Annotated in this window: 50 protein-coding genes and 1 other annotated feature (1 of these 51 cut by a window edge); of the genes, 38 read left to right on the top strand and 12 right to left on the bottom strand. The window is 37.9% G+C overall.

The window, feature by feature from the left end; translation table 11 throughout:
• Positions 1 to 84 precede the first annotated feature (84 nt).
• From H9635_RS06870 to H9635_RS06860, 3 genes are all read left to right on the top strand, one after another.
• The gene (locus H9635_RS06870; protein ID WP_191699403.1) at positions 85 to 906 is read left to right on the top strand and encodes an MBL fold metallo-hydrolase; all 822 of its coding nucleotides are present in this window, start codon (positions 85 to 87) and stop codon (positions 904 to 906) included.
• A gap of 378 nt (positions 907 to 1,284) precedes the next feature.
• Complete coding sequence (locus tag H9635_RS06865) at positions 1,285 to 1,905, top strand: DUF47 domain-containing protein (protein ID WP_191699402.1); 621 nt, start codon at positions 1,285 to 1,287, stop codon at positions 1,903 to 1,905.
• An 18-nt stretch (positions 1,906 to 1,923) separates the two neighbouring features.
• Positions 1,924 to 2,940, top strand: a complete 1,017-nt coding sequence (locus H9635_RS06860) for an inorganic phosphate transporter (RefSeq protein WP_191699401.1) — start codon at positions 1,924 to 1,926, stop codon at positions 2,938 to 2,940.
• 273 nt (positions 2,941 to 3,213) lie between these two features.
• Here the strand turns inward: H9635_RS06860 and H9635_RS06855 are convergent, their stop codons facing one another.
• The gene (locus H9635_RS06855; RefSeq protein WP_191699400.1) at positions 3,214 to 4,029 is read right to left on the bottom strand and encodes a S1C family serine protease; all 816 of its coding nucleotides are present in this window, start codon (positions 4,027 to 4,029) and stop codon (positions 3,214 to 3,216) included.
• 389 nt (positions 4,030 to 4,418) lie between these two features.
• Between H9635_RS06855 and H9635_RS06850 the strand changes: the two genes are divergently transcribed.
• Positions 4,419 to 5,633: an NAD(P)-dependent malic enzyme gene (locus tag H9635_RS06850; RefSeq protein WP_191699399.1), complete on the top strand. Its 1,215-nt coding sequence runs from the start codon at positions 4,419 to 4,421 to the stop codon at positions 5,631 to 5,633.
• Positions 5,634 to 5,702: 69 nt separating this feature from the next.
• Here H9635_RS06850 and pepF read toward each other — a convergent pair whose 3' ends face one another.
• Complete coding sequence (gene pepF, locus H9635_RS06845; RefSeq protein WP_191699398.1) at positions 5,703 to 7,508, bottom strand: oligoendopeptidase F; 1,806 nt, start codon at positions 7,506 to 7,508, stop codon at positions 5,703 to 5,705.
• A gap of 131 nt (positions 7,509 to 7,639) precedes the next feature.
• On the opposite strand from pepF, the gene H9635_RS06840 reads away from it, so the two are divergent.
• The 3 genes from H9635_RS06840 to H9635_RS06830 are packed head-to-tail and all read left to right on the top strand — an operon-like array spanning position 7,640 to position 9,800.
• Complete coding sequence (locus tag H9635_RS06840) at positions 7,640 to 8,518, top strand: patatin-like phospholipase family protein (protein WP_191699397.1); 879 nt, start codon at positions 7,640 to 7,642, stop codon at positions 8,516 to 8,518.
• Positions 8,519 to 8,533: 15 nt separating this feature from the next.
• A complete protein-coding gene (locus H9635_RS06835; protein WP_191699396.1) occupies positions 8,534 to 9,457 on the top strand; it encodes an aminoglycoside phosphotransferase family protein in 924 nt (307 codons plus the stop codon).
• 22 nt (positions 9,458 to 9,479) lie between these two features.
• Entirely contained in the window at positions 9,480 to 9,800 is a 321-nt protein-coding gene (locus H9635_RS06830; RefSeq protein WP_191699395.1) for a hypothetical protein, read from the top strand.
• 227 nt (positions 9,801 to 10,027) lie between these two features.
• Here H9635_RS06830 and H9635_RS06825 read toward each other — a convergent pair whose 3' ends face one another.
• From H9635_RS06825 to H9635_RS06810, 4 genes are all read right to left on the bottom strand, one after another.
• Complete coding sequence (locus tag H9635_RS06825) at positions 10,028 to 10,234, bottom strand: alpha/beta-type small acid-soluble spore protein (protein ID WP_191699394.1); 207 nt, start codon at positions 10,232 to 10,234, stop codon at positions 10,028 to 10,030.
• A gap of 210 nt (positions 10,235 to 10,444) precedes the next feature.
• On the bottom strand, positions 10,445 to 10,645 hold the full coding sequence (locus H9635_RS06820) for an alpha/beta-type small acid-soluble spore protein (protein WP_191699393.1): 201 nt from the start codon (positions 10,643 to 10,645) through the stop codon (positions 10,445 to 10,447).
• Positions 10,646 to 10,844: 199 nt separating this feature from the next.
• Positions 10,845 to 12,221 (bottom strand): Na+/H+ antiporter NhaC, encoded by a 1,377-nt coding sequence (gene nhaC / locus H9635_RS06815; protein ID WP_191699392.1) that lies wholly within the window; start codon positions 12,219 to 12,221, stop codon positions 10,845 to 10,847.
• A 138-nt stretch (positions 12,222 to 12,359) separates the two neighbouring features.
• The gene (locus H9635_RS06810; protein ID WP_191699391.1) at positions 12,360 to 13,046 is read right to left on the bottom strand and encodes a phosphoribosylaminoimidazolesuccinocarboxamide synthase; all 687 of its coding nucleotides are present in this window, start codon (positions 13,044 to 13,046) and stop codon (positions 12,360 to 12,362) included.
• Positions 13,047 to 13,224: 178 nt separating this feature from the next.
• Here H9635_RS06810 and H9635_RS06805 point away from each other — a divergent pair, with 178 nt between their 5' ends.
• Positions 13,225 to 13,647 (top strand): universal stress protein, encoded by a 423-nt coding sequence (locus tag H9635_RS06805; protein ID WP_191699390.1) that lies wholly within the window; start codon positions 13,225 to 13,227, stop codon positions 13,645 to 13,647.
• Between the two features lie 49 nt (positions 13,648 to 13,696).
• Here H9635_RS06805 and gdhA read toward each other — a convergent pair whose 3' ends face one another.
• Positions 13,697 to 15,064, bottom strand: a complete 1,368-nt coding sequence (gene gdhA, locus H9635_RS06800; protein ID WP_191699389.1) for an NADP-specific glutamate dehydrogenase — start codon at positions 15,062 to 15,064, stop codon at positions 13,697 to 13,699.
• Positions 15,065 to 15,280: 216 nt separating this feature from the next.
• Between gdhA and H9635_RS06795 the strand changes: the two genes are divergently transcribed.
• Genes H9635_RS06795 through H9635_RS06785 form a run of 3 tightly spaced genes read left to right on the top strand, consistent with a single transcriptional unit; the run spans position 15,281 to position 17,389 of the window.
• Entirely contained in the window at positions 15,281 to 15,691 is a 411-nt protein-coding gene (locus H9635_RS06795; protein WP_225231147.1) for a YaiI/YqxD family protein, read from the top strand.
• Positions 15,692 to 15,695: 4 nt separating this feature from the next.
• Positions 15,696 to 17,024, top strand: a complete 1,329-nt coding sequence (locus H9635_RS06790) for a D-serine ammonia-lyase (protein ID WP_191699388.1) — start codon at positions 15,696 to 15,698, stop codon at positions 17,022 to 17,024.
• Positions 17,025 to 17,038: 14 nt separating this feature from the next.
• Positions 17,039 to 17,389, top strand: a complete 351-nt coding sequence (locus H9635_RS06785; RefSeq protein WP_191699387.1) for a DUF4181 domain-containing protein — start codon at positions 17,039 to 17,041, stop codon at positions 17,387 to 17,389.
• A 484-nt stretch (positions 17,390 to 17,873) separates the two neighbouring features.
• Here the strand turns inward: H9635_RS06785 and H9635_RS06780 are convergent, their stop codons facing one another.
• Positions 17,874 to 18,695 carry a squalene/phytoene synthase family protein gene (locus tag H9635_RS06780; RefSeq protein ID WP_191699386.1) on the bottom strand — a complete coding sequence of 274 codons (822 nt, stop codon included), beginning with the start codon at positions 18,693 to 18,695 and terminating at the stop codon, positions 17,874 to 17,876.
• A gap of 1,271 nt (positions 18,696 to 19,966) precedes the next feature.
• On the bottom strand, positions 19,967 to 20,410 hold the full coding sequence (locus tag H9635_RS06775; RefSeq protein WP_191699385.1) for an NUDIX hydrolase: 444 nt from the start codon (positions 20,408 to 20,410) through the stop codon (positions 19,967 to 19,969).
• A gap of 154 nt (positions 20,411 to 20,564) precedes the next feature.
• Between H9635_RS06775 and H9635_RS06770 the strand changes: the two genes are divergently transcribed.
• From H9635_RS06770 to H9635_RS06645, 26 genes are all read left to right on the top strand, one after another.
• Entirely contained in the window at positions 20,565 to 21,005 is a 441-nt protein-coding gene (locus tag H9635_RS06770; RefSeq protein ID WP_191699384.1) for an ASCH domain-containing protein, read from the top strand.
• Positions 21,006 to 21,553: 548 nt separating this feature from the next.
• Positions 21,554 to 22,672 carry a thiolase family protein gene (locus H9635_RS06765; RefSeq protein WP_191699383.1) on the top strand — a complete coding sequence of 373 codons (1,119 nt, stop codon included), beginning with the start codon at positions 21,554 to 21,556 and terminating at the stop codon, positions 22,670 to 22,672.
• Between the two features lie 133 nt (positions 22,673 to 22,805).
• A complete protein-coding gene (locus H9635_RS06760) occupies positions 22,806 to 23,981 on the top strand; it encodes an acyl-CoA dehydrogenase family protein (RefSeq protein WP_191699382.1) in 1,176 nt (391 codons plus the stop codon).
• 38 nt (positions 23,982 to 24,019) lie between these two features.
• Positions 24,020 to 25,213 carry a thiolase family protein gene (locus H9635_RS06755; RefSeq protein ID WP_191699381.1) on the top strand — a complete coding sequence of 398 codons (1,194 nt, stop codon included), beginning with the start codon at positions 24,020 to 24,022 and terminating at the stop codon, positions 25,211 to 25,213.
• 21 nt (positions 25,214 to 25,234) lie between these two features.
• Positions 25,235 to 26,524, top strand: a complete 1,290-nt coding sequence (locus tag H9635_RS06750; RefSeq protein WP_191699380.1) for an acetyl-CoA hydrolase/transferase family protein — start codon at positions 25,235 to 25,237, stop codon at positions 26,522 to 26,524.
• A gap of 43 nt (positions 26,525 to 26,567) precedes the next feature.
• Positions 26,568 to 27,479, top strand: a complete 912-nt coding sequence (locus H9635_RS06745) for an SDR family NAD(P)-dependent oxidoreductase (protein ID WP_191699379.1) — start codon at positions 26,568 to 26,570, stop codon at positions 27,477 to 27,479.
• Between the two features lie 35 nt (positions 27,480 to 27,514).
• The gene (locus H9635_RS06740) at positions 27,515 to 28,690 is read left to right on the top strand and encodes an acyl-CoA dehydrogenase family protein (protein ID WP_191699378.1); all 1,176 of its coding nucleotides are present in this window, start codon (positions 27,515 to 27,517) and stop codon (positions 28,688 to 28,690) included.
• A gap of 46 nt (positions 28,691 to 28,736) precedes the next feature.
• Complete coding sequence (locus H9635_RS06735; RefSeq protein ID WP_191699377.1) at positions 28,737 to 29,144, top strand: FAS1-like dehydratase domain-containing protein; 408 nt, start codon at positions 28,737 to 28,739, stop codon at positions 29,142 to 29,144.
• 10 nt (positions 29,145 to 29,154) lie between these two features.
• Entirely contained in the window at positions 29,155 to 29,535 is a 381-nt protein-coding gene (locus tag H9635_RS06730) for a MaoC/PaaZ C-terminal domain-containing protein (protein ID WP_191699376.1), read from the top strand.
• A 146-nt stretch (positions 29,536 to 29,681) separates the two neighbouring features.
• A complete protein-coding gene (locus H9635_RS06725) occupies positions 29,682 to 30,566 on the top strand; it encodes a R2-like ligand-binding oxidase (RefSeq protein ID WP_191699375.1) in 885 nt (294 codons plus the stop codon).
• A 57-nt stretch (positions 30,567 to 30,623) separates the two neighbouring features.
• Entirely contained in the window at positions 30,624 to 32,141 is a 1,518-nt protein-coding gene (locus tag H9635_RS06720) for an aldehyde dehydrogenase family protein (protein WP_191699374.1), read from the top strand.
• Positions 32,142 to 32,191: 50 nt separating this feature from the next.
• Complete coding sequence (locus tag H9635_RS06715; RefSeq protein ID WP_191699373.1) at positions 32,192 to 33,394, top strand: iron-containing alcohol dehydrogenase; 1,203 nt, start codon at positions 32,192 to 32,194, stop codon at positions 33,392 to 33,394.
• A 77-nt stretch (positions 33,395 to 33,471) separates the two neighbouring features.
• Positions 33,472 to 34,995: a class I adenylate-forming enzyme family protein gene (locus tag H9635_RS06710; protein ID WP_191699372.1), complete on the top strand. Its 1,524-nt coding sequence runs from the start codon at positions 33,472 to 33,474 to the stop codon at positions 34,993 to 34,995.
• A gap of 151 nt (positions 34,996 to 35,146) precedes the next feature.
• Positions 35,147 to 35,908, top strand: a complete 762-nt coding sequence (locus tag H9635_RS06705; protein ID WP_191699371.1) for a 3-hydroxyacyl-CoA dehydrogenase — start codon at positions 35,147 to 35,149, stop codon at positions 35,906 to 35,908.
• A 12-nt stretch (positions 35,909 to 35,920) separates the two neighbouring features.
• On the top strand, positions 35,921 to 36,715 hold the full coding sequence (locus tag H9635_RS06700; RefSeq protein ID WP_191699370.1) for an enoyl-CoA hydratase/isomerase family protein: 795 nt from the start codon (positions 35,921 to 35,923) through the stop codon (positions 36,713 to 36,715).
• Positions 36,716 to 36,816: 101 nt separating this feature from the next.
• Positions 36,817 to 37,920: a CaiB/BaiF CoA transferase family protein gene (locus H9635_RS06695; RefSeq protein ID WP_191699369.1), complete on the top strand. Its 1,104-nt coding sequence runs from the start codon at positions 36,817 to 36,819 to the stop codon at positions 37,918 to 37,920.
• Between the two features lie 1,103 nt (positions 37,921 to 39,023).
• On the top strand, positions 39,024 to 39,512 hold the full coding sequence (locus H9635_RS06690) for a sigma-70 family RNA polymerase sigma factor (RefSeq protein WP_191699368.1): 489 nt from the start codon (positions 39,024 to 39,026) through the stop codon (positions 39,510 to 39,512).
• A complete protein-coding gene (locus H9635_RS06685) occupies positions 39,505 to 40,494 on the top strand; it encodes an anti-sigma factor (RefSeq protein WP_191699367.1) in 990 nt (329 codons plus the stop codon). The genes H9635_RS06690 and H9635_RS06685 overlap by 8 nt, the downstream gene beginning before the upstream one ends.
• Positions 40,476 to 40,769: a hypothetical protein gene (locus tag H9635_RS06680; protein WP_191699366.1), complete on the top strand. Its 294-nt coding sequence runs from the start codon at positions 40,476 to 40,478 to the stop codon at positions 40,767 to 40,769. Before H9635_RS06685 ends, H9635_RS06680 begins: the two co-directional genes overlap by 19 nt.
• Positions 40,770 to 40,840: 71 nt before the next feature.
• Positions 40,841 to 41,058 (top strand) — a binding site (T-box leader).
• Positions 41,059 to 41,098: 40 nt separating this feature from the next.
• Entirely contained in the window at positions 41,099 to 42,775 is a 1,677-nt protein-coding gene (argS, locus tag H9635_RS06675) for an arginine--tRNA ligase (protein WP_191699365.1), read from the top strand.
• A gap of 245 nt (positions 42,776 to 43,020) precedes the next feature.
• Entirely contained in the window at positions 43,021 to 43,782 is a 762-nt protein-coding gene (locus H9635_RS06670; RefSeq protein ID WP_191699364.1) for a hypothetical protein, read from the top strand.
• A gap of 25 nt (positions 43,783 to 43,807) precedes the next feature.
• Positions 43,808 to 44,389, top strand: coding sequence for a GNAT family N-acetyltransferase (locus H9635_RS06665; protein ID WP_191699363.1), 582 nt, complete (start codon positions 43,808 to 43,810; stop codon positions 44,387 to 44,389).
• 201 nt (positions 44,390 to 44,590) lie between these two features.
• Positions 44,591 to 45,652 carry a 3'-5' exonuclease gene (locus tag H9635_RS06660; protein WP_191699362.1) on the top strand — a complete coding sequence of 354 codons (1,062 nt, stop codon included), beginning with the start codon at positions 44,591 to 44,593 and terminating at the stop codon, positions 45,650 to 45,652.
• Positions 45,653 to 45,755: 103 nt separating this feature from the next.
• The gene (gene coaW, locus H9635_RS06655; protein ID WP_191699361.1) at positions 45,756 to 46,592 is read left to right on the top strand and encodes a type II pantothenate kinase; all 837 of its coding nucleotides are present in this window, start codon (positions 45,756 to 45,758) and stop codon (positions 46,590 to 46,592) included.
• Positions 46,593 to 46,718: 126 nt separating this feature from the next.
• Complete coding sequence (locus H9635_RS06650) at positions 46,719 to 47,117, top strand: MarR family winged helix-turn-helix transcriptional regulator (protein ID WP_191699360.1); 399 nt, start codon at positions 46,719 to 46,721, stop codon at positions 47,115 to 47,117.
• Between the two features lie 5 nt (positions 47,118 to 47,122).
• Complete coding sequence (locus H9635_RS06645; protein WP_191699359.1) at positions 47,123 to 48,310, top strand: MFS transporter; 1,188 nt, start codon at positions 47,123 to 47,125, stop codon at positions 48,308 to 48,310.
• 49 nt (positions 48,311 to 48,359) lie between these two features.
• Here H9635_RS06645 and H9635_RS06640 read toward each other — a convergent pair whose 3' ends face one another.
• Positions 48,360 to 48,755 carry a ribonuclease HI family protein gene (locus H9635_RS06640; protein ID WP_191699358.1) on the bottom strand — a complete coding sequence of 132 codons (396 nt, stop codon included), beginning with the start codon at positions 48,753 to 48,755 and terminating at the stop codon, positions 48,360 to 48,362.
• 113 nt (positions 48,756 to 48,868) lie between these two features.
• Here H9635_RS06640 and H9635_RS06635 point away from each other — a divergent pair, with 113 nt between their 5' ends.
• Positions 48,869 to 49,060, top strand: coding sequence for a zinc-finger domain-containing protein (locus H9635_RS06635; RefSeq protein ID WP_191699357.1), 192 nt, complete (start codon positions 48,869 to 48,871; stop codon positions 49,058 to 49,060).
• A gap of 715 nt (positions 49,061 to 49,775) precedes the next feature.
• Here H9635_RS06635 and H9635_RS06630 read toward each other — a convergent pair.
• The gene (locus H9635_RS06630; RefSeq protein WP_191699356.1) at positions 49,776 to 50,759 is read right to left on the bottom strand and encodes an SEC-C metal-binding domain-containing protein; all 984 of its coding nucleotides are present in this window, start codon (positions 50,757 to 50,759) and stop codon (positions 49,776 to 49,778) included.
• Positions 50,760 to 50,982: 223 nt separating this feature from the next.
• A protein-coding gene (locus H9635_RS06625; protein WP_191699355.1) for a DMT family transporter crosses the window boundary here: on the bottom strand, positions 50,983 to 51,608 show its 3' portion. The gene runs 274 nt beyond the window's last position; 626 of the gene's 900 nt are visible here — the last part of the coding sequence; its start codon lies off the right edge, out of view; it ends in the stop codon at positions 50,983 to 50,985.

The following is a 51,608-nucleotide window of genomic DNA, read 5'->3' as shown; positions in this document are numbered from 1 at the left end:
GTACGTGTCAAAAAAATTTTTTTCGGCACTCAAAAATGGCGCGGGCCATTGATATATCAACATTTATAGAGGGAGGTAATAGGTATGTTATTTGAGAAGAAATCGGAAATAAGCGAAAAATCCGATGTGAAAATGATTAATGGTTTTGTCAAATTCCAATCGGTGCGTTTGAATGTATATTGCTTTGAGGTTGATGGTGTTTTAATTGATACTGGCGCGGTATCACTCCTTGAGGAATTTAAACCGTTTTTCAATACGATGGATGTTGATCAGGTGATGTTAACCCACTATCACGAAGATCATACCGGTGGGGCGCATTTTTTGCAGACAGCATACAATTTACCTATATTTATGAATGAAACAAGAATAGAGGAATGTAAATACAAAGCAAACTATCCTTTATATAGGAAGTTGTTTTGGGGGGCGAGAAAACCCTTTGAAGCGCAGCCTTTGGAAAATAATTTTACTTCGAGGACCGGTCGCTGGAAAGTAATTCCGACCCCTGGACATACGAATGACCATTCATCTTTTCTAAATGAAGAGACAGGACAACTCTTTACGGGGGACTTGTATGTTACACCTAAAACTAAAGTTGTGCTGCGTGAAGAAAGTATTCCGCAAATTATAAGTTCATTGGAGCTAGCACTTTCCCTTGATTTCCAGGAAATGTACTGCAACCATGCAGGGTATATTGAAAATGGAAAGGAAGCTTTACAACGGAAGTTGAATAACTTAAAAGAATTAAGCGGCAAAATAGAACTGATGGCTGAAAAAGGAATGACACCCTCTGAGATAACGAAACAACTTTTTGATAAGAAATATCCAATAACAAAGTTATCATTAGGGGAATGGGATGCAGCTCATATCGTAACATCCGTATTAAAAAATAGAATATACAATAACTAACTGCTTAGCGAGGGGAACTTGCTAGGCAGTTTTTATTGTTTTGTTATAGAAAATAGTCTCACTTATTAAAAATGGTTTGTAATATTAAATTTACAATTGCTTAATAATTTAAGCGGTTTAAAAATGCGATAAAAGGGAATTACTATAAGATTTTCTTTCCTACCTATCGAAAAAGGCTTATTTACAAGAGAATTTTAGTGGATTCTGAAAATTTCGTTATATAATCAGGTGACTTGATGCAAGATTATAACGTATATTTATTTTTCGATTGTAAAGGTTTTGTAAATAACTTAAATTAATGTTGAAGAAAATGAAAAATAGGTGTTATGATAACCTAGGTTTTGATTTACATACTTCATTTTAGGGGGATTTTATTCCATGTTCAGCTCAAAAAAACCAGATCCATTTTTTGAAGGATTATTAGATATTGCAAAAAATGTACAAAATGGTGCCAACTATGCAAAAGAATCAACAATTTCTACAGTATCGGACTTAAAACAAATTCAAATTAAAATGAAGTCTTATGAAACAGCTGGTGATAAATTAATTCATGATTTGATCGTGAAATTAAATGAGTCCTTTATGACACCAATTGAACGTGAAGATATTTTAGCATTGGCAATTAAATTAGATGATATTTTAGATGGTATTGAAAATACGATTGCCCATTTTGAAATGTATGCATTTACAGAAGTGAATCAGTATATGAGAGACTTTGTTGACTTTATCGCTAAATCATCTGATGAAGCAGTAAAGGCAATGGAATTATTAAATAAAAAAGATTTAATTGGCATGCGTCAACACGCCATTTTAATAAAAGATTATGAGCGCGAATGTGATGAGATTTTCCGTAAGTCTATTACAGAACTATTCCAAGTTGAAAAAGATCCAATTCGCTTAATTATTTTTAAAGATTTGTACGAGCAATTAGAAGAAATTGCCGACTATTGCCAAAATGTAGCGAATACAATTGAAACAATTATTATGCGTAATGCATAATTGAAAAAGGAGTAGACTATGGAAACGTTATTAATCATTACCGTACTCGTTGTTATTTTTGCGTTAGCATTTGATTTTATTAATGGCTTCCATGATACAGCCAATGCTATAGCAACATCTGTTTCAACGCGTGCGTTAAAGCCGCGAGTAGCTGTTTTAATGGCTGCAGTGATGAACTTCGTTGGTGCGATGACTTTTGTAGGCGTAGCAAAAGCAGTTGCATCGGGAATTGTGGATCCTTTCTCGTTAAATGCATTCGAAGGTGATGTGACTGGATCTGTTGTTATTTTGGCGGCATTAAGCTCGGCGATTACTTGGAACTTGTTAACTTGGTATTTCGGTATACCATCAAGTTCTTCACATACATTAATCGGCTCAATTGCAGGGGCAGCAGTAGCCTCAGCCGGTATGGATATTTTAAATTATGAAGGTTTCTTTAAAATTTTACAGGCATTAATTATTTCACCAATTTTAGCCTTAACGCTAGGATTTATTGTAATGAAGTTATTCAAATTTATATTCAAGCGTTCACCATTATACAGTACAACGAGAGCATTCCGATTAACGCAAATCGGTACGGCAGCTTTACAATCGTTTACTCATGGTACGAACGATGCGCAAAAAGCGATGGGTATTATTACAATGGCTTTAATCGCAGCGAACTGGCAATCGACAGATGAAGTACAAGACTGGGTACGTTTTGCCTGCGCATTGGCGATGGGTCTAGGAACATCTGTTGGTGGATACAAAATTATTAAAACAGTGGGCGGCAAAATTATGAAAATCCGTCCAGTTAATGGTGTAGCGGCAGACTTAACTTCTGCATCGATTATTTTTGGTGCGACAGTGATCGCATTACCAGTATCGACTACGCACGTTATTTCATCTGCCATTATGGGTGTAGGTGCAGCACAGCGTGTGAAAGGTGTTAAATGGGGAATGGCGCGTAAAATCGTTATTACTTGGTTCATCACTTTACCGATTTCAGCAGTAATGGCTGGTGTATTCTACTTATTATTTAGTCTACTATTCTAATATAAAAAACGGCGCTCAATGTTTATGTTTGGGCAGCCGTTTTTTTGTATATTCGGAGTTGGTTTATGCTATCGGTGGTCACTTTTTCTAATAAAAAATAAAATGTTCTAATAACGGTTGAAGAGTTTCTAATAAAATTTATGTTATCTAATATAGGGAACATTTGTTCTAAAATAGATGTGTAATATGCTAATAAACTACGTAAATGTTCTAAAATAGTAGCCTACTCTTCTAATATCCCCGACAACTATTCTAATAAGTTAAATCTGAAAATCATTGCGCTAAATATTCCTGAAATTGCTCATGGACATTTTCTATCGGAATAAATAAACCGACTTTTCCATGATCTTCACGTGTACCGGTTGCAAAGACAACACCTATTACTTGTCCTTGCTCATTGATCACCGGGCTTCCGCTATTCCCTCGATAAACAGGGGCGTTCATCATAATAATTTCTGTTTGAATATCGACAGCATTCGTATAGCCTATTACTTTTCCTTCATTTGCAATACCGCTAAATGCAAGTGGATTACCGATAAAATAAACAGGCTCATTTTGACGGAATTCGCTTGTTTCTGCTAGTGTTAAATACGGTAAGTTCCCCGCATCAACTTTTAATAGTGCCAAATCATATTCCTCATATGCTTCTATAACTTCCGCTTTATAAAGTGAATCATCCGGAAATACTACGGTAATCGTTAAAGCATCATCAATCACATGTTCATTTGTTAATATGTAACCATTTTCCGTTACAGCAAATCCTGTTCCTTTTCCGGAGTCAGTATTTATTGTGACGATCGATTGCTTATATGTTTGAATATTTTCCTGACTTGAAAGTTTCGTTGATACTTTTAAAAATTCAATTGCCGGAATGGAATAAATATTGAAAATTACTGCAAAAGTATTAAAAACAAGTGTCAATGCCATCAACCATACGATAATCCGCACAACAGGCTTTTGCCTTTTTGGTTTTTTAGGCTGTGGATTTAGACGTGCCTCCCGCTCTTTTGCCAGTGCCTTTTCCTGTTCTTCTAAAACAAGCTCTAAAAATTCCTCTTCAGTCAGTTGCTCGGTGTTTTTATCTGTCATTTTCACCCCTCCGATAAATTAAGTTTAACAAAAATGTGAAAAATTTGCGGTGAAAAGCTTTGTGACATTTTTTTTATGTAAGTTTGTGAAAAGTTTCATATTAAGCATTAGAAAATACTTCGTGCAATCTATCACATACTTTAGGCTGATAAAGCGCCGTTTTCAAAATGACAGCCCTTACATTAATTTTATTTATATAATAGATTGTGTATGAATTCACAATGTTGAATATTCGTATTTAACCTCTTAAAGTGTTGATATATCAATGTTTATCGATAATTATTTGAATTTTCAAACAAAATTAAATATTATCGTTGACAAAAGAAATCAAAAGGAATAACATACGTAAATATAAAGAAAATTCCTAAAATTAGAAAGGGTTGGTAAAAATGGATTTAATGAAGAAGTCGTTAGAGATGCATGAAAACTTTGGGGGGAAGATGGAAATTCGTGCAAAAGTACCGGTGCAGGATAAATATGATTTAAGTTTGGCGTATTCACCTGGTGTAGCAGCTCCTTGTTTAGCAATTGAACAAAATCCTTCCACTGTATATGACTATACGATGAAAGGAAATTTAGTAGCAGTCATTACAGATGGTACTGCTGTGCTCGGTTTAGGGGATATTGGTCCGGAAGCAGCATTACCTGTAATGGAGGGGAAAGCTTTATTGTTAAAGCGATTTGCGAATGTTGATGCTGTACCGGTTTGTTTAAACACAAAAGATGTTGATGAAATTGTTAACGTAGTGAAAGCAATCTCTCCTACATATGGGGCGATCAATTTAGAGGATATTTCAGCACCACGCTGCTTTGAAATTGAAGATCGGCTGCGTGCAGAATGTTCAATTCCTGTATTTCATGATGATCAGCATGGTACCGCAATCGTTGTTGGTGCAGGGATGATTAATGCCGTAAAGCTTGTGAATAAAGAAGTTGCGCAAATGAAGGTTGTCATTAATGGAGCAGGGGCTGCGGGTATTGCCATTTTACGTATACTAATTCAAATGGGTTACACGAATGTAGTTATGTGTGATACGAAAGGGATTATTTATGAAGGTCGCCCTGAAGGAATGAATCCAGTAAAAGATCAAGTCGCTAATTTAACAAACCCATATCAACTACGTGGAAGTTTGGATGATGCTTTAGTGGGAGCTGATGTATTTATTGGTGTATCAGCAGCGAATATTTTAAAAGAAGCTCATATTAAATCAATGGCGAAAGATCCAATCGTATTTGCATTGGCGAATCCTGATCCGGAAGTTACCCCAGAGAATGCAAAAAAATGGGGCGTTAAAATTATTGGGACAGGGCGCTCCGACCATGCGAACCAAATTAATAATATGCTGGCATTTCCGGGTATTTTCCGCGGCACGCTGGATGTGCGCGCAAGAGATATTAATGAGGCCATGAAGCTGGCGGCGGTTGAGGCAATCGCTTCTCTTGTAACTGAAAAGGAACTTCATGAAGACTTTATTATTCCTAGCTCTATGGATGAACGTGTTGCAGGGGTAGTTGCGAAGGCAGTTGGGTCAGCTGCAATTGAATCTGGAGTATCCGACTTATTCCAGCAAGTAGATGTTGTTAAGCAATCGATTGCGATTTAAAAGTTGCAAGAAGTCTGTAGCTAAAAAACTAAAAGGATGTGCAAAAATATTTCTGCACATCCAAGTTTTTTAAACTGTTTGTAGTTCTTCTGTTAATTGCTCTAGTTGTGTAACTAAATTTCCGATAAATGCAATTGTGTCACGCAATGGTTGTTCTGTCGTAATATCGACACCAGCCATTTTTGAAAGCTCGACAGGTGTTTTCGTACCACCGGCTTTTAATACTTCGATCCATTCACCAACAGCTGATTCATCACCATTCAAAATACGTTGTGATACTTGTGTTGAAATTGTTAAACCCGCTGAATAAGTATATGGATATAAGCCCATATAGTAGTGTGGCTGACGCATCCAAGTAAGCTCAGCACCTTCTGTGATTTCAACTGTATCTCCCCAGAATTGCTCCAGTACTTCGCGTTTTAATTCATTTAATTTCGGAGCATTCACATTACCACCAGCATCGATAATATCGTACACTTTGCGTTGGTAGGCTGCTTCTAATAAATGTGTCACGAAGTTATGGTAATACGTACGGCTAATAATGGATGAAATAACCCAACGTTTGAAACGGGCATCCGTTGAATTTTGTAATAAGTAGTTGGCCATAAGCATTTCATTCATTGTAGATGGTGCTTCAATAAAGTATAAAGATGGGCGTGCATTATAAATATTTTGAGCGTCATTTGCTAAATAGAAGTGACCAGCATGACCTAATTCATGAGCAAGGACAAATACTTCATTCATCCGGCTTGTCCACGAAATTAATACATATGGGTGTACACCGTATGGGCTTGAACAGAATGCACCTGTTGATTTACCAGCATTTTGGGCAAAGTCAATCCATCGCTCATCGAATGACCGGTCAATCATTTTAATATAGTCATCTCCCATAATGGATAGACCGTCTTTCATATATTGACGGGATTCTTCTACAGTAATAGTAGGTTCGTATGAAGGATCCAATGAAATTTTAAGATCTGCAAAAGTCATTTTATCCAGTTCATGCGTTTTTTGTAGTAATTTTGCATAGCGACGCATATGCGGTGCTAGTTCATTCATAATTAAGTCGATTTGACGGTCATACATAGAGCGGTCTACTTGCTGAGATTCAAGTAGCGCATCGTAAATTGTTTCATAACCACGCAAATCTGCATCGGTTTTTTCAATTTTTAAATGTGTATTATACGTTTTCGCTGTTGTATGCTGATACTCACGCAGTTTTGAAGAGAATGCATCAAATGCTGCTCGGCGTTTTTTCGTATCTGTTTCTAATTCCCAGTCACCTTCAAATAGATTGTAGCTAAGAGGGAATTGCTCACCATCTACTTCAAAATTAGGGAAATTCATATCTACTAATTTAGTTGTATTGTAAAGTTCATACGGTGCATTAAATGTTGCACCGAAAGCAGCCAATGCTTTTTCCGCTTCAGGATGTAGTTGGTGCGGTTTTTGAATAAGCAGTTTATTAATATAGTTTTCATATGATGGATTTAATAGTTGAGCTTCTTTTAAAATTGCTTCGTCTAATGCCAATAAATCACTTTTTACAAAAGAAAGCTTTGTAGCGATGCTCGCAGCTAATGATCCAAATTGAGCTGAACGCATTTGATTTTCTGTATTCGTTTGATCTACACTGTGTGAAAGACTAGCGTACGTTCCAATTGGTACTAATTTAAGTTGGATTTTTTCAGTCGCTTCTATAGCTGCGATGGCACCCTTTGCATCTGTAATTGTGCCTGGCAATTGCTTGGCGCTTATCTCAACAAGCTGTTTCATTTCCTCAATTGCTTCTAAGTAAGCTTCTTCTGAAGAAAATAAATCATTTAAATTCCATGTTTCCTCAACTGGTACTTCATTACGTTTCAACATTGACATTAGTTACCTCCTAATATTACGATATTCGAAATAAATAATAACATATTTCTGAAAATTTAGGAAGTATGCTTGAGATTTAAAACGTATAATAAAATAGAAGACGTGTATATGACGGAAAGAGTGTGATGTAGATGCATGAAGTAAAGGACTGCAGTTTAATTTTAGAAGGGGGCACATTTAGAACCGTTTTTACAGCTGGTGTACTGGATGCCCTAATGGAGCAGCAAATAGTTATGCCATATATTGCGGCAATTTCGGCTGGGGCGATAAATGCGGTTTCGTATATGTCAAATCAGCCTGAACGAACAATGCGGGTATTGACAACGTATCGTAATGATCCCCGATATATGGGTGCGCGGAACTTTTTGAAGGAGAAAAGCCTTTTTGGTTTAGACTTTGCCTACAATATTGTACCAAATCAGCTCGACCTATTTGATTGGGACACATATTACAACTATCCAGGCGAAGTAGAATTTGGTCTGACAAATGCTTATACCGGTAAGGTGGAATATAAGAGTGCACATACGATGACGAGAACATGTGATATACTGCAGGCTACATGTGCGATCCCAGTGTTATTTCCGGAGATTAAAATTGATAATATCCCTTATTATGATGGGGGATTATCGGATTCCATTCCCGTGAAACGTGCGATTGAAAAAGGGTATTCCAAACATTTACTCATCCTGACACGAGAACCGGGCTATATTAAACAACCGTCAAAGACAAACAAATGGGCAACTAAGCTCTTTCAAAAGCGCTACCCTAGACTAGCTGCAGCAATGAATCAGCGTGCTTCAATGTACAATACTACGATGCAATATATTGAAGAATTAGAGCAAAATAATGAAGCTTTTATTTTCAAGCCGGACCGTGCAATAAAGAGCTTCGAAAGTAAAGTTGATCAAATGAAAGCTAATTATGAAGTCGGTTATGAACAGGCATTAAAGCAAATGCCTGAGTTGAAAGAGTTTTTAGGAATCCAAAAAGGTACACCCCTCCCTCTGTGAAAGGAGATTAAATGAATGACAAATGGAAAAGAAATTTTAGCGATATTTGGATTTGAAACTAAAGAAGAGCCTGTAAGTATTTACCCGTATTCACCCGTCTACCGGGTGAAATACGGCGATAAGGATGTTGTGGTAAAACGTACACAAAAAAGAGCAGAGAATGTGATGTCTTATACGAATATGTTAAAGAATAAAGGTGTAAATGTTGTAACACCAGTTAAGCTTCATGTAGATAATCCGCAAAATTTTGAGGGGACAAATTTTGTTGTTTATCCATTTATAGAAGGCACGAAATACTCTGGTCAAGAAAATGAAATTTATGAAGCCGGAAAGATGTTAGGTCACATACATAGTCTTTCACCAAATACAAATGCTTACGATCTTCTTAACTATGATGTTTACGATTTTAACAAACAGGAAGTAGAAGAGAGTATGGAAGCCATTATTCAGCATGCTCACAAAGCTGGGATTGAAATTGATTCAACATTAAAAACGAAATTACTGGAAAGTGTTGCAGTTCAGCAGGAACTTAACGGAGCGGGTTTACCGCATGTTGCTACACCTCACGATTTTAAAGCAAATAACCTTGTTTTAACCCCGGAACCGTACTTGATTGATCCGGATAATGCGACTTGGATACCAAGAATCTTTGATCTGGCGCTAGTCTTACTGCTCTTTCATAATGAACATGAAAAAGCTCCAAACAGGGTTTTCACCGTAGATGAATGGAAGCAGTTTTTATTAGGATATAAAGAATACAGTGCTTTAACCGATCAGGAAAAACATTTTTGGGATAAGGCGAAGCAGCATGTTTTTCTTGATGAAGTCATGTGGTTAATGGCTGAATATGAAGAGGACTGGCAAAATCCTGCCCAACAAAAACTGTTTAATAGCTTAATACAAATTGTAATTGATAGTGCTGACTACAGACTAATATAAAAAGTTGAAGGGAGGCAATACTATGGAAAGTTTGGCAGAAATAATGCGTATTGTATTTCCGTTAATTATCGTAGGCGCAATAAGTATATTTGTTATTTTAAGACTTCAAAATAAACATAAAAAAAATCAGCTAGGAAAGAAAAAAACACAAGGTGCTCAATTTTTATTGGATAGCTTAATACCTTGGGGGACATTTTTAGGCATCTTTATCGGGGGGATAATTAGTTTTCTTTTCCCGATGTCTATGTTAAATACGGTTAGTATAGGCGGTGGAATAGGGATGTTAGTCGGGTATTTTGCCTATGAAATTTATAGCAGGACAGAGGGTAGTTCTTCAAGTTAGTCATTAAGAATATATTTACATTATTAGTGCAAACCGGAGTCCTGGTTTGTGCTTTTTTGCAGAAGTGAAATATAAATCAATTAATCATTAATGGGTATATTTTACGATATGATGAAATGGAATAGCGGGAATTGAAATTTAAGAACATATGGATGACATAACTTTGTTCAAAGAGGACCACATTAAAAAGGAAACGCTACTTTTAAGTGTAACGTTTCCTTTTATTATTACTGATTTGATTTTCCGCTCATTTGCTGTTGTGCCATCTGAACTAGGCGCTTCGTAATCTCTCCGCCTACAGATCCGTTTGCACGAGATGCTGCTTCAGATCCTAATTGCACATTAAATTCTTGTGCAATTTCGTATTTCATTTGGTCAACTGCTTGTTGTGCACCAGGTACACGCAATTTGTTTGAACTGTTGTTGTTTGCCATCTGTAACTCGCCTCCTTATGATATTAGATTGTACAAGGAAGCAACTTTCATACCACATTGAAAATAGGTAATTTAAAGTTTAATTAGGTAGCCATTTTCAAAATGGTGAAATTTTATAATATGGATATATTGTAACTTTGAATCAAATGAGATTAGGAAGAACAAAATAAAAAGAAACGCTACATTTTACTGTAACGTTTCCTTTTTTAATTATTTTGATTTTAATTGTTGCTCAGCCATCTGAACTAGGCGTTTCGTAATCTCTCCGCCTACAGATCCGTTTGCACGAGAAGATGCTTCTGCTCCTAATTGAACACCAAACTCTTGTGCAATTTCGTATTTCATTTGGTCAAGCGCTTGTTGTGCACCAGGTACACGTAACTTGTTTGAAGAACTATTGTTGTTTGCCATGTGTGCTCACCTCCTTGTGACATTAGAATGTACAAGGAGACGAATTTAATACCTGAGAGAAAATAGGTAATTTAAAGTTTAATTAGGTAGTCGGTTTCTTAAATGGGTAATTTTTGTGATATACGAAGGAGGGCTAAAATAAGTAACATAATTTTTGGGAATATAATTCAAACTTTAATCGAAAAAGCAGTAATTAAAATTAGCTTGCCTTTGTAATCGTAATGTTCAACCAGCCAAACAAAATCGTCAAGGCGGGGCTGAGTAAACAGAAAAACGCAAACGGTACATAGTCTATTACAGAAACGTTAAGAGTAGTTGCAATAAATAGACCGCAGACACTCCATGGAACGAGCGGATTGATTACTGTACCTGCATCTTCAATTGTGCGGGCCAAGTTTTTTGGATGTAAGTTAAGCAATTTGAATTTCTCTTTGAAAGCCTCTCCAGTTAATAGGATAGATAAATACTGTTCGCCAACCGTAAAGTTAATGCCAATTGCAGTTAATGCCGCCCCGCTAATAACTGACCCAATTGATTTCAACTGATTTTGCAAAGCCTCAAGTAATGTTTGTATAATGCCGAGTGCAAACAGTAAACCTCCCATTGAAAGAGACAGTACGATTAAAATAATCGTAAACAGCATACTGTTCATACCGCCGCGAGACAATAAAGAATCAATTGCTGCTATACCTGTTTCCATTGAATAGCCGTTGTATAAAATTGCAAAGAGCTCATTAAGCGGAATCGTACTGTGGAAATACGATAAAACAATTCCGGAAATGGCACTAATGGCTAATGTAGCAAGGCTTGGTATTTTGAAGAATGTACAAACAATCAATATTACTAACGGCAGCAATGAGTACCAATGAATTAAATTTGTTGTTATTAAGGTTTCTTTATAATTTGTAATTAGAGTCGTATCCATATGCTGACTACTTGGTGACAGCACCGCGTAAATAATAAGTGAAATGATGAAAGCTGGTATTGTTGTGTACATCATATTTTTAATATGTGTAAATAAATCAATACCCGCAACCGTCGCTGCCAAGTTGGTAGTGTCGGACAGGGGTGACATTTTATCTCCAAAAAAGGCTCCTGAAACAATGGCACCTGCTGTAAGGGCAATTGAAGCATCGATCGAACTAGCTACCCCCAGCATCGCTACTCCTACCGTTGCAACTGTCGTAAGGGAACTGCCAATTGCTGTACCGATAATACTTGTAACAATAAAGACAATCGCATAAAAAAAGCTAGCAGAAATAATTGAAATACCTAAATATAACAATGTAGGAATCGTTCCACTTATTAGCCAGCTACTAATTAAAACGCCGATTAATAGAAAGATATAAATCGCGCTGATACTTGTTGAAACAGATGTAATCATACTTTGTTCCATCGTACGGTAAGGTACCTTTTTTATCGCACCATAACCAAAAAGTACAACAATCGATATTAAAATCGGTATATGTGGCACACTGTCAAGCTTCATAATGGAATAAGATATTAGTGCAATTATGAAAATGATAAGAATAAGAGCTTCCAGTAAATGCGGTTTTACATGTTGCTTTGAATTCATGATGAAATACCTCGCTACATAGTTTCGTACTTCAACGCGTCGAAGTACGAAAGTAAGTGTATCATTTTAAACAAAAAAAGGGAAGAGGAACATAACAAAAGGTACAAATCTTAATATCGATTTGTACCTAGAATGAAATTATTCAGCTAACATAATACGCTCTAACTCTAAAGGCTCGATATATGTATCACCTTTATAGGCACGCATATTTCCACCTGAAATCTCATCAATCAATAAAATTTCACCTGTTTTTGAATCGCGGCCGAATTCTAGCTTAATATCATAAAGTGTTAACCCTTTTTTCTCTAATTCGGAAGCGACGAATTTTGAAATCTCAATTGTACGCTCCTTTAAAACGGCATATTCTTCATGTGTTAAAATATTCAGCATTGCTAGAGCATCTTCTGAAATAGGAGGGTCAAGACGCTCATCATCCTTAATTGTAACCTCTACAAATGCATTCAAATCTTGACCTTCTTGTGCATAAGCACCATAGCGTCGTAAGAAAGATCCTACTGCTTTAAAGCGGCAAATTACTTCAAGTCCTTTACCGAAAACAGTGGCAGGTTTTACTGTCAATGTTGCTTCTTCAAAGTTTGCTTCTACATAATGAGTCGGTACATTCAATTCATTTAGTTTTGAATAGAAGAAAGATGTTAATTTCAGTCCAGCTAAACCGGCTCCATCGATTGTTAAACCGACCGTGTTTGCACCTGGATCGAATACGCCGTTTTCTCCGGTTACATCATCTTTGAACTTTAATAAATATAGTTCATTTTCAAGTTTGTAAACATCTTTTGTTTTGCCTTTATACATTAATTCCACGTCTTAAAACCTCCAATATGTATTCCATTAAATTATAACACGAATATTTAAAGCGTAAATATAAAATAACGTTCGTATTTTAAAGAAGGACGTCTAACTTCTTTTCGTTTATAGGGGTTTAGTTTAAAAGTGGTGGTAACATTTGTTATACTACTTTTAAGACAAAGGAGTGATCAAAATGGTTGAAACGTATAAAAATGTAGTGGTTGCTGTAGATTTTTCGGAAAAAGCACAAATCGCCTTTGAGCGCGGAGTACGCATTGCAAAATTGACAGATGCTACGTTAAATTTAATATGTGTTATTGATACACATTCTTTCGGATCAGTAGAGGCTTACGATTTGAAATATGCAAAAGCTCTAAAGGATAAAGCAATTGATCATTTAAATGAATTTAAAACTCAAGCAGAACAATCCGGCGTAGCAAACGTTCAGATTGTAGTCGAAGAAGGCTCTCCTAAAAATGTATTAACTAGCTTAACTACAGCAGATTTAATTATTGTTGGGGCAACGGGACTTAACCGTGCAGAGCGTTTCTTACTTGGTTCTGTTTCAGAAAGCGTTGTTCGCAATGCTAATTGTGATGTATTAGTCGTACGTTAATTAAAATAGTAAACCCGCAAAATAAATGCATTTTGCGGGTTTTTGCTATTTAATATACGCCTTCTACAAGCATTCCGTTTGCTACTTTAATAAAGCCGGCAATGTTTGATCCTACAACTAAATTTCCTGCATAGCCGTATTTCTTTGCAGCTTCAGAGCTTTCATTGAAAATTGACTTCATAATGTCATGCAATTTGCTGTCTACTTCTTGTTCAGACCAATAATTACGTCCTGAATTTTGAGCCATTTCTAGTGCAGATACCGCAACGCCGCCTGCATTTGCAGCTTTACCAGGTCCAAATAATACATCGCTAGCTAAAAATTCATTAATAGCATCTAAGTTAGAAGGCATATTGGCACCTTCTGCTACTACTTTCACACCATTTGCAATTAACGTTCGTGCCTGTTCGCCGTTAATTTCATTTTGTGTAGCACAAGGTAGGGCAATATCACATGGAATTGACCAAATCCCGTCACATCCTTCTGTATAAGTTGCGTTTGGACGATGTGTAACATATTCTTTAATACGCTTACCTTGGACTTCTTTTAATTCTTTTACAATTTTTAGATCAATACCTTCTGGATCGTAAATATATCCTGAAGAGTCTGAGCAAGCAACGACTTTTGCACCGAAATGCTGCGCTTTTTCAATTGCATAAATTGCCACGTTTCCTGAACCGGAAACAACGACTTTTTGGTTTATGAAGGATTGTTTTGCCTCTCGCAACATCTCTTCAACAAAATAGACTAACCCATAACCTGTAGCTTCCTTACGACCTAAAGAACCACCATAGCCAGGTTTCTTGCCTGTTAAAACACCTGCTTCATATGCACCTCGAATACGCTTGTATTGGCCCCATAAATAGCCGATTTCACGCGCGCCAACACCAATATCCCCAGCCGGAACATCGACATCTGGACCAACATAGCGGTATAATTCTGTCATAAATGCTTGGCAGAAACGCATAATCTCTGCATCGGATTTTCCTTTAGGATTAAAGTCCGAACCACCTTTACCACCACCGATTGCCTGACCAGTTAAAGCATTTTTGAATATTTGTTCGAACGCTAAAAATTTCATAATAGATTCGTTTACTGTTGGGTGGAAACGTAAGCCGCCTTTATACGGTCCGATTACGTTATTGTATTGTACACGGTAGCCACGGTTTACTTGTACTTGGTTTTGATCATCTTGCCATGCTACGCGGAATGATATAATGCGATCAGGCTCTATAATTCGTTCTAAAATGTTATGTTGAATGTATTCAGGATGTTGCTCGAATACAGGTACTAATGAAATAAAAATTTCCTCTGCTGCTTGGATGAATTCTATTTGATGAGCGTTCTTCTCTTTTAATTTTAAAAATACACCATCAACATATTGCTGTGCATTTGTCTTAGTTGAAATTGTCGTCATTGTGTAACCTCCAAATGAAATAATAAGTATACATTAGTACGAATTGTCGGACAATTCAATTACATTTTATGTGACATGACCTTGTTATAATGATGTTAGAAAGAATAAATGTTACAAAAATACTATATTAGAATAATTTATTTTAACCAATTTCTGAAAGGATGAAAAATTATTTTACACCTATTAATTGATGCAGATGCGTGTCCCGTTGTTGATTTGGCGCTATTTATTTCATCTCAATATGAGATTGAACCAATCTTGTTCTGCGATACATCACATCGTATAGAACGTGAAAATATAAAAACAATTATTGTCGACAAAGGACCTGATTCAGTCGACTTTAAGCTTTTAAGTGTATTAAAACGAGGAGATATTGTCATTACGGGGGATTATGGGCTTGCTGCGATGTGTATTGCAAAGGGCGGGATTGTTGTTAATCATAACGGCAAAGAACTGACGTCTGACAATATCGATCAACTGTTGGCATATCGCTTTGAAAGTGCGAAAATAAGACGTGCAGGAGGTCGTACGAAAGGGACTAAAAAACGTACAGAAGAAAATAATTTAGAGTTTGAACATAAATTTCGACAAATTTGTGAACGAGCAATTTTTCATAGGGAGGTATAATTAAATGAACAATCAAAAGTTAAATATAAGTGAATTATTAATGCAATTTCCACTTATTGAAAAACTACAGACAGAACAATATGTATTCTGGGAAAATGAAAAATTGACGAGTAAAAAACAAGAGAACGAAAACATTACAATGGATATGATACGTGATGCGGAAAAAAGACTACAGCGCTTTTCTTCTTATATACAGGCTGCATTTCCAATAACAAAGTTTTCAAAGGGTATTATCGAATCCGAATTAAAAGAAATTGCAGCGATGAAAAAGCTGATTGAAGGTCGACGTGGTTTTAACATACCGGGTACATTATATTTAAAATGTGATCATGCGTTACCGATTGCCGGTTCGATTAAAGCGCGCGGTGGAATTTATGAAGTGCTAAGCCATGCCGAAAAACTGGCATTAGAAGCCGGTCTCATTACAGAAGATGACAATTACGAAAAGTTCCATAGTGAAGAATTCAGTCAATTTTTCAGTCGTTATAAAGTAGCAGTTGGATCTACCGGTAATTTAGGGTTAAGTATAGGTATTATTAGTGCAGAGCTCGGTTTTCAAGTAACTGTGCATATGTCCAGCGAGGCGAAAGAATGGAAAAAAGATTTGCTGAGAGAAAAAGGCGTTGAAGTAATTGAATATGAATCAGATTACACGTCAGCAGTTGAAAATGGGCGGAAAGCTGCAGAGCAGGATGAAACTTGCCACTTTATAGATGATGAAAATTCAATGGATTTATTTTTAGGCTATGCTGTAGCGGGTCTGCGCCTGGAAGAACAACTTAAGCAGGCAAAAATTAAAGTGGATGCAGGTCATCCGTTATTCGTTTATTTACCTTGTGGTGTCGGAGGTGCTCCGGGAGGTATTGCATACTGCCTAAAGCAAATATACGGAGATTATGTTCATATTTTCTTTGCAGAGCCCTTTGCGTCTCCAAGTATGCTCTTAGGTATGATGACAGGCTTGCATGACAACATTAGTGTGAATGATATCGGTTTAACAAATCAGACAGAAGCGGACGGGTTGGCGGTAGGTCGTCCTTCACGTTTTGTCGGGACATTGATGGAATCCGTAATTAGTGGATGCTATACTGTGGATGATAGCTTTTTATTTAGAAGTTTAAAAGGCATGTTTGAAACGGAAAATATTTTTATGGAACCGTCAGCACATGCCGGTGTTTATGGACCGATTGAATTGATGATGCAAGGTACTTCGTATATTAAAAAGCATGGGCTTGCAGATAAAATGGAGAATGCAACACATATCATTTGGTCAACGGGTGGCGATTTAGTACCTGAAGAATCACGCCAGCATTATTTACAAACAGAGATATAGAGGGGAAGTCGCTTGTGCTAATTGTAATAATCATCGTAGCATTTATAGGAGCAGGTTTGCTGGATTTAAACTTACGTAAAAAATTTAATATCGAAAAAAATGAAAAATTTATGGATCAGTACGTCGGTATTTGGCATTTCCTATTAGAAATTGTACTTTGCTTCTTATTTTTATCATTCGTTACAGTAAACTTATTTGATCAAATTACGCTATATTCGCTATTATTTGCATTTATTATGCTGCTATTTATGGTTCGTGGTCTTTTGGAGTTTTGGTTTAGAAGAGAAAAGCGACGACATATTATTTCGTTCACATATGTTGGGCTTTGTGCAATAATCAGTGTTGCAATTGCATTGATTTTGTAAAAAGAAGAGGCTGGGACAAAAATCGCCTTAAAATCAAAAGTCTTTCAAATTTTACGATGAGTAAAATTTGAAAGACTTTATTTTGTGTCTACATCCAAGCCGTTGTTCTCCGTTACGGCGGACGCTTTCCTGGGCCACGGCTCGAGCCTGTAGTTTCTCCCACGTGCTTGTCCCCTGGGAGTCGCCGCCTTCACTCCGAACAACTTTTTTCCATTCCATCTAAGGGGAACATTTACAAAGCGCAGCATCTGTGAAATTTGTTTGATGGTTATGAGTGAATCAACTTATTTTCCCCTAGATTTAGAAAGAAGGTTACATAAAAATGATATTCTCTTGAAGGTTGCTATTGAAAGAGGGGGATAAGGTGTGAGGGAATTACTTTGTACCATATATTTTCATGATGAAATGTAAAAAGGAGAAATTGCAATGTGCAATCTCTCCTTTTTACGAGAGCTAAAAAAAAATTATGTTCCAGCTCATATTTTTAGTCTGCCTGTACTTCTTCAACGGTTGCTTCTACCTCTGCACGTGACATTTTATCGCGGCCATCACGCATTGCTTGTAATGTTTTATGCGCTAATGCTAAAGGTAATTTACAGAATAGTTTAATCGAACGTTTGTCTAAATCTTTCATATAAAGATCGGCTTTTGCCAGGTTTTCCTCTGCATAAGCAAATAGTTCGGTACGAGTCCAGCCGTCTGGAACGAAGCTTACACCACGCTCATCTAAATCCTCTTGCTCGTTTCGTAAAATATTGACTGCCTGTAATCCCCGACCATAGCCAATCGCAAGCTCACGGTCTGTTTTCGTACCTGCACTCCATTCCCAAAGCTCTGAAAGCATAACACCGACTAACCCAGCTACGTAATACGTATAGTCATCTAAATCCTCTTTTGTATGTACTTGCCAGTTTGCCAATGCCCATTTCGCCATACCTTCAGCCATTTCACTTGTTGCAGACGTTACAATCGGTAATGCACCTTGTGGACATACTTGTAGCCAGTCTGCTAAACGAAGTGTCACTTCCGGCATTTTTTCCTTTACAGGAGCCAATGCATCTAAATAAGCATTATTATCGAAAGAAGGGGCCTTTAATAGGTCTGCAACCTTTAAAAGTGTTGCATGTTTTACTTCATTTGATACTTCTTCATGATCTTCAATCTCGTCAATGGCACGCATCGCTAAGTATGCTGCTGCAACCGTTAGTTTTAATTCTTTTTCTAAAAAGGTAATGGGGATATAAAATGTACGGCTCGTCTCTTTTAGAACGCGCATCGCATCTTTTTGTAATTGTTTCGTTGTCATAAGGAAGACATCCTCCAATCTAAATTGCATCCACCTCTTATCGTAACGCAAATTTGTGAAAAGGGAAAATAAAAGTTCTGTCCCAAAATGAAACATGAGCAGGCAATTATAAAGATTTAGTTTAAAAGTGGAACGGAGGTAGTGGAAAGTAGAAAGTGTGTAGGGGGAAGTAGTATGCTCCACTTGAAAAGGAGAAGTTTTCAGCATGAATGTTGAACAGGTCCGAAGAATTAGAAGATCTCGTCCTGAAAGGAGAACGGGTGCCGCGGAAAGTAGAATGATTCTGGGCAAATGTAGAATCCTCCTCCAGGAAAGTAGAATGTTCCCGGCCTAAAGTGGAACAGGGGCGAAGAATTAGAAAGTCTCGCCCTGAAAGTAGAACGGGAGCGGCGGAAAGTAGAATGAGTGTGGGCAAAAGTAGAACGTTTCACCTAAAAAGTAGAACGTTTCCGGCCTAAAGTAGAACAGGGGCGAAGTATTAGAACAACTCGTTCTGAAAGTAGAACGGGAGTGGCGGAAGTAGGAGTTATAGGGAAAAGTAGAACCCTCCGCCAGGAAAGTAGAAAGTTCCCGTCTTAATATAAACCGATCCTGCCTAAACAGAGAAATTATCAGCATTAACTTACATACTCGAAAATAATCTTGCAAGCATATAAAAACTACCATTAATAAAGCAAATAATTAACGCGGAAAATGCGTATGCCTTATTCTTTTTAAATTCATATAAAAACGTTATGGAATCTAAAATCAGTATTCCAATCCAGCTACCTTCCCATAATACATTTGTCAGTCTCTCAGGGAAAAGTGGTGAAAACTCCTGTCAAAAAGCTGGTCCAAATAGCAGCAGTTAAACCTAAGAAAATGATACTTAATTTTGATGGTTTTCCTGAATCACTTCCCCAGTAATAAAGAATTACTATAGGGAATATACAAAGAATTGCAACAATCAGAAACAAGATGAACATTAAACCGCTCCCTTTATCATTTTTAAGTTTGACGTATTAGTTGGTAAATAGTTCCATTTAAAATGAATATCTCTCTATCTTTTCAACCTATACAGCCGCTATATACGATTGCTACTCTTATGATTAATGTGGACGGATTCTTACTGGAAACACTCCTCGTTGGAAAAGAGAAAGCAAATACACAAGGTCAGCTAGATGCTTTAAAACTTTAACTTAAAACAGTGCTGCAAATAAATGAACAAGGCGTAAGTATGATTTTAAAAAAACGGAAACGCAAATAGTGCAGCGTTTCCGTCAACTTTATTCTTATGAAATATATCCAACCTTTTTGAGAAAGATTTTTGAAATGTAATTCAAATGGGGAAGGTTATCTAAAGGGAAATATTGCAGGTCCTTCGTTTCTTCCTTTTCCTTAAGTTTCCCAGTAATTTTTACTGCTTCATATATAGCGGTTGCATTATAAATTTCATCGCCATTTGGATATTTGTAATAGGTTTCTTTACCGGAGGCTATGCCAATTAATTTCAATTCCTCGGCGTTTAAACCAGTCTCTTCATGTAATTCTTTTTGGGCAGTTTCTTCAAAGCTGTCACCAAGTTCCATGCCACCACCGGGTAGACCCCAATCATTAGTATCTTCCCGTAATTGTAACAATAACTCGTTGTTATCATTAAAAATAATTACGGCAGATCCAGGTGCAATGATAGGTCTTTCTCCAACGTATTGTCGTAAAGTTTCAATGTAATCCATAGTAGTTTCACACTCCTTTATCGCAATTAACTAAATCCTAACACATATTTAGTATTGGTAAGTAATGATATATGTTAAATTTGTTTAAATAGGTATTTTAAGTTTTTATAGGAAATACTTAGAAATTATATGATTGAAAGAGGGAGTTGAAAAGGTGAATAAGATTGATACATATTGGCATCGGTATTGTGAGATGGAAGGCTTATCAAATATCCGCTACACGGAAGCATTTCAATTTGGAGCGAAAGCGGATTGGTTAGCTAGCCTTGTTGTTGCAGGCACTAAAACGGCGACTTGTTCAAGCTTTCCATTGTACGAATTGGAAGGGGAGCCATTACCAAAAGTAGGTGACTATCAAATTGTATTAAATAGTCAGGATGAACCGGTTGCCATTATAAAAACCTATTCAATAGAAGTTTATCCATTCAACGAAGTGCCTGTTGATTTCGCATTAGCTGAAGGAGAAGGGTCGTATGAAGAATGGAAAGAAGCGCATATCGCTTTCTTTGGCCGAATACTGCCTGAATATGAGTTAACGTTTACAGAAGAAATGCTAACCGTGTGTGACAGATTTGAAAAAGTATATCCAAAGTAGATAAGGAGCAAGTATTTCGTGTAATACGGAGTACTTGCTTTTTGTTTGCTTTAAATTAAAATGCCAAAAAATCTAAACGAAGAAAAAACTTTTCAATGTATGTGGAAGTGGTTATAAGTTCCTATTGTATTGAAAGTATTAGAAAGGGAAATATTCATGAGGAATATGTTCAAGTAAATTCTATTGGTGTTCATTCTATTCTTGTTTCTAACGTGTTCTTTAACTTCCGCAATAATTAAAATCAGTTTCAAGAAATGCTTGTAAATATTATATTAACATTTCGATGTATTCTTCATGATGTTATTGTTTCAATAATAATTGCTGAAGTTTTAGGGAATTTATTATTTAAAAATATTCTATATTTAGAATAATTTAAGCGGAATTTATATATATAAGATAAGAGTACTTTTAAATATTAATTTAGTAGGTTGTAATTTTTTAGTTTATGCAACATATAGTGAATTTGGAGTAAAGGGTTCGACCATTTTAAACAACGAGATAGAACGAAACCAGTATCAGCCAATTAATTTCAAAGGAGGAATGAGTGTATGAGAGAAGCGGTAATTGTAGCTGCAACGCGCACACCAGTTGGTAGAAGAAATGGAGTATTAGCAGAGGTAAGAGCAGATGACTTAGCAGCAGATGTACTAGAGGATGTAGTTAAACGAGCGGGAATTGAAAAGGCGCTTGTGGAGGATGTTATTTTTGGCTGTGTGACACAAACACTAGAGCAGGGTGGAAATATTGCACGTGTAGCAGCACTGATGGCTGGCTTTCCAATTGAGGTGCCGGGTGTGACGATAGACCGGCAATGCGGATCGAGTTTGCAAGCAGTTCATTTTGCAGCACAGGCGATTTTAGCAGGTGATATGGATATTGTCATTGCAGGTGGGATTGAAAGCATGAGCCGTATACCGATGGGATCGAATGTTCAAGGGAGAGGCAAAAGCGAACGTATAAAAAAATACGAGCTTATTAATCAAGGGTTATCAGCAGAGCGGATTGCAGAACAATGGGAGTTAACAGAACAGGAAATTAACGAATACTCTGTGCTCAGCCAAGAACGGGCCATCAATGCGATTAAATCGGGTAACTTCAAAGACGAAATCGTACCTGTTGGGGACGTGGATACCGACGAAGGACCGAGACCAGGAACAACAGTTGAGGTACTGCAAGGCTTGAAAAAGGTATTTAAGGAAGGCGGATTAATTTCTGCGGGAACTTCTTCACAAATGAGTGATGGGGCATCAGCTGTACTCATAATGTCCAGTGAAAAAGCGAAGGAACTTGGTGTGAAACCGATGGCAAAAATCATTGCACGCACAGTCGTAGGCTCTGATCCTACACTTATGCTAACTGGTCCGATTGAAGCGACAAAACGTGTACTTGAAAAAGCGAATTTAACGATTGAAGATATGGATACTTATGAAGTAAATGAAGCATTTGCCCCTGTGCCGATTGTTTGGGCAAAAGAGCTTGGAGCAGATTTGGACAAATTAAATCCAGATGGCGGTGCGATTGCACTTGGTCACCCACTTGGCGCAACAGGGACAAAGCTATTAACTTCGATGCTTTATCGGATGGAGCGCAATAACCAACGCTATGGCTTACTTGCGATTTGCGAAGGAATGGGTATGGCGAATGCCACAATTATAGAAAAAATATAGATCAAAAGTATTAATAAAATTAGGAATAATATAAGAATTAATTTCATAGTTAATAGAATATCCATAAGTTATGTAATCGCTTTCAAATAGATAAAACTATAAAAAATAACATGAAGAAGAGAGTGTGAAGAATATGAATAAAACAATGACGAAATCAAGAAAAGAATCACGGACGTTCTTGAATGACGAACATATTATGTTTAGGGAATCTCTTAAAAAATTTATAGAAAAAGAAATTGAACCTTATTTTACACAATGGGAAGAAGATCGCATTGTTCCCCGTGAATTATGGACAAAGCTAGGCAGTCAAGGATTTTTATGTCCAAGCGTTGAGGAAAAGTATGGTGGAACAGGGCTAGACTTTATTTTTGATGTAGTTCTATCAGAAGAGCTGTCTAAAGTTGGCGGCGGCTTAAGTGGCATTGGTTTGCATAGTAATGTTGTAACACCTTATATCACGTCATTTGGTACAGAAGAGCAGAAGATGAAGTACTTGCCGAAGTTTGTTAGTGGTGAATGGATTTCTGCTATTGCAATGACAGAGCCTGGTGCGGGATCCGATTTGCAGAAAATTACTACTACAGCGATTAAAGATGGTTCTGACTATATTGTTAATGGTACAAAAACCTTCATCACAAACGGAATTCTTTCAGATGTGATCATCATCGCCTGCAAAACTGATCCAAAAGCGGTACCTGCCCATAACGGGGTAAGCTTAATGATTATTGAACGAGGGATGGAAGGATTTTCACGCGGCAGAAAATTAGACAAGGTTGGTATGCATAGCCAAGATACAGCGGAATTAATATTCGAGAATGTTAGAGTTCCTGCAGAAAACTTGCTTGGAGAAGAAGGAAAAGGTTTCTTGTATTTAATGCAAAAATTACAACAAGAACGACTACTTACTGCAGTGGGCGCTATTACGGCTGCTAAGGATATGTTGGATCTCACTTTACAATATGTTAAAGAGCGAGAGGCGTTTGGTAAACCAATTGGCAAATTCCAAAATACACAGTTTGTATTAGCTGAAATTGCGACGCAAGTACAAATCGGTCAAACATTTGTGGATGATTTAATTGTGCGCCATTTAGCCGGACAGGAAATTGTGACGGAAGTATCGATGGCCAAGTGGTGGGTGACGGATATGGCCCGGAAAATTTCTGCAGAGTGTATGCAATTACATGGCGGCTACGGCTATATGGAAGAATACAAGATTGCGAGACGATTTAGAGATATTGCTGTTACACCGATTTTCGCAGGTTCCAACGAGATTATGAAAGTTATTATTGCTAAAAATATGGGGCTGTAATAGTACCAAAGAGTAAGAATTTGCGAGGTGAGATGAAAATGAAAAATGCCGTAATAATAGATTCTGTTCGTACAGCAGTTGGCCGGATGGGAGAGACATTGAAAAATGTAGAGGTTGATTATCTCGCGGCAAAAGTGTTGGATGAAATCGTCGTCCGTACCGGTATTAGTAAAAGTGAAATCGATGAAGTCATTCTCGGGCAGGCGAAGCAAAGTACAGACTCGCCAAATTTAGCTCGCTTGGCGCTTTTACGTGCCGGCTTTCCGATTGAGATTACAGGATACACAGTTCATCGGCAATGTGGCTCAGGTCTGCAGGCAATGAATAGCGGTGCACAGCAAATTATGTGTGGTTTATCGGACATCATTATTGCTGGTGGAGCTGAAAGTATGAGCACAGCACCGTACTATTTGCGAAATGCCCGCTACGGTTACGGTGCAGGAAACGGTGAAATTCTGGATTCAAACACGGAAAGTCAGCCCCGGGCACAACCTATTGAAACGTACGGAGCATTAACGATGGGGATGACAGCGGAAAATTTAGCTGAAAAGTACTCCATTTCTCGTTCTGAACAGGATGAGTTTGCTTTAAGAAGCCAGGAAAATGCGAAAAGAGCTATTGAATCAGGTTTGTTTACGCAGCAAATTGTACCTTTCGAAGTCAAGACGAAAAAAGGAACAGTCGAATTTAAAGTAGACGAGCATCCTAGAGAAACAACTTATCAAAAGTTAGCCCAGTTAAAGCCTGTCTTTAAAGAAAACGGCACCGTTACTGCTGGTAATACTAGCGGTCGAAATGATGGCGCGGGTGTTATCATGCTGATGTCAGAAGAAGCGGCTGCTCGGTATGATAAAAAGCCTAAAGCGAAAATTATTGCGCAGGCTGTGGCAGGAGTTTCACCGGAAATTATGGGGATTGGCCCTGCACCAGCAACGAGAAAAGCGTTAAAGATGGCGGGCTTAACACTGGATCAAATCGGGTTGGTGGAATTGAATGAAGCCTTTGCTGCACAATCTTTAGCGGTTATTAAAGAACTTGGTCTGGATATGAACCGCGTTAATGTAAATGGTGGAGCGATCGCCCTCGGTCATCCAATTGGCGGCACGGGCGGAGTTTTAATGACAAAGCTGCTTCATGAAATGGAAAGACGCGGAGAAAAGTATGGTTTAGCAACATTCTGCATTGGCGGCGGTCTAGGTATTACGACAATTATTGAAAATATGCAGTTGTAGAACGAGCCGGAGTTGATCAAGATGGTCCAATCAGATTGGAAACAAACCTATAAAGAAAAGTGTACCACCACAGAGAAAGCAATCCATCAAATTGAGTCCTTTCAAACGATTTTTTTGGCGCCAATGTGCAATGAACCTCAAGCACTTGTTGAAGAGTTAATACGTCAAAAGGCGCGTTTGCAAGGGATTTCACTATATTCCATCGTTTTAGGCAGCCCATGTAAATATGCGGATGTAGCCTGTCATCCTCACTTTAGCATTCGGACATTTTTAAGTTCACCTTTACTGCAAAAGGCTTATGAAAATAACATATGTGATTATCTTCCGGTGAACTTCTCTGAAATTCCTCGGTGGATCAATGAAGAGAACATCGATGTTGCTCTCATCCAGGTTTCACCACCTAATGAAAGTGGGTTTTGTAATCTCGGAATTTCTGTAGATGTAGTGCAGACATTGATAAAAGAGGCGAGGATTGTAATTGCAGAAGTAAATAGCAATCTTCCTGAAACAGCCGGGGAAACGCTCGTTCATGTATCAAACATTAGTTATTTTGTTCCTTCCGACCGGCCTTTACTTACAATTCGTAATAGCCGGACTTCTGAGGAGGACTTAGAAATTGGCCGGTACGTTGCAACACTCATACCTGATTATGCAACGATCCAAGTCGGTGTTGGCAAAATTGCTGCCGGGATTGTTCAATCACTTCATTCGAAAGTAGGTTTAGGTGTGCATTCCGGTTCTCTTACTGACGATATTGTGGATTTGATAAAGGTCGGTGTCGTTACAAACGAGCGGAAAGAAATCAACCGTAATCGAACCGTCTGTACAACCCTTACTGGGACGAATGAGTTGTATGATTTTTGTCACCAGAACGAACATATTGAACTTTACCCGATAAATTACACACACAATGCAGCCATAATATCGAAAATTAGCAATTTCTATTCTATCAACTCGGCGCTGGAAGTCAGTTTATCGGGTCAAATAAATGCAGAACAATTTGATGAAAGCCATGTAGTAGCAGGAGTTGGCGGACAAATGGATTTTATCCGGGCATCAAAACTTTCTCCTGGTGGCAGAGCAATTATTGCTCTGCCCTCTACTGCACAAAACGGGACGGTATCGCGTATAAAGGTGCATACACAGTATGTGACATCGTTAAAGTCTGAAGTTGACTACGTTGTCACAGAGTATGGCATTGCAAAATTGTTTGGGAAATCCCTAAAAGAGAGAGCAAAAAACTTAATTGCCATTGCTCACCCAAAATTCCGAACTGCTCTATACGAGGAGTTAGAACAATTGCAACGGTAGAATTCTTTAACCTACTAATTTTTAAACGAGAAAGGGTGTTATTTTGGCTAACTTAAAGGATAAGGTGGCAATTGTCACAGGTTCTGGCCGAGGGATTGGACGAGATATTGCTCTCCTTCTAGCAAAAGAAGGAGCAAAAGTTGTAATCAATGATTTAGGTGGGGGATCAGACGGTAAAGGAAATGATTCAAAAATTGCAGATGAAGTAGTTCAGGAAATACTGGAGCTGGGCGGAGAAGCTGTTGCCAACTATGATTCTGTTGCTGACTATGAATCTGCTTCAAATATTATTGATACAGCTTTATCAAGATTTGGACGATTGGATATCGTTGTAAACAATGCAGGTATTTTAAGGGACCGGATGCTCTTTAAAATGAGTGAGGCAGAATGGGATGCGGTCATTGCAGTCCATTTAAAAGGATCGTTTAATATGACCCGAGCTGCAGCCCCATACTTTAAAGAGCAAAAAAGTGGGCGCTTTATTCATTTTACTTCCACTTCAGGTTTAATCGGAAATGTTGGCCAGGCGAATTATTCAGCTGCCAAGTTAGGAATTGTCGGGTTGAGTAAAAGTACAGCGTTGGATATGGCTCGCTATAATGTAACGTCTAATGCGATAGCCCCATTTGCATGGAGCCGCTTAATTGGGACAATTCCTGCAGAAACAGATGATGAAAAACTAAGAGTTGAAAGGCTTAAACAGCTTTCGCCAGCCCATATTGCCCCATTAGTTGGTTTTTTAAGTTCGGATGAGGCAGCCGATGTTTCCGGACAAATTTTTGGTGTACGAGGGAAGGAAATTATGGTATTTTCGCAGCCGCGTCCCGTCCGTTCGGTATTCAATGCAGACGGTTGGTCCGTCGACAGTTTAAGTGCAATTAAAGGTTCACTTCAATCAAGTTTTACACCTCTTGAAGTCAGTGCAGACGTTTTCCCATATGAACCATTAGTGTAAAAGAATTAACAGCAAAATTGAAAAGGGGGAGAAAAATGGACTTTCAGCTATCGCCGGATTTAATGGAAATGAAAAAATCCATTAGAGATTTCATAGACAATGTAGTGGATCCACTTGCTGGACAAATTGATCGAGATGATCACATTCCGGAACATATTATGAAAATGACGCAGGATATTGGATTATTTGGCCTAAGTATCCCTGCAGAATATGGTGGTACAGGCATTGATATGGTCGGCAAATGCGGTATCTATGAAGAAATTGGGCGTACGTCCAACGGATACACAACTGTAATCGGTGCACATACAGGTATTGGAACGGTCGGAATTGTAGATATGGGAACGGAAGAGCAGAAGCGAAGATATTTACCGGGCATGGCGTCGGGTGACATTATTGGTGCATTTGCTTTAACTGAACCGAGTGCAGGTTCCAATGCGGTGGCGTTAAAAACGGCTGCCGTTCGCAAAGGTGATAAATATATTCTTAATGGCTCAAAGCATTATATTACGAATGCATCCATTGCAGATCTCTTTACGGTAATGGCTGTCACGGACCCAAGTAAAGGCGCAAAAGGAATTACTTCCTTCCTTGTAGATAGAAACTCTCCAGGTTTTATCATAGGAAAAACAGAAGAAAAGATGGGTCTTCGTGGATCACATTCTTCTGAAATCTTTTTTGAGGATTGTGAAGTACCGGTCGAAAATGTGCTGGGCGTAGAAGGCTTAGGCTACGTCAATGCCCTGAAAATTTTGGCAAATGGCCGTGCAGGACTAGCTGCAAGGAATTTGGGCTCATCGCAAAAGCTATTTGAGTTATCCGTCAAATATGCGCATGAGCGTGAACAGTTTGGTAAACCGATCTTTGAGCAGCAGATCATTCAACACTACTTGGCAGAAATGGCAATGGATATTGAAACATTAAGAGCCTTTACGTATCGGGTAGCTTGGATGGTGGATCAGGATATGAATGTCATCAAAGAGGCAGCGATGGCAAAACTTCTCGGGTCAGAAATTTATAACCGCATAGCGGATAAAGCTGTCCAAATCCATGGTGGTATAGGCTATATGAAAGATTTCCCGATTGAACGATATTATCGTGATGCACGTATTACCAAAATTTATGAAGGCACATCCGAAATTCAGAAAAATATTATTGCTGCTCAAATTCATAAAGAATATATGAAAACGGCATCGCCAGCACACATCAAATAATGGAACTCCATTTACCTATTAATAACTTTTAAGGAGGTGAGTTTACTTGAGTACAGAGCTTGAGGAAAAAGTTGGTATGAAAATAGAGTCCTATACCTTTAGAGTAGAAAAAGGAAAAATCAGAGAACTAGCATTAGCGATTGGAGATTTGAAGGAAGAGTATTTGAATGGTGAAGCTGTCCCACCTACCTTCCCAACAGTCATTGATTTTTGGGGCGGGGATTCCTCCTCATCTGAACTTTTAAATTTAAATATGAAGAAGGTACTGCACGGTGAGCAGGAGTATGAATATTTCAGGGAAATCATACCTGATGAAAATATCACTGTACATGGCGTTATTGAAAAAGCATATACGAAAGCCTCCATGAACTTTTTTGTCTTACGTAAGGACTATTTGGACGAACAGGGTGAAACGATACTAATTAGTCGTTCTACAATTATTGAAAGGCACTAGGAGGGATTCTATGGAGATCGGCTATACACTTGAACCTTTACAAAAGGAAGAAATAACGCATACACAGCTTGTTCGATATGCAGGCGCATCCGGAGATTTCAACCAAATCCATACCGTTGTACCTTATGGGGAAGCAGCTGGTTTAGGTGGGGTCATTGCACATGGCATGTTAGTTATGGGCTTCGTCGGTCAGGCAATTGGACAATGGTTTGAGGCGAAGGATCTGAGAAAATTTACAGCACGATTTAAAGCGATGACAAGACCAGGTGAGAAAATAACGGTGCAAGGCCGGGTTGTCGATGAAAAGGATGATCGCTGGATTTGTGAGGCTGAAGCAATAAATGAAGATGCAGAAGTAAAAGTAAAAGCGTTTTTCGAAATTAAGAAATAAAGGCTTTAATTTAGGCTTCTTAGACAGACAGAGAGATTCATTTCGTAAAAGTTGGTGTGGTAACTACTAATTTACAGTGAAAATCTCTATTTTTTATGCGTTTTTAATAGAATGCATCAAAACATAAATTTAAGGGGGACAAAGCAATGAGAGAATATGTTACGACAAAACAGCAAATTAACAAAAATTCACTTCCGTACAATTTGTATCAAAAGGCGAAGAAATTCGGTATTTGGAATCCGGTAGATATCGATTTTAGCCAAGATAAGGAAGACTGGAAGAAGCTATCGGAAGAGCAACAATTAGAGGTTTTGACGCAATTTGCTCAATTCATTGGTGGCGAAGAAGCGGTAACACAAGATATCCTGCCAATGATTATGGCAGTTTCCAAAAAGGGCTGGTTTGAAGAAGAGTCTTATTTAACGACATTCCTTTTTGAAGAAGCAAAGCATGCTGAGTTTTTCAGTCTGTTCTTGGAAGAAATCGGTGTTACCGAAGATTTGACGCATTTACTATCTCCAGGCTATCGCAAGTTATTTGATGAAACATTGCCGGATGTTATGGGGAAGTTAATTGACGATCAATCACCTGAAGCGATGGTAGATGCAGCGGTTACTTACAATATTTTTGCAGAAGGCGTATTAGCTGAAACAGGTTACTGGTTCTTCCATGAAGCATTATCAAAGGTCAATCTGTTCCCAGGGTTTATTTCAGGAATTCGAAATGTAAAGCGTGACGAAGGACGCCATATCGGCTTTGGTACCTTCCTTATTCAGCGTTTGATTAGTGAAAATCCTGAACTGGATTTGTTTGAACGTGTACAGCAAAGACTTCAGGAGCTGTTACCGATTGCAATGATGCTAACAGAACGAAAAGAAGGCGAAACAGTAACAAGCCTTGGAATTGAAGCAGGAAAATCAATGGAGTTTGCGATGAAACAATTGCAGGCGCGATTAATGGTTCTTTCACGTGCAAAAGGAAAAACATTGGAAGAAATCTACGATACAGAAGTTATTTTTGAAGAAGTGTAAAAGATTCAGGCAAGAGGCATTACTGAATATCGTTTTTTATTTAAAGGGGGATGAAAGATGACGACAGAAGTACAAGTAAAGATTTTTCCACAGTTTATTAATGGTGAATGGACACCATCAGCTTCAGGTGAATTCTTTGATGTAATCAATCCGGCGACATCAGAAGTAGTAGCGAAAGTTTCAAAAGGAAATGCCGACGATGTGAACATGGCAGTTCAAAATGCGAAAGAAGTGTTTGAATCCGGTGTTTGGTCAGGGAAAACTCAGGCAGAACGTGCCCAAATTATGATGCAATTTGCGGGGAAGGTAAGACAGCACGCACAGGAAATCATCTTTTTGGAAGGCATTAGTACCGGAGCGACTCTGCGTAAACTAGGAGGGGCGGATATCCGTCAGTTAATACTGTCTCTTACACAGACGGCGGATTTATCTCTGAAATATGAAGCGGTAACTGCACTGCCAGTTAATGAACAATTAGGGGCAAATCGCAGTTTGCTTGTTCGCGAGCCACTAGGGGTAGTTGCGGCTATTACGCCATTTAACTTCCCATTAGTATTAGCAATGTGGAAAATTGCACCGGCCATTGCAATGGGGAACTCCATCATTATTAAGCCGGCTTCAAATACACCATTAGGTACATTAAAGCTTGCCCAGCTGGCAGTTGAAGCGGGTATTCCACCGGGGGTTATCAATGTCGTAACAGGTCCAGGGGCTGAAGTAGGTGATGCACTTGTAACCCATCCGGATGTGTCGAAGGTGGCGTTTACTGGGTCTACAGAAGTAGGTCGGAAAATTATGGCGCAAGCTGCAGGTACAGTGAAGAAAGTTACGCTTGAACTTGGAGGCAAGGCTCCTGCAATTGTGCTTCCAGATGTTGATCTTGAGGTTGCGATTCCAGGAATTCTGCTCGGAGTATTTTTCCATTCAGGTCAGGTATGTGAAGCGAGTACACGTTTAATTGTCCATGAGTCCATTTATGATATCGTCGTTCATCAGCTAGCTGAAACGAGCAAGAAGATTAAACTCGGTCAACCGCTTGATATGGCTACAGGAATGGGACCAGTCATTTCTGAATCACAAATGAATAAAATTCTTGATTATATTCAATCAGGCATCGATGAGGGAGCAAGACTTGTTTGTGGTGGTAAACGTGCAACAGAGCCGGGACTGGAGAATGGTTTCTTTATCGAGCCGACAATCTTTGCGGATGTTACGAATGATATGAAAATTGCACGAGAAGAAATTTTCGGTCCAGTTCTTTCTGTCATTAAATATTCAACAGAAGAAGAGGCAATTGCTATCGCAAATGATACAGAATACGGATTAACAGGCGGCGTTTGGGGACGTGATGTGACAAAAGCAAATGAAATTGCGACGAAAATTAAGGCCGGAACAATTTGGATTAATGACTGGCATATTTTCCGTACAGATGCTCCATTTGGTGGCTATAAGCAAAGTGGAGTTGGTCGTGAGCAAGGAGCTCAAGTATTTGATGACTACACAGAGCTGAAAAATATTTGTACGTCATTAACGACTGAAAATTCACAGCGCCCGGCTTTAGGTTTAATTTTCTAATCAGATTACGCCAAGGAGAAATTGATTAACAAAAAGAATGGAGAGATTTGATGAAAACAACTTCCTATTTTGAATTCACTCATCGCCCTGAAATCCGAAGCGGCGCAGGTTCACACGTTTTAGTGCCGGATTTAATTCAAGGGTTAGGCGGAAAACGCCCTGTATTATTTTCTGACAAAGGGTTAACGGATGCAGGCTTAACGCAAAAAATTAAGAGCTTATTTGATATGGTACCGGGCATAAAGCTTGCTGGTGTATTTGATGATATTCAGCAAGATGCTAAATCGAGCAATATTAATAGAGGCTTAAAGTATTTCAAAGAATGTAATGGTGACTCCATTATTGCGATTGGCGGGGGAAGTGTTTTAGATACAGCTAAAACAGTGAAATGGGCCCTCTATAATAAGGTGAATCAGGTGGAATATGTGCTGACGGGGAATGTTTTGGAAGTTTGGCCAAATGCCAAGCCGTTAGGGATTCCGCATATTTCGATTCCGACAACTGCCGGAACGGGTGCTGAAATCTCTAGCATTTCAGTAGTATTCAATGAAATGCTGAACTTAAAATGCAATTTAATGAATCCGTATTTAACTTCTGATATTGCCGTTTTAGATCCGGATTTAACGGTTGGTTTACCGCCAAGAGTAACCGCTTTTACTGGTATGGATGCATTAACACATGCAGTGGAAGGATTTTTCTCAACAAAAGCGACGAATTTTTCGGATGCGTTTGCCCTGCATGCTGCTAAAATCATTGTCGCAAATTTAACAACAGCAGTGCATGAAGGGAAAAACGTTGCAGCACGTGCGAATATGCTTCAGGCAAGTGCAATGGCAATCACAAGTTTCCAATCAGCAATGGCTAATATTCCGATCCACAATATAGCGCATACGTATGGTGCGAGATACGGCATTCCACACGGTTTAGCAAATGCTGTGTTAATGCCAAGTGTAATGAAAAACCTGTCTGGCGTGTATTTACCGAAAATTAATGCATTTGCCCCTGCGTTAGGAGTAGTTCCGAATGAGGCAAATCCGCAGGAAACATTGGATGAGTGCATTAATGTAATTGTTGAATTACGAAATGCTGTCAATTTACCTGCAAGCTTTGACGAGTTTAATATCGATGCAGCTGAGATTCCGCATCTTGTACCGGCTGTTCAAAATGACCCGTCTTCACTAAGCTTCCGAATTCCTGAGGATGTCATTGTAAATGTGTCTCAAGAAGTAATTAGTTCTAAGGTAAGTATTTAATTTAAAGAAAGCGCTCTTAAGGAGAGGAGGATTCCTCCTTTCCTATGATTTATAAATTGAAAGTAGGAGGTTACATTATGAACATTGTTGAATTGCTTACTTCAACAACTTCTCGTTTGCCAAATCAACCTGTTATCCACTTCAAAAGAGCTCGACTTACTTATAAAGAATTACAAGATAAAGTTTACAATATTGCAGGCGGTTTAAAAGATCAAGGTGTCAAAAAAGGGACGAATGTTGCGCTAATGATGACAAACCGTCCTGAGTACATCATTACGTATTTTGCTATTTTAGCAAATGGGGCTACGGTTGTTCCGATCAATCCCACCTTCAAGGAACAAGAAGTGACCTATATCGTAAATGACGCCGATGTTGAACTATTGATTATAGAAGACGCATCCAAGCCAGTAGTAGAAAACGCAATGGCCCAATTCAAAACAGTCGGAAAGATTATTAATTACAGCGATACAGAAGATGACCGATTTTTATCATGGCATCAACTGGAGACATCTTCCCCTATTTCCGAAATCACCCCACTTCATGAATCTGATGTAGCACAAATTATTTATACGTCTGGTACAACCGGTAATCCGAAAGGTGCCATGATTACCCATGGGAACTTAAACTGGATGGCTATTACTGCTGCTGTCTACAATCAGTTTGTGCCAAGTGATCGGGTTCTTTGTGTATTGCCATTATTCCATGCGTATGCAAAGCTTCAAGGTTTCTTGGCGCCTATCGCTCATGGCTGTACGATCTATTTAGAGGAACGCTTCCATCCTGTTGAAACGTTAAAAGCGATTGCCGAATATGAAATTACGATATTCCTAGGTGTTCCAACAATGTATGCGTTTTTTGCCCAAGTTCCTCAAGTAGTGGAGCAACTGGATTTCTCAAAACTACGTACTGCCGGTTCTGGTGGAGCAAGCTTACCAGCAGAGCTATTGCATAAAACGAATGAATCTTTCGGTGTAAGTATTTCTGAAGGGTACGGTTTAACAGAAAGCACGGTGATGCTTATGACAACGCATCGAAGCTTACCGAAGAAAGTAAATTCTGTCGGTATGCCGTTACCGGGAATTGATTTGAAATTGGTAGATCCTGAAGGTAATGAGGTTGTAAATCATGAAGTAGGAGAAATCCTATTTAGAGGTCCAAACATGATGAAGGGCTACTACAAAAAACCGGATGAGACAGCGAATGCTATTAAAGATGGCTGGCTGTATACAGGTGACTTGGCGTACCGTGATGAGGAAGGCTATCACTTCATTGTAGACCGTAAAAAAGACATTATTATTCGAGGCGGATTTAATATTTACCCTAGGGAATTAGAAGAGCTTTTATATCAGCACCCGGCTATAGTAGAATGCTCTGTCATCGGAAGGCCCGACCCGGTATTCGGTGAAAAAACGGTTGCCTATGTCGTATCGAAGGACGCCGAGCTAACAGAAGAAGCAGTTCGAGACTACTGCAAAGAAAAGTTAGCCGAATACAAAGTACCGGATTATGTAAGCTTTATCGAAGAAATCCCGAAATCCGGAACAGGTAAAATCCTCAAAACGGCTTTAAAAGATTTAGATAAAAATGTACTGCCTAATTAAAACTACTTGGTTGGGGTTCATATAGTTTAGCTACAGCTTCAGTACATGAACTAGAACGCAGATAATGTCGTTATGGACTAATCGCGATTAGCGTTGGCCAAGCAATGACAAATGGGTTAATTATTGAACAGGAACGAGGAGTGGATAAAAAATGAATTTTGACCAAAAGGCATTTATTATTACCGGTGGTGGATCGGGATTAGGTGAAGCTACTGCACGCACGATTGCAGCTGCAGGTGGTTATCCTGTTATATTGGACTTAAATGAAGAAAAGGGGCAAGCAATCGCAGAGGAACTAAATGGCCTATTTTTCAAAACGAACGTTGTGAACGAAGAAGATGTACAACAGGCGATTAATGGTGCTGTAGAAAAATATGGATCAATTCAAGGTGTTGTCAACTGTGCAGGTCTAGGTACGTCAACACGTGTCGTTGGCAAAAAAGGCGTATTTCCGTTAGATGAATTTAACTATATTATACAAGTTAATTTAGTTGGCACATTTAATGTGATTCGTTTAGCGGCGGCTGCCATGATGACAAATGAAACGAATGATGATGGAGAGCGCGGTGTCATTGTTAACACTGCTTCTGTAGCTGCATTCGATGGGCAAATCGGTCAGGCTGCTTATTCTGCGTCGAAAAGCGGAATTGTAGGGATGACTTTACCGATAGCAAGGGATTTAGCAAGCTATGGTATTCGTGTCATGACGATTGCACCGGGGATTTTCAATACACCGTTAATGGGGAGAGCACCACAGGAACTAAAAGATGCTTTAGGCAAGCAAGTTCCTTTCCCACAACGTTTAGGTGATGCTACTGAATTTGCTCATTTAGTAAAAGCTATTTTTGAAAATCCAATGTTAAACGGTGAAACGATTCGACTCGATGGAGCAATTCGTATGGCCCCGAGGTAAGGAGGAATATAGATGAATCTTGAAACAATGACGGTAGAAGAGTTGGACTATGGTGTACATGTCGTAACGATTAATAATCCGCCAGCCAATACATTAAGTGCAGGAATTCAACGTGATTTACTGCAACTGCTAGAAGAAGTTGAAAATAATCAGGCAATCCGTGCGATGGTGTTTAAATCAGCGAATCCGAAAATCTTTATTGCAGGTGCCGATTTAGGTTCAATGGGAGCCACAGAAGGAAGCGCGAATATTGCAGAAAGCTCAAAACATGTGCAGAATATTTTCAATCGTTTAGAAGCATTGAGAGTACCAACCATTGCAGCTATTAATGGCCATGCTTTAGGTGGTGGCTGTGAATTCGTGCTAGCTTGTGATTTTCGTATAATGGGTCAAGGCACAATTGGATTAACAGAAGCGTCGTTAGGTCTGTTGCCGGGTGCTGGTGGGACGCAGCGTATGACGAGATTAGTAGGTGGAGCGAAAGCGCGGGAGTTAATGTATTTAAGCAAACGTTTAAAGGCGGAACAAGCGGCAGCGATTGGCTTAATTACAGAAGCGGTATCACCTGAAGAGGTAGAAGAAAAAGCAATCTCATTAGCGACAACTTTAGCTCAAAGTGCAGTAGGGGCAATTGGGCTAATAAAAGAAAGTATTTTAGCTGCAGAGGAATTACCGTTAGAACAAGGATTATTAGTTGAACGGGAAGCTTTTGCAAAAACATTTACAACTGGTGAGGTAGAAGAAGGCATCCGTGCATTCTTTGAAAAACGCCCTGCCAATTTTTTGAAGCCAGTAACAAATCAATAGCTCTGACAAATGTGCGGCCGTTTTGAAAGTTTATCTTTCATTACGGCCCTGCTTTTTAGTGGAACTCAAAATGACTCGGATAATGAAAGGATGATAGTACGATGCTTTTACAAGGATTGAAAATATTGGATTTCTCCTCAATGCTGCCTGGCCCATTTGCAACAATGATGTTGGCGGATCTCGGAGCAGAAGTTTTGCATGTCACAAAACCTGCAGAAGACGGAAAGCAATGGGACAAAGATGATTATTTACAGCGTTCTAAAAAATCAATAGCTGTTGATTTGAAATCCCCGGAAATAATCGCTTCGTTAAAAGAACTTGTAAAGGAATACGATATTGTCGTTGAACAATTCCGACCAGGTGTTATGACACGCCTTGGTCTAGGTTACGAAGTGCTTAAAGAAGTGAATCCAAGGATAATTTATTGTTCCATTACCGGTTACGGCCAGACAGGTCCATACCGCGATCGGGCTGGACATGATATTAACTATGTGTCGATGTCGGGTATCCAAGGCTATTCGGGGACAAAAGAAGGTGGCCCTGCAAATTTAGGCATTCAGGTGGCTGATTTGGCAGGTGGGTCATTGCATGCTGTAATCGGCATTTTATCGTCTGTCATTTACCGGAACCGTACTGGAATCGGGCAACATCTTGATATTAGCATGACGGATTGTGCTTTAACGTTAAATGCGTTATTTGCACAGGATTACTTAGTACAAGGAAAACCACTTCAGCGTGAAGAACTGTTGTTAAACGGTGGCTCGTTTTATGGCTATTATGAAACGATGGATGGCCGCCACATTTCTGTTGGCAGTCTCGAGCCGAAATTCAGAAAGCAGTTATGCGAGGCGATTGACCGTCCGGATTTGCTTCCATTGGCGATGAGTTTTAAGCCAGCTGATGATGGGAAGTTAAAAGAGCAGCTGCAACAAGTATTTTTACAGAAAACGTTTAATGAATGGCAAACGATTTTCACGCAAGTAGATGCTTGTGTAGAGCCGGTTTTAAGCTTTGAAGAAGCAGTAAACCATCCACTTTTCGTAGAACGCGAAATGTTTGTAGATGTGGCAAAGCCAGATGGTACTACACAAAAGCAAATGGCCTGCCCGATTAAGTCCGATATTTTTAAAGCAACTTATACAGCAACCGGTGTGAAGTCAGGGACACATAATGAGGAGATACTGGGGATTCCATTAAATAGATAGAGAATTTATTATGATATAAAGCTGATTTAAGGGTGCCTTCTTTTTTGGAGGGTGCCCTGAGATTTTAGATAAATTCTTAAAAAGTGTTGTTTAAAATTTACATTAACCTTGAACTGTTGATTTCCATTCCGGGACCGATGCTTTCCCCGGGCACGGCTCCAGCTAACTAAATTGTGCCTACAACGGCAGGCACAATTTAGTGGATCTTCCGCGCGTGCTGTTCCCGGTGGAGTCACGGTCCCTCCATTACAATCAACTTATTCGTCACTTTAAATAAAGTGAAATAAACTATCTACCATGATTAGTTATCAATTCGAATCAATGAACTTAAACCAACTTATTCCTGCTAATGGTCTCGAGAGTTTTTCTCTTGAGACCTTTTGCATGGGAAAAAATTTGTTATTATCATAGATGAGGATTTTTGATTCCATTTTTATGGTTCATCACCATAAGTTGGGGATGACAAAATTGAAAAATAATATTTTCTAATTAAGTCCGTTCTGCTACGCTATGGGGAAAACGCGTTGAAGCAAGTGTTTTTGAAGCTCGCGTCCGTTGTACTACGTTCCGGGGCAGGCTTTCCGGGCGGCGCGGCTCCAAAGCTTTTTTCAAAAGCTTTGCGACGAAAGCGGCAGCGACAGGAGCAACTATTTTCCGCGCACGCTTAATCGCCAAGGAGTCCGCCCCTACACTTCGCACAACTCTTTTCGTTGAAGTGAGTATTTTGGCGGCTCACCCTCCGCTCCGTGTCACTCTACTTGGGATAAAGTAAATTTCTGCAAAAAATGAAGATATAAAACATAGCATTTCCGCTCTCTTCCGCCTCGCGATAGCGCAAGCGGCTTGATTAGGTGTTTTTTACTTCACTTTATAACGAGGGCAAAATTTTGGGATTGGTGGGCCTCGCAAACGGCAATAAAGGCAGTGATAAAGACACGTCACGTGGCTTTAGAGCTGTTTTGCCGTAGCCCACCAATCAAGTGGGATTTTATTAGAAAAGCAACCCCATGTTATGGTGATGAGGCAAATTAATAGAAATATTTTACAATAAACTGCAACTTTATTGTGCAATTAATCGAGGATAGAGTGAAAGGTGGGAAGTAATGAAGCTGGAACAAATCTATTCGTTGTATGTAAAAGATTTATACAATTATTTATTCTCTCTTTGCCGCCATACGCAGACGGCTGAGGATTTATTGCAGGATACATTTTATAAAGCCCATGTAACATTACTTGCTCAGCCGATTAAAGAACTCAAGCCTTGGCTCTTTAAAGTCGCATATTACACGTATATCGATTATTGCCGCAAAGAAAAACGTAGTGAGCCGTATGAGGAGATTGTACGCATCGATCATGCAACACCTGAGACGATTTATATGCAGGAGGACAGTTTTACAACTCTTTTAAATTTATTGGACCAACTGACACCAATTGAAAAGCAGGCGATTTTGTTATGTGATGTACAGGATTGTACGAATGAACAGGCAGCAGAAATTTTGGACTTGAAGCTTAATACGCTAAAAAGTCATTTGTTAAGAGGGCGAAAAAAAATGAGATCTATTATCGAAAAGGGGGGCATTAAAAATGGATGAGTATGAAAAATTAATTGCGAACTCAAAAAAACAGCAATTGTCCGATTCGCAGCAACAAAAGCTAAATCAACAGATGAGACGTTCTGTTTCACTTTCTAAAATGAATTTGATGGTAGGAACCATTACCATTATTTTAATGATTCTTCCTGTCAGCTATATTTTTACTTTTCTTTATTATGCATTTGGTACAAAATCGACAACTTTAATGGATGTCACGAGTCAAACTTTATATGTGACGGAGCCGAATACATCGCTTGAGGAAATAGAATTTGATATGGAATTTTTCCCATTTTCGATGCAGCTGCAGTTTGACCAGTATAAGCGTATAGGGAAGGAAGATTATAAAGTTAATAATTACGATATGCGCTATACACTAGGGAATTTAACGAAAAAAGAAGTGAGTTCCCAATTGGAGCGTGTCCAAAGGAAAAACCCAAATGAAACAAGTCCGTGGCTCACACATCCTAAAAATCAATCTGAGGTAGATACGTGGAGGGAGTGGGAAGTTTTAAGAGGTTTGCCGGATGAAACGGTTGTGGAGGCTTATATTTCCTTCCATGATTTGCATACAGTCGATGAAATCCGAAGCAGCTTTCGGAATGTAGATGTTGTTTGGGCGGCAGTTGATACGGGTGTAGAGGAGAAAAATCTGAGTAAAGATGGCGATGTCGTATCACCAATCGGTTATCCCGTACAGGTCGATAATACGACTTGGTCACCTTTTAGAGATGCTTACAGTAATGAGCAGGTGTTTATTGATATATTAAACTATATTGTGCAATATGAGGACTTAGCTACAAAGGTATCGAGCCATAAAAATTTAGAACTGGCTGAGCGAATTGACTACATTAATAAAAACGGGATTAAAACCTATGGGGTAGTTGTAACAGGACCCAAAAATGAAATTGAAAAACTAGAGGATATAAACTTAATCCGTAAAATTAAGTTAGGTGAGGTGAAATTATGGAACTGGACAAATTAAAGAAGCTGCAAATACCGGTAATTGCAGGATGGATTTCGGTTGCTAGTGGGCTTTTCACATTATTATTACTAAATATAAGTATGCTAACAAATGATTCTATTTTATTTGAGTATTTCAGCCTTATTTTAGGAATTGGCTTTATATTTGCTTGGCCGGCCATCTTTTCAAAGAAATCACGTTTTTTAGGTGTATGGGCATTAGGGATTATTCTGTTTTTAACAATATTCTTCTTTAGTATATTTTTACTTGGGTGGATCATTGTACCATTCCCTTGAGGTGTATATTAATCTGAATAGTACAAATTTAGATTGACACCGCATTGAGTTAATGGATATAATTCTATAAATTAAATTCGATGAAAAAGACAGTAATTTACATAAATTTTGATTAGCGAGCCAGGGAAGGTGAAAGCCTGGTGCAAAATATGTAAATGAAACGCACTTTGGAGAAGCAACCTGAAATGAAGTACGGAAGCCGGGGAGTCACCTCGTTAGCAATGGAAAGTGGTCACAATTTTGTGGCAACTAGAGTGGTACCACGGGATTCCTCGCTCTCGTCTCTAATATTGGAGACGAGGGCTTTTTATATTGGAGGGGAATAGCTGATGAACAGAAAAATTGCAGAAATTTTATTGCAGGCAGTAGAACATGATTTCACATTAATTGAAATCGAAACGTTATTAGAAAAACCGAAGTATGAACAGCTAGGAGATGTCGCGTTTCCATGCTTTACATTGGCAAAGAAATTCAAAAAATCACCGAATGTCATTGCAGAAGGAATAGGCAGCAACATTAACGATCCGTTTATTCAAAAGGTTCAAGTTGTTGGCGGCTATATTAATTTATTTGTAAATAAACTAGAAATAACAAAAGAGGTATTAGGAGAAATTACATTAGTAAAGGAAACGTATGGTCAAAAACAAGGTAATAATGAAAATATTGTAATCGATTTTTCATCACCTAACATTGCCAAGCCATTTTCAATGGGACATTTACGTTCTACCGTAATTGGGAATGCACTTGCAAACATAGCGGAGAAAAATGGCTATGAAGTGATACGTGTCAATCATTTAGGTGATTGGGGAACACAATTCGGAAAGTTAATTGTCGCATACCGACTATGGGGCAAAAAAGAACAAGTGGAAGCTGCACCGATTGAGGAACTTTTAAAGTTATATGTAAAGTTCCATGACGAAGCGGAAATACATGAAGAATTAAATGATCAAGCAAGAGCCGCCTTTAAAGCACTGGAAGAAAATGAACAAAGCGCATTAGAATTATGGAATTGGTTTAAACACGCTTCTTTACAGGAGTTTATGCAAATTTATGACCAACTTAATATTCGATTTGATGCATATGAAGGAGAAGCTTTTTATAATGACAAAATGCAGGCAATTGTCGATGAATTAAAAGATAAGCAGTTACTAACACAATCGGATGGTGCGAATGTCGTCCTTCTAGAAGATATGCCTCCTTGCTTAATTACGAAGCAAGATGGGGCCACATTATATGCAACACGGGATTTAGCAGCTGCCTTTTATAGACAGGCAAACTATAAGCCATCAAAAATCTTTTATGTAGTAGGAAATGAACAAACACTACATTTTAAACAAGTATTTAATGTTATTGAGAAAATGGGCTATTCATGGTCAAAAAATTTACAGCACGTCCCATTTGGCATGATGCTTAAAGACGGCAAAAAGATGTCTACACGTAAAGGTAGAGTGATTCTTCTAAAAGATGTATTAAAGGAAGCAGTGGAAACGGCCTCTAAAAATATTGAAGAGAAAAATCCGAGTTTACGAAATAAGCAGGAGATTGCCGAGCAGGTTGGAATTGGTGCAGTTATATTTAATGATTTAAAAAATTATCGTTTAAATGATATTGAGTTTTCATTACAGCAAATGTTGAATTTTGAAGGGGAAACAGGGCCATATGTGCAATATACGCATGCTCGTATTTGTTCCATTTTAAAGAAAGTTCAATTAACGCTTAATGAAGAAGTAACGGTAAAGGAGCTGGAGGAATCAGCTTGGGGAATCGTTTTGCTGCTCCAGCAATATCCACAGGTTATTTCAGATAGCCTTGAGCAGGCGGATCCTTCCATAGTGGCGAAATATGTACTGCAATTAGCACGAGTATTTAATAAATATTATGCTCATACAAAAATATTAGTTGAAGATGAAAAGTTGGAAAGCCGTTTAGTATTATGCTTTGCTGTGGCAACAGTTTTGAAGGATGGTATGAGACTGTTAGGGGTGCAATCTCCGGAAAATATGTAAAGAAAAAGGCACCCAGTTCAAATTTGCTGGGGCCATTTTATTAGGATTTAAAAAGGGGGAATGGGTATTTTTTCAATTAACATTGTGTAAGTAAGCTTTCTGTGCGAAAATTTATTTGAATATTTAAAATTAAAGGCTCTTGTATTGAGGTAGATGAAAAGTTCGCCGAATTTGTTCGGGAAATTTTTCAGGGCGTTCCAAATAGTTGAAATTGAAAATTAAAATAGAAGTACAGCTATATGTATATGGAAACTGATAGAGAGCGGTATTTTCAAGACGTTATTATAAAAATACAGGCGATTAATGAGGTAGAAGGAATTATTCAACTAGGTTCAGGAACGATAGGCTACAGTGATCAATTTTCCGATATTGATTTAATGGTAGCAACTACAGAACAAGTGGATGTAGCTAAAGATTTAATTAAGACCGAGCTACAAAATTTGGGGTCATTTTTCATTAAAGAAGGCAAGTTCAGTGATCAAATTTTTTTGCTCATTCCTTTTTACGAAAACGGTTTAGAGATGAATATTTCAGTATTACCAACTTCATTTTTAAACGTAAAATCACCTTTATGGAAGTTAATATTTGATCGTAACGGGGAAGTACTGCCGAAAATGCTAGAGGAACACGAAAATTTTCAGAAGCTAGAACAGCCTTATATAAAAAAATTCGATATAGCTTTTGAGTTTGCCTATTATTTAAGAAAGTTGCGCATTGAGCTTCAGCGTGGAAATGACATCTTTGCTATGAAAATGCTGGAGATGCTGCGAGAGCTTACTTTAACTGTCCAAATATTAAATGAACAAAAGAAGTTACATCAATTTAAGGCATATCATACGTTAGAAGAAGACTTTGTAAAACAACTAAAGAGGAGCTATCCGTCAACAACAGACAGCTCCGACATTATGGCAGCTGCCAAGTTAGTTACACAGTTATTTAAAGACACGATACAGAAAAATGAAATATTCGATTTTGATGAGCAATTGTTTAAAATTGCAGAAATCTAGATCCCCGAAAAGGAAGGTAGATCCTATGAAAAATATTCTTTTAGAAAATGACATTGTCTTATTAAGACCTATTGAAATCGGGGATATCGAAGGCATAAGTAAAGCCGCTAACGATGAGCGGATTTGGGAGCATATGTCGGTTAGTTTACTTGATCTTGCGTCGGTGGAAAGCTATGTAAAAAATGCTATCGCAGATCGTGAAAAAGGTATTACCTATACTTTTGTTGTAATAGAAAAGAAAACGAATAGGATCGTTGGCTGTACGTCTTTTCTTGATATATCACTCCCTCATAAACGAGTGGAAATAGGTTCAACATGGTACCAACCAAGTGTGTGGCGTTCAGCAATTAATACAAATTGTAAGTTTTTATTGCTTCAGTACGGCTTTGAGGAACTCCAGTTGAACCGAATTCAGATTAAAACAGGTCATGAAAATATTCGTTCACAACAAGCAATTGAACGAATTGGCGCAGTGAAAGAAGGGATTTTGCGCAATCATATGATTCGAAAAGAAGGGACAATTCGCCATACTGTCATGTATAGCATAGTTGCAGAAGAGTGGGAAAAGGTGAAGGCAAAGTTTACTCAGGAATTATTAAATCCGTGAGACGAAATCTATTAATATAGAAGAAATTTTATTATGGGAGATAGATAATCTACCAACATAAAATACATGTTTTTTATCTTTTAGCATTATTAATGCAGAATATACGAACATACCGTGTCAGACGCTGTTTTTTCATATACAATAGAAAGAGCATTATTTTCTTTTGAATAGGATCGGTTATTAAAATAGTAGGTGAAAAATTTGGGAAGAACAAAAACATATATAAGTATAGATATAGAAGCCGCCCTGATTCGAGGGAAGCAATATATTATCGAAATAGGTGCAGTTAAATGGTTGCCTGATGGTACGACCGAAACTTTTACACAGTTAATCCAACCATACAAGTTTAAAAGGCTAAATGTACATATTCAAAAATTAACGGGTATTACAACAGAACAATTACTGGATGCGCCGTCATTTAAAGAAGCGTTTTATAAATTCAAACGCTGGTGTAAACAGGATTATATATTTTTGACATTCGGGGAATTTGATCGGAAAGTGCTAGAAGAGGAGCTTTCACGCAATTACATAAAAAATGATTGTCTATATCCAATGATTGATTTTCAACAAAAGTATATGATTGCTAAAGGTATAAAAGAGCAACCGTCATTAGGTGGATTAATGGCAGAGCTCGGTTTGGAAAATGAAACACAGCATCGCGCTTTAGCAGATGCAGCTAGTCTTCTTTCAATCTTTATGGAAGTCGACGGGGAAAAATTGATTGAACAGCAGCAAACAGACGATTTTTTATTAGTATTAACGAATTTACGCATGCTTGAAACAACATATGAATTAGTGATTTCGACTACATATTGCAAAGTAGAGGACGAGCAAGTACATATACAATCCATGCAAACATTTCGAGATGAACTTCCTTTTACAGTTTATACAGTGGAACAACAAAATGAAGATGGGGAAGTTACAACAATAGAAAGAATCAGTATTAAGCCAAATGAGCAGGCAAAACAGCTGTTGCAGCAAATTTCACAAGATGCAATGGGCAAAATATTAATTTCACGTACACCACTTAGGTCTATGTCCAAAATTTTAAAGCTGCACAATGTGGCATTACCAAAAACAGAAGTGATGACCTTAACAAATCTATTGAAAAAAGAAGAGATTATCGCTAAATTCCATTTAGTAGAAGAATCTACGCATTCCTACGAGGCAAAAATTTTACGCTTATTGCGCAAGTATGAACATGTATTTGTTGAAGAGTTTCATAAACGTGCTTTAATCGAAAAGGATATAATTCAAGTATAATAAATTCTCCGATAGTAGGAGAATTTTTCTTTATTGCAGAAGTCCATTAAGTTATGATAGGGTAGTACGAATTACTCGTTGGAATGATAAAGGAGATTATTTTATGTCAACATGGATTGGAATTGATACAGGGGGTACGTTGACAAAGCTTGCCTATATGAATGATCAGCAGGAGCTTACATTGACAGTCTTTCCATCTAATGAAATGCATTTAGTTAGAGAATGGTTGGAAAAACATCCTCAAGTAGAAGAAATCGGCTTGACAGGAGGCCGTACTGAGCAATTACGAGATGTTTTAAAAACGATGAAATCGATTCAATATATTGTGGAGTTTGAAGCAACATTAAAAGGTGTGCGCTATTTACTGGAAAAAGAAGGTCATTCCATCTCTCAAAGTATTATTACCAATATCGGTACGGGGACATCAATTCATTATATGGATGGGAATTCCCATCAGCGTGTTGGAGGTACTGGTGTAGGTGGGGGTACGTTAATTGGACTTGCCACAATTATGACAGGTATTTCTGATTTTGATGAGATTAAATCTAATGCTTTTGAAGGTAGCCGTGATGGAATCGATTTACTTGTGAAGGATATATACCAAGGAATGGATACACCGATCGACGGAAATTTAACAGCTAGCAACTTCGGTAAAGTTGGTATTACAGAGCAACGTGAATTTGACCAAAATGATGTTTTGGCAACAACTCAAGGACTGATTGGCGAAGTAATCTCAACTTTAAGCATACAGCTAGCAGAGCAACATAATACGGATCATATTGTATATATTGGTTCGACATTAATAGACAACATACAGCTAAAAAAGGTAATAGAGCATTATACTATTTTAAAAAAGCATAAACCGATATTTTTACAAGATTGCGGATTTTCAGGTGCTATTGGTGCACTAATAAATATTCGTGAGCACCATAAAATATAATTTGAAGCATTTAAGCTAGTAAAATAGTTTAAATGCTTTTTTTTAATCTTACTTTACATAATGTTTACATAGGCGTAACATATGAGTAAACTATTTAATTAGGTAAATAAATCGGGGGTAAATATGTTGAATGAGTTATTTCACATGTTTTTTCAACAAAATCGTTATTTAGTCAATAAATTAAATGAAGTATTAAAACCACATGGTCTTTATAGTTCACAATGGTCAATCCTCTATTTGCTGCACCAAAATGGACCAATGTCACTCACTTCAATCTGGAAATATTTAAATGTGGAAGCACCAACTGTGACAAGAACGGTTAATCGTTTGGAATCTCTAGGCTGGGTTGAAAGACTGTATGCGATGGATAAGCGCGAAAAAATGATTTTCTTAACAAAGAAAGGATTGGAACAGTTTCCGCCCATTGAAGCGTCTGTTCGATCGTTTGAACAGGAAATAGAGAAAAAGTTAACATACGAAGATCAGGAACTCCTAAAGGGAATACTTAAAAAGATAGAAGGTTAATGGAAATGGAGCAACAAAATCAACAGAACAAAATTTTTACTAAACAATTTATTAGCTTATTTTTTACGAATATGGCGGTATTCTTTGTATTTTACGGTTTAATTACGACTTTGCCGCTATATGCAATCGGCGTGCTGGGGAAATCGGATGATGATTCAGGATTACTCGTTACAGTATTTTTAATCTCGGCAATAATTGTCAGACCGTTTTGCGGGAAATTACTAGAAGTGTTTGGGAAGAAGAGGCTGCTTATAGTCAGTCTAGCTTTTTATTTAGCGTGCACTATACTATATATTTTCTTTAAGCCATTTATTTTATTGCTGGCACTAAGATTTTTCCAAGGAATATGGTTTAGTATTGCTACAACAGCATCGGGCTCGTTGGCAGCAGATATTATTCCTGCTAAACGTAAAGGAACAGGCTTAGGCTATTTTACAATGTCAACGAATTTGGCAGTAGTATTCGGGCCATTTATCGGGTTACTTATTATCCAATACGCAAGCTTCAATGTGCTGTTTATTGTGTTATCTGCTTTTGTTGCGGCTGGCGGTTTGCTGGCATTAACATTACCGGTAGAAGAAAATTATGTAACACCCGTACAGGGGAGTAAATTCAAATTTTCATTTAATGATTTATTTGAAAAAAGAGCATTGCCGACTGCTGCCATAGCGTGTTTAATCGCATTTTCGTATGCCAGCATTTTGTCATTTTTATCGTTATATGCAGAAGAACGAAATTTACTTACAGTAGCGAGTTATTTCTATGCTGTGTTTGCAGTTGCGATGATTGCAGTTCGGCCGTTTACAGGGAGAATCTATGATACATTTGGAGCAAAATACGTTATAATTCCATCGTTCTTCCTTTTTAGTATTGGTTTAGTAATACTTGCCAATGCTCAGCAGGCAATACCTTTTTTATTGTCTGCCATCTTTATAGGGATCGGATATGGGACATTAACAACGAGTTTTCAATCTTTATGCATCCAGTCTACTTCACCTATGCGAAGCGGATATGCAACAGCTACGTACTTTACGTTGTTCGATATAGGGATAGCAGTTGGCTCGTATGTTTTTGGGGTTGTAGCAGTAGCTGCAGGCTATAAGACCGTTTATATGAGTTCAGCGGCTTTAGTTTTCTTTGTATTAGTGATTTATATGATGACACATAGAAAACTTCAAGATCAATCGGAATAGTACAAAAAACGATTCATTTACACCTTAGCTGGATAAATGAATCGTTTTATTATTGGTCTGTATTTTTTAATATTGCTTCACGTGCAAGGGCGTCTGCGGCTTTATTTTCTTTATCAGGAATCCATTTTATAAAATAAAGCTCAAACTGTTCAATAAGTGACAGTGCTTCCAATAAAAACGGTTTAAATTCTTCATTTTTAACATATTCTTTTTCAATGGAGCTCACTACAATCTTTGAATCCGAGCGCATTGATACGAAGGTAGCACCAATTTTCAGCGCTTCTTCCAATCCTCTTATTAGCGCAGTAAATTCAGCTATGTGATTATTCGTCATACCTATTGGTTCACTTATTTTTATATGATGACCTTCACCTTTGATAAAAATGCCAATCCCGCTTGGTCCAGGATTACCGGCACTTGCACCATCAATATATACTTCCAGCATAAAACCGCTCCTTTTTAATTTGCTTATATTTAGTATAGCAAAACACTTGAAAGTTGGAGAATAATTAAAAATAGCGTACAATAGAAAATCATATTTAAAAGGAGGTACATGAATTGAATAAAGTGGATGTGATGAAAGACATTGATGAATTAATGGATACTTATTGTTCAGACTGTCTAGTCATTCGTGACCTTCGTAAGGAACGTGGAAAACACGGTGCACATCGTTTTTGTATCGAGTCTTGTACAGTTGGGGAACAACTTCAATTTCTAGGGCAAGAAATGATGAAAATTTATGAAAAATAACATTTTGTTGCTATCGTACTATTGAATGATAATGTTTTTTTGATATAATGAATAAGTATTTCTTATTTACCTATTATAAATCTCTGGTACAGATTTATGCAAAGTAGGTAAAGCCAATCAACGGAGTGGTTTCCGTTGAAAAGTCTCTTCATTTTTATCCCTTTTATGAAAAAGGGAAAGGAACAATTTGCAATGAGCTGCGCATAACAGCCTATTTGCAAATTGTTTTTTATTATATTTAAATAGTAATTTTACCCTTATATTTAAAAAATAAGGTTATCATGAAAATATTGGACTCATCACCATTTCATGGGGTTGCTTTCTTTTTCTTAATTGATTTGTGGGCTTTGGCAAGACAGAGCTAAGGCCACGTGATTAAGTACATTCTTTAGTGCCCTCCTAAAAATAAGGGTAGATTTTACCGTTATTTGAAGGGGGTAGCTCATTTTCAGGTTAAATAAGGGAACGGAACGTTTTACCGTTATTTTAAATAAAACCGTAAATTTTCATGTATTTTAGGTCAATAGCGGAAATTCCTTCCCTTATTTTTACTGTTTTTCATGTTATTTTAAAAATAACGGAAATTCGTTCCTCTATTTATCTCATTACCTAATTCAATATACAAATGCTTTTGAGCCACGCCGCCCGGAAAGCAGGGTATAATTCAAAGCAAAATAAAAGCTACTTCCGACGTCTCGAAAGTAGCTTTTTTGAATTATTTCTTTTCTTTATAGAAAACTGTTAATTCTTGATAATATTTATTTAAAGAAGATGGTGATACGCTGAAGCTCTCACCGATTTCTTTAACAGTGAATTTCTGTTCAAATAGGTCATGTTCCTGACCGAATCGTACAGCACCGGCAGCGATCGCACCGGCTTTACGTGCAGAAGGCTGTTTTTCAATTAAATAATCTTCTACAACCATTACAAAGTCTTCATTGTTAATGCCCTTGTCCACCATAAATTCTTTAAGCAGTTCCACTACTTCCTGTTCGAAAGGTGTAAACTCTTCGCCTTCATAGCCATTCTCCACTAAACCTTCCCATAATAATAGATGGTTTTCTTTTGCAAATTGTTCGACAGTTAACTTACTAGCTTTAAATGCATTTGTAAACTGTTCAAATGATATTGCATGTTCTTTGTGGAAGAAAATCAATGTTGATACAGCTAGTACGTGATTCTTTTCGTTCGAGCCATCCGGTAATAAAAATGCGAATACGCGCATACCTAATGGAATCGATTTATGGCTTTCTCGTTGAATTTGATAAGTCGTACCATCTAATGCAGAAATAGCTGTAAAGTACTCGTTTTCTACTTCCTCAACAGTCCCGATGAAGAAAATTGGCTGTTCCCATGATTTTAACAGTTCAATCATTGATGGGCGAAGCGTCTTTTTCATTGTTTTTGCTAAAAAGTTTTGCCAAATATCAGGTCGTTGATGGAAAAAATATTCATCCAATGCAACAGCTTCTACTAACTCTTTGTGTAATTTTTTTTCAAGTTTCGGTGCCCATTTTCGAACTAGCTCCATAAATTCACGGATATCTTTTCGTTCTGGGTAATTACTATAGAAAGTTTGTAATACGTTTTCGATCTCTTCCTGGAAAACGTTTTGCGAAGTTACTTGATTTTTACCTTCACAACATTTCTTGTATTTTTTTCCACTACCACATAGGCATGGGTCATTACGTCCAATCATTGTAACACTTCCTTTAATACAACTTTTAAATACTAATACCGCAGTATTGCTACTATTAATAATAACGTCAGATTGTTATTATTGAAACTGATTATCTTTTTTGAACTATCAGAAAGATTGTTGCATTTTAGATTATATTAAATTATATGCAAAAATAGAACAATAATAGATAGATTATAAAAAAAAGAGACAAAAGCAAGCATTCTTGCTATGTCTCTTCATATTATATCATTGTTTCAGAGTGTGGTGCTGTAGATAACTTTTTCATAAATATAAATTGTTCAAGTTGAGCAACAGTATTTCCGATTAAGATAAAGGCACCGCCTATAACAAGCTGGGAAGTTAACCCTTCACCAAGGAAAATCAATGCAAAAATTGCAGCGAAAATTGGCTCCAGTGAAAAAATTAGACCAGTATGTGTCGGAGAAGTATATTGTTGTACAACAGCTTGTGCAATAAAGCAAAATGCTGTACATATAATACCTAATCCTAAAATAGCGATCCATCCTGATGAAGTAGAAGGGAGTTTAGGAGATTCAAACATCATCGTAAAGAATGCTCCAAACAAACCTGCAACACCTAATTGATAGACTCCATATGAGATTGACTCCACATTTTTTGTAAATGTGCTATTCAAGATTATGTAAATGGAATAACATAAGGCCGCAATCGCAACTAAAATATCACCAATCTGAAAAGTGAGAGACGGATTAAATGTCAGTATTGTAATGCCGATCATTGTTGCTACAACAGCAAAACTAACTGCACGTGATGGTAGGCGTCTTTCCATTAAGCTAGTAATAATCGGTACTAATACGACAGTTAGGCTCAATATAAAGCCTGCATTTC

The sequence above is a fragment of the Solibacillus faecavium genome (genome assembly GCF_014836905.1).
GTDB lineage: Bacteria > Bacillota > Bacilli > Bacillales_A > Planococcaceae > Solibacillus > Solibacillus faecavium.
Note: the sequence above shows the minus strand (reverse complement) of the source record. Positions and strands in the feature narration are given on the sequence as shown.

Excerpts from the sequence above, each read along its gene's own strand:
- H9635_RS06705 (WP_191699371.1), top strand. The coding sequence starts at position 35,147 with ATGAATTTTGACCAAAAGGCATTTATTATTACCGGTGGTGGATCGGGA.
- H9635_RS06805 (WP_191699390.1), top strand. The coding sequence starts at position 13,225 with ATGGTTGAAACGTATAAAAATGTAGTGGTTGCTGTAGATTTTTCGGAA.
- H9635_RS06820 (WP_191699393.1), bottom strand. The coding sequence starts at position 10,645 with ATGGCAAACAACAATAGTTCTTCAAACAAGTTACGTGTACCTGGTGCA.
- gdhA (WP_191699389.1), bottom strand. The coding sequence starts at position 15,064 with ATGACGACAATTTCAACTAAGACAAATGCACAGCAATATGTTGATGGT.
- H9635_RS06630 (WP_191699356.1), bottom strand. The coding sequence starts at position 50,759 with ATGATTGGACGTAATGACCCATGCCTATGTGGTAGTGGAAAAAAATAC.
- coaW (WP_191699361.1), top strand. The coding sequence starts at position 45,756 with ATGTCAACATGGATTGGAATTGATACAGGGGGTACGTTGACAAAGCTT.
- H9635_RS06775 (WP_191699385.1), bottom strand. The coding sequence starts at position 20,410 with ATGGATTACATTGAAACTTTACGACAATACGTTGGAGAAAGACCTATC.
- H9635_RS06865 (WP_191699402.1), top strand. The coding sequence starts at position 1,285 with ATGTTCAGCTCAAAAAAACCAGATCCATTTTTTGAAGGATTATTAGAT.
- H9635_RS06840 (WP_191699397.1), top strand. The coding sequence starts at position 7,640 with ATGCATGAAGTAAAGGACTGCAGTTTAATTTTAGAAGGGGGCACATTT.
- H9635_RS06680 (WP_191699366.1), top strand. The coding sequence starts at position 40,476 with ATGGAACTGGACAAATTAAAGAAGCTGCAAATACCGGTAATTGCAGGA.
- H9635_RS06700 (WP_191699370.1), top strand. The coding sequence starts at position 35,921 with ATGAATCTTGAAACAATGACGGTAGAAGAGTTGGACTATGGTGTACAT.
- argS (WP_191699365.1), top strand. The coding sequence starts at position 41,099 with ATGAACAGAAAAATTGCAGAAATTTTATTGCAGGCAGTAGAACATGAT.
- H9635_RS06670 (WP_191699364.1), top strand. The coding sequence starts at position 43,021 with ATGGAAACTGATAGAGAGCGGTATTTTCAAGACGTTATTATAAAAATA.
- H9635_RS06710 (WP_191699372.1), top strand. The coding sequence starts at position 33,472 with ATGAACATTGTTGAATTGCTTACTTCAACAACTTCTCGTTTGCCAAAT.
- H9635_RS06780 (WP_191699386.1), bottom strand. The coding sequence starts at position 18,695 with ATGACAACGAAACAATTACAAAAAGATGCGATGCGCGTTCTAAAAGAG.
- H9635_RS06695 (WP_191699369.1), top strand. The coding sequence starts at position 36,817 with ATGCTTTTACAAGGATTGAAAATATTGGATTTCTCCTCAATGCTGCCT.
- H9635_RS06765 (WP_191699383.1), top strand. The coding sequence starts at position 21,554 with ATGAGAGAAGCGGTAATTGTAGCTGCAACGCGCACACCAGTTGGTAGA.
- nhaC (WP_191699392.1), bottom strand. The coding sequence starts at position 12,221 with ATGAATTCAAAGCAACATGTAAAACCGCATTTACTGGAAGCTCTTATT.
- H9635_RS06750 (WP_191699380.1), top strand. The coding sequence starts at position 25,235 with ATGGTCCAATCAGATTGGAAACAAACCTATAAAGAAAAGTGTACCACC.
- H9635_RS06665 (WP_191699363.1), top strand. The coding sequence starts at position 43,808 with ATGAAAAATATTCTTTTAGAAAATGACATTGTCTTATTAAGACCTATT.
- H9635_RS06645 (WP_191699359.1), top strand. The coding sequence starts at position 47,123 with ATGGAGCAACAAAATCAACAGAACAAAATTTTTACTAAACAATTTATT.
- H9635_RS06715 (WP_191699373.1), top strand. The coding sequence starts at position 32,192 with ATGAAAACAACTTCCTATTTTGAATTCACTCATCGCCCTGAAATCCGA.
- H9635_RS06855 (WP_191699400.1), bottom strand. The coding sequence starts at position 4,029 with ATGACAGATAAAAACACCGAGCAACTGACTGAAGAGGAATTTTTAGAG.
- H9635_RS06790 (WP_191699388.1), top strand. The coding sequence starts at position 15,696 with ATGAACAATCAAAAGTTAAATATAAGTGAATTATTAATGCAATTTCCA.
- H9635_RS06755 (WP_191699381.1), top strand. The coding sequence starts at position 24,020 with ATGAAAAATGCCGTAATAATAGATTCTGTTCGTACAGCAGTTGGCCGG.
- pepF (WP_191699398.1), bottom strand. The coding sequence starts at position 7,508 with ATGTCAATGTTGAAACGTAATGAAGTACCAGTTGAGGAAACATGGAAT.
- H9635_RS06690 (WP_191699368.1), top strand. The coding sequence starts at position 39,024 with ATGAAGCTGGAACAAATCTATTCGTTGTATGTAAAAGATTTATACAAT.
- H9635_RS06870 (WP_191699403.1), top strand. The coding sequence starts at position 85 with ATGTTATTTGAGAAGAAATCGGAAATAAGCGAAAAATCCGATGTGAAA.
- H9635_RS06730 (WP_191699376.1), top strand. The coding sequence starts at position 29,155 with ATGGAGATCGGCTATACACTTGAACCTTTACAAAAGGAAGAAATAACG.
- H9635_RS06825 (WP_191699394.1), bottom strand. The coding sequence starts at position 10,234 with ATGGCAAACAACAACAGTTCAAACAAATTGCGTGTACCTGGTGCACAA.
- H9635_RS06640 (WP_191699358.1), bottom strand. The coding sequence starts at position 48,755 with ATGCTGGAAGTATATATTGATGGTGCAAGTGCCGGTAATCCTGGACCA.
- H9635_RS06850 (WP_191699399.1), top strand. The coding sequence starts at position 4,419 with ATGGATTTAATGAAGAAGTCGTTAGAGATGCATGAAAACTTTGGGGGG.
- H9635_RS06830 (WP_191699395.1), top strand. The coding sequence starts at position 9,480 with ATGGAAAGTTTGGCAGAAATAATGCGTATTGTATTTCCGTTAATTATC.
- H9635_RS06720 (WP_191699374.1), top strand. The coding sequence starts at position 30,624 with ATGACGACAGAAGTACAAGTAAAGATTTTTCCACAGTTTATTAATGGT.
- H9635_RS06760 (WP_191699382.1), top strand. The coding sequence starts at position 22,806 with ATGAATAAAACAATGACGAAATCAAGAAAAGAATCACGGACGTTCTTG.
- H9635_RS06740 (WP_191699378.1), top strand. The coding sequence starts at position 27,515 with ATGGACTTTCAGCTATCGCCGGATTTAATGGAAATGAAAAAATCCATT.
- H9635_RS06725 (WP_191699375.1), top strand. The coding sequence starts at position 29,682 with ATGAGAGAATATGTTACGACAAAACAGCAAATTAACAAAAATTCACTT.
- H9635_RS06860 (WP_191699401.1), top strand. The coding sequence starts at position 1,924 with ATGGAAACGTTATTAATCATTACCGTACTCGTTGTTATTTTTGCGTTA.
- H9635_RS06835 (WP_191699396.1), top strand. The coding sequence starts at position 8,534 with ATGACAAATGGAAAAGAAATTTTAGCGATATTTGGATTTGAAACTAAA.
- H9635_RS06685 (WP_191699367.1), top strand. The coding sequence starts at position 39,505 with ATGGATGAGTATGAAAAATTAATTGCGAACTCAAAAAAACAGCAATTG.